The sequence below is a fragment of the Pseudomonas sp. JDS28PS106 genome, assembly GCF_036706555.1.
Taxonomy (GTDB): Bacteria; Pseudomonadota; Gammaproteobacteria; order Pseudomonadales; family Pseudomonadaceae; genus Aquipseudomonas.
Map to the genome: position 1 here is coordinate 230,687 of NZ_JBAJGT010000001.1, position 57,671 is coordinate 288,357.

Consider the following 57,671-nt stretch of genomic DNA (forward strand, 5'->3'; position numbering starts at 1 on the left):
GCACGATGCGGCCTTTGTGCATCACCGCGATGCGATCGCTCATGGTCATGGCCTCGACCTGATCATGAGTCACCAGAATCGTGGTGATCCCCAGCTCCCGCTGGATCGCCCGCAGTTCGATGTGCATTTCCTCGCGCAGCTTGGCGTCGAGATTGGACATCGGCTCATCGAGCAGCAGCAGGTTGGGCCGGATCGCCAGGGCCCGCGCGATCGCCACCCGTTGGCGCTGGCCGCCGGAAAGCGCCTTGGGGTAGCGCTCCCCAAGCCCGGCCAGACGCACCAGGTCCAGCGCCTCTTCGACCCGCTTGCCGCGCTCGGCGCGAGGCATACCGCGCATTTCAAGGCCGAAGCTGATGTTCTGCGCCACCGTCATGTGCGGAAACAGCGCGTAGCTCTGAAACACGATGCCCAGCCCGCGCTGTTCGGGCCGCACATGGGTGATGTCGCGGCCGTCCAGCACGATACGACCTTCGGTGGGCTGCACGAAGCCGGCAATCGACTGCAATGTGGTGGTCTTGCCGCAACCCGAGGGACCGAGCAAGGCGATGAATTCGCCATGCCGCACTTCCAAGTTCAAACCGTCGATGGCCTTGAAACTGCCGTAGGTCTTGACGATGCTTTCCAGGGTGAGAAATGCCATGGGCTTGCCACGCAGACACAGGCCTGCGCCTCCGGAAAAGGTTCGGAAAGTTCACAACCGCGGTGAAACGCAGAGTGGCCTAGCGCTCGACGGTACGATTCCAGCGCGTGGTCCATTCGGCCCGCTGCTGATTGATCGTGTCCCAGTCGACCTTGATCAGGGCGTTGACCTTGTCGGGGCCGTAAGGCATACGCGCGGCGAGTTCCGGTGGCAGGCTGACGGTCTGGTTGACCGGCGCGAAGCCGTTTTCCCGAGCCTGGATGGCCTGCACTTCGGGCGACAGCACATGCTGGATGAAGGCCTGGGACAGCTCGGAGTGGGAATTGGGGGTGACGGCGCAGGCCGCGACCTGCAAAGCCACGCCGCCTTCCTTGGGATAGATGAACTTGAGCGGGAAGCCCGTGCCCTGCAAGGCGAACGCGCGTCCGCTGCCGTACACCGCCATCACCACATCGCCGTTCTGCATCATGCTGTCCATCTCGCCGGGCGCCGACACCCAGGCCAGCACGTTCGGCCCGATTTCGTCTTTCAGCGCCTTGAAGCCAGGGTCGATGTTCTTCTCGCTGCCACCGCGCAGGCGGGCCATTTCCACCAGCGTATGCAGACCGTAGGTATTGGTCACCGGCGGCATGCCGAGCAACTGCTGGAAGCGCGGGTCGGTCAGGCTTTCCCAGGAATCGGGTGGCGCCCAGCCGCGTTTTTTGAACGCCTCCTCGTTGTAGCCGATACCGGTGGCGACCACGCCTATGCCAGTGGCTTCAGGACTCAGGCGCGCCAGGGGATACAGATCCTTGTAGACCGGCGCGTCGCTGAGCTTTTCGCACAGCCCCATCTGTAAAGCCTGGTACATCGGGCCGTCGTCCATCATTGCAACGTTGATCTGCTGGCGGCCTTTCTGCGCCTGCAGCTTGGCGAGAGTTTCGGTTGAGTTGCCGGCAACGTAGACCACCTTGACGTTGTGGGCCTTTTCGAATGCGGGGATGACGCGGTTCTTGTACATCTGTTCGGTCGAGCCGCCGACGCCTGCAACGTACAGCGTGGTTTCAGCGACGGCGCCGCCAGCGTGCAAGCCGGCAAGCGCCAGCGCAACCGACGCGGCGATGCGGCTGAAGGGACGAAACGGCTGTGCTGCTGGGGAAAGGTTCAGGCTATTCACAGACTATCTCCGAAGTGCATGGGGGCAGATCGAACAATGCGTCAGTGGCTCCGGCACGGACCGGAGTCAGGCATGCGAGGCATGCACCCGGCTATCCTCTCCGGGCTGCGCATCTTGACGTGCGCTAGGGCGTTGCGGGTTCGAGTATTGCGACAGCCAGTCCATATGGTCAAATACGGATATCCGGGTTAGTTATTCATATTCGATATGGAGAAGCACCATGAACCTGAGGCAGATCGAAGCCTTTCGCAACGTCATGCGCCTTGGCTCCATGACCGAGGCGGCGGACGTGCTGTATACCTCGCAGCCCAATATCAGCCGACTGATTGCCCAGCTTGAATTAAGCACTGGGCTGACGCTGTTCAAGCGCGCCGGGGTGCGCCTGATCCCGACTCAGGAAGGCCAGGCGTTCTTTCAGGAGGTCGAACGCGCCTATGTGGGCCTCGACAGTCTCAAGCTGTCGGCCAAGAACATTCGCAATCTTGGCACCGGCCGCCTGCGCGTGGCGGCCGTGCCCTCCACGGGTCTGAGCATGATCCCCCGGGTGCTCAAGACCTTCACCGAATCGCGACCTGAACTCACGGTTTCGTTGCATGTGAACTCGTCGTCGACCGTCGAGCAGTGGGTGAAACCGCAGTTCTGCGATATCGGCATCGTGGTTCATCCCGGCGACGGCGCGGGCCAGGAAGCCGAGCAACTGGCTGAGGTAGCCGCCGTGTGCGTATTGCCCGCTTCGCACCGGCTGGCCCGCCGCAAGCGCATCACCTTCAGCGATCTGGAGGGCGAAGCCTTTGTTTCGCTGTGCCACGGCGACGGAACCCGCTCGCTGGTGGACGGCCTGTTCGAGCAGGCCGGCGTCGAACGGGTGATGGCCGTGGAAGCGCAGTACAGCGCCATCAACTGCGAGATGGTCGCGCTGGGCATGGGCGTGACCCTGGCGCATCCGCTGGTGGCCCGCGACTACCTGCATCGCGACGTGGTGGTGCTGCCGTTCAAGCCCGACATTCTGTTCCCCACCTATGTGATCTGGCCGACACATCAGGCCAGAACCCGGTTGGCCGAGGAGTTCGTCGAGACGCTTAGAGGGTTCTACCGTGACAGCTTTGCTGCCGGGTGAGCGGTGCGGGATTGTCTAGCTGCCGCTGTGTGCCAACTCGCGGATAAATCCGCTCCTACACAATTTGTGCTTTCGTAGGAGCGGATTCATCCGCGATCACCCGCGAAGCGGCAACATCGGCGCTGTCATTCTCGGAACCCGCATCAACGGCGACGCGTCATACCTGTTCAGATGACACAAGGAACGCCCTATGCCTTCTCGCCAACCGCCCGCTTCCACCCCCGATCAACCTCGGGACACGGGCTTCGTCCGGGTGCGAGGCGCCCGGGAGCACAACCTGCGCAACGTCGATGTGGAAATCCCGCGGGATGCGCTGGTGGTCTTTACCGGCGTGTCGGGATCGGGCAAGTCATCGCTGGCATTCTCGACGCTCTATGCCGAGGCGCAGCGGCGTTATTTCGAATCCGTGGCGCCCTATGCACGCCGACTGATCGACCAGGTGGGTGTGCCCGATGTGGATGCCATTGAGGGCCTGCCGCCCGCCGTCGCCCTTCAGCAGCAACGCGGCACGCCCGGCGCGCGGTCATCGGTCGGCAGCGTGACGACGCTGTCCAGCCTGATCCGCATGTTGTACTCCCGCGCCGGCAGTTATCCCGCCGACCAGCCGATGTTGTATGCCGAGGACTTTTCCCCCAACACCCCGCAAGGCGCGTGTCCGGAATGTCATGGATTGGGCCGGGTCTACGAAGTGACCGAAGACAGCATGGTTCCAGACCCCTCGCTGACCATTCGCGAGCGAGCGGTGGCCGCCTGGCCAATGGCCTGGCAGGGACAGAATCTGCGAGACATTCTGGTGACGCTGGGCTATGACGTCGATGTGCCCTGGCGCGACCTGCCGAAGAAACAGCGCGACTGGATTCTGTTTACCGAAGAGACGCCCACGGTGCCGGTCTATGCCGGCTTGACCCCGACCCAGACCCGTGCGGCGCTGAAACAGAAACTCGAACCCAGCTACCAGGGCACCTTCAGCGGCGCGCGGCGCTACCTGATGCACACCTTCATGCATTCCCAGAGCGCGCAGATGCGCAAACGGGTCTCCCGGTTCATGCGCGCCAGCCCTTGCCCGACCTGCGACGGCAAACGCCTCAAGCGCGAAGCCCTGACCGTGACCTTCGCCGGGCTGGACATCGCCGAACTGTCGCAGATGCCGTTGCTCGATCTGGCACAGGTGCTGCGCGAAGTCGCCGCTGACGAGTATGCCCGACAACCGGAAGAAGCCGGATCAGTCCTCACTCACCAGCAGACCCGCGAAGCCCGCGCCCAGCGTGCGGCCAGGGGCGAGAACCCGCATGCCGGCGGCCCTGATGCCCGCCATACGCCGAACCTTTCGGTGGAGAAACGCCTGGCGGCTCAGCGCATCGCGATCGAATTGCTGGAGCGCATCGGCACACTCATCGACCTGGGCCTGGGTTATCTGGCGCTGGAGCGCAGCACGCCGACCCTGTCGTCCGGCGAGCTGCAGCGCCTGCGTCTCGCGACACAGCTCAATTCCCAGCTGTTCGGCGTGATCTACGTGCTGGACGAACCTTCGGCGGGCTTGCACCCGGCCGACAGCGAAGCCCTGTACGAGGCCCTGCAGCGCCTCAAGACAGCGGGCAACTCGGTATTCGTCGTCGAGCACGATCTGGACACCATGCGCCGCGCCGACTGGCTGGTGGATGTCGGCCCCGACGCCGGTGAACAGGGTGGCCGCATTTTGTACAGCGGGCCACCGGCCGGGCTGGAACAGGTAAGCGAGTCGCGCACCCGCGCCTACCTCTTCGCGCAGCAGGCGCCCCTGGCCCGTGCTCCGCGCTCGCCCCAGGCCTGGCTGCGACTGGAAGGCATTACTCGCAACAATCTCGATAACCTGAGCGCGGAGTTTCCGCTGGGCTGCTTCACCTCGGTCACCGGCATTTCCGGTTCGGGTAAATCGAGCCTGGTCAGTCAGGCTCTTCTGGATCTGGTGGGCACGCATCTGGGCCAGACGCCCGATCCTGCGGAATCTGACGAGCCGAATCTTGAGGATGAGCCGGTTCAGGCGAGCGGCGGATGCATTGCCGCCGGTCTTGAACACATCAAGCGATTGGTTCAGGTCGACCAGAAACCCATCGGCCGGACGCCGCGCTCCAACCTGGCGACCTACACCGGGCTGTTCGACCACGTGCGCAAACTGTTCGCTGCAACCGAGCAGGCCCGCGAGCTGGGCTTCGACGCCGGCCGTTTCTCCTTCAACGTCGCCAAGGGCCGTTGCGAAACCTGTGAAGGTGAAGGGTTTGTCAGCGTCGAGCTGCTGTTCATGCCCAGCGTCTACGCCCCCTGCCCCAAATGCCACGGCGCCCGCTACAACGCCGAGACCCTGGCCGTGACCTGGGAAGGCTTGAATATCGCGCAAGTCCTCGGACTGACTGTTGATCAGGCCGCTCAGACCTTCGCCGGGCAGCCGGCCACCAGCCGTACGCTGCAAGTGCTCAAGGACATCGGGCTGGGCTATTTGCGTCTGGGCCAGCCCGCCACCGAGTTGTCGGGAGGCGAAGCACAGCGCATCAAACTGGCAACCGAACTGCAACGCCAGGCCCGTGGCGCCACGCTGTACGTGCTGGACGAACCCACCAACGGCCTGCATCCCCAGGACATCGACCGTCTGCTGGTGCAGCTCAACCGCCTGGTCGATGGCGGGCATACGGTGGTGGTTGTTGAGCATGACATGCGGGTCGCGGCCCAGAGTGACTGGGTCATTGATATAGGTCCGGGCGCCGGAAACGCTGGCGGCAAGATCGTGGCCTGCGGACCGCCCGCTGACGTCGCGCAAAGCGGTGGCAGCCGCACCGCGTCTTTCCTGGCAAAGGCTTTGTAGACGTGCCGGGTTGCGTGTCGTCAAGAGCCTCTTACGCTATAGGCCAGCGTGCCACTCTTGCGCCGCCGTTTCGGGCGGCGGACCCGAACGAGGAACTGTGCAATGATCGATTCCACCTATACACCCCCTTCCGTATGGACACCGCCGACCTCCAGCGGAGGAAAGTTCGCTTCCATCAACAGTGACACGGCCGGTGCCCGCTTCGAACGCGAGCTGCCCAAGGGCTCGCGCCCTCTTCAGCTCTACTCCCTGGCGACACCCAATGGCATCAAGGTGTCCATTCTGCTCGAAGAGCTGCTGGCGGCAGGCATCGAGGGCGCGCAGTACGACGCGCACCGGATCGACATCGGTGAGGGCGATCAGTTTTCCTCGGGCTTCGTGGCGATCAACCCCAACTCCAAGATCCCGGCCCTTGTCGACAATACCCACGGACAGGCGCTGCCGGTGTTCGAATCCGGGGCGATCCTGCTGCATCTGGCGGAGAAATTCGGGCAATTCATTCCCGGCGGCAGTGCCCGTACCGAATGTCTGTCGTGGCTGTTCTGGCAAGTCGGAAGTGGTCCCTACGTGGGCGGCGGCTTCGGTCATTTCTATGTCTACGCCCCCGAGAAACTGCGCTACCCCATTGATCGCTTCACCATGGAAACCAAACGCCAGCTCAGTCTGCTGGACCAGCATCTGGAGCAGCGCCGCTATATCTGCGGCAACGAATACAGCATCGCCGACATGGCGATCTGGCCTTGGTACGGCGCGCTGGTGCTCAATCAGGTGTACAACGCTGCCGAGTTCCTGAGTGCCGAGAGCTATCGGCATGTCATGCGCTGGGCGAAGGAGATTCAGGCGCGAGAAGCTGTGCAGCGCGGGGTAAAAGTGCTGGCAGGCTGAATCGGGGGGCCGACGTCGGCCACCGGTGTCAGAGCGTCAAAAGCTCCTGATGGAGTGCATCGAGAAACACTCTGACCCGGACCGGTATATGCCGCCGGGTCGGCATGACGGCCCACACCGAAAGCTTTTCCATGGAAGCGTCCGTCAGATGGATCTGTTCGAGGGATCCGTCGCGAAGCTGCCGGAATACGTCCCAATGAGTGAGCATCGCCAGGCCCAGCCCCTGAATGGCCGCAGCCCGCACTGCGTCGACGCTGGTGGTGTTGACCCGCCCGTTTACCCGCAGCCGCTGCAATCGTTCACCTTGCACGAACGGCCAGCGCGGCACAGCTTGCAACAAAATGCAGGAGTGAGCCTGCAAGTGCTCCAGGGTCGTCGGGCGTCCGTGTCTGTTCAGGTACGCCGGTGAAGCGCAGAGCACTCGCGGGTTGCTGGCGATGCGCCGCGCCACCAGCTCGGAATCTTCAAGGGGGGCGATACGCAAGGCCAGATCCAGGCCCAGCCCCGCGATATCGACTTGCCTGTCGGTCAGGTCGAGGTCGACGCGCATTTCCGGGTGCTGGTCCATCAGGCGGCCGAGCAACGGCAGCACGATCGACTGGCCGAAAACGCTGGGCGCTGTCATGCGCAGGACGCCCGAGACCCGCGCGGGCGCGGGACTCAGTTCATTGATGGCGCCCTGCTCGGCCTCGGTCATCACGGTTGCGTAGGGCAAAAACGCTTCTCCCTCGGCTGTCAGCGAGACGGACCGGGTCGTGCGGTGGAACAGCCGTACGCTCAGCTCGTCCTCAAGGGCCGCGATACGGCGCGAGACCTGCATCGGCGCGATATCGAGCTGGCGAGCTGCGGCTGACAGGCTTTGTCGCGAAGCCACTGAGAGGAATATGCGCAGATCGGATATCAGCATCGTTATATCTTCTTTGGTTATGACGGCATCACTTGGCGCTGTCTTGGTCAACGGCCTCCAGACGCCTAGCATGAGCCCATACCGCCAGAACCGGGCAAATTTCAGACCAGACAGCGAGCCTTACATGACAGACTCAACGATGCCGATTCTAACGCCCTTCGATATTCACCGTATGACGCTGCGCAATCGCCTGGCCGTGGCGCCGATGACGCGCGTCTCCGCCACGCCCGAAGGACACGCCACGCCGTTGATGCGCGATTATTACCGGCGCTTCGCGCAGGGCGGTTTCGGACTGATCACCACCGAAGGCCTCTACACCGATCAGGCGTTCTCGCAGGGTTATCTGAACCAGCCTGGCCTGGCCGATGACCAGCAGGCACAATCCTGGTCAGCGATCACCCAAGACTTGCACGCACAGGGTGCCCGGGTTTTCGCGCAGCTGATGCATGCCGGGGCGCTGAGCCAGGGCAACCGCTTTCGCGAACACAGCGTCGCGCCTTCGCCTGTGAAGCCGGCGGGCCGGCAGATGGAGTTCTATTACGGCGAGGGCACTTACGCGGTGCCTCATGAAATCACCGAGGCGCAGATCGAGGAGGTCGTCCAGGGCTTCGTCAAGGCAGCGTCGAGGGCCGTGCGCATCTCCGGTTTCGACGGCATCGAAATCCACGGGGCGAACGGCTATCTGCTCGATCAGTTCCTGACCGCCCACACCAACCTGCGCCGCGACCGCTGGGGCGGTGATATCAGCGGCCGGGTGTCGCTGCTGGCCGAGGTGCTCAAGGCTGTGAAGCAGGAGGTGGGATCGAGCGTACCGGTCGGTATCCGCATCTCGCAGGGCAAGGTCAACGATTTCGCCCACAAGTGGCCAGGCGGCGAGTCGGACGCCGAGGTGATCTTCGCGACACTCGCCCAGGCCGGCGCGGATTTTATTCACGTGACGGAGCATGAGGCGTGGCAGCCCGCGTTCGAACATGCGTCTGAAAGCCTCGTGAAGCTGGCACGCCGCTACGCGCCCGATGTGGTCCTGATTGCCAACGGCGGTCTGCATGATCCGGCGCGGGCGAATCAGGCACTGGACGATGGTGCGGATATCATTGCGCTGGGGCGCGGCGCGCTGAGCAATCCCGATATGCCGCGCCTGTTGGCGACAGATCGGGCGCCGCGGGCGTTCGACAGTGCAATTCTAGGTCCCATCGCCAATATCAAGGACAGCGAGCTGACGGCCTCGATGTGACAGGGGCCAGCGGCGGACGGATCGCCAGCAAGCTGGCTCCTACAGACGTATGATCTGCACCCCAGATGCTGGACATCTGTCCAACATCCGGGGCGCAGATCAGTACGATGCGTCAGCGCGCCAGGGCGCTGCGGATGACGTCGCGCAAGCCATCTTCAGTGAAGGGCTTCTGGATGACGGTGCAGTCGTTGAGGCCCAGCACGTCGGTGTCGGCATAACCCGTTACGAAAACCACCGGCACCGACGGGTTCTTTTCGACGAGCAATGAGGCCAGTTCGCCGCCGGTCATGCCTGGCATCGCGTAGTCGGTCAGGACCAGATCCACGCTCGGCTCGATGCTGTCCAGCGCTTCCGCGCCGCTGCCGGCCTGGATGACGTTCAGACCGAAGGATTCCAGCAGTGCCGCAGTCACCGCCCGCACGCCGGGGTCATCGTCCACCAGCAGGATGGTGGAGCCGGCCACGTCGCGCAGGGTCTGCTGCTGAGACTGCGCCTCGACTGTCGCGCAGTTGTCGCCGCTGACACGAGGCAGGAATACGCTGACGGTGGTGCCCACGTTCAGCGCCGTTTCGATGCGCACCCCGCCGCCGGACTGCTTGGCGAAGCCGAAGACCTGCGCCAGGCCCAGCCCGGAGCCGTGACCGACCTCTTTGGTGGTGAAGAAGGGTTCGAAGACTTTCTGCAGAATCTCGTCGCTCATGCCGGTGCCCGAGTCCGCCATGGAAAACACCACGTAGTTTCCCGGCTCCGGGTCTTCCGGGCGAGTCGGAGCGGTGGTGACGATCTCGTTGTAGGTGCGCAGTTTCAGAGAACCGGTGCCGTGCGCCATGGCGTCTCGAGCGTTGATCGCCAGGTTGAGAATGATCATTTCCGTCTGGGTGGGGTCGGCCGACGCCGTCCACAACTCGGGCGCCAGCGAGGTCTCGATCCAGACCGTCGCGCCCAGCGCCTTGAACAGCAGGCCCTGCATACCCATGATGGTCGCATTGAGATCGACCGGCCGCGGCTGCAGGCGCTGCCTTCGGGAGAACGACAACAGCTGAGCGGTGAGGTTGGCGCCCCGCTCGCCGGCTTCCTTGATGCTTTGCAAACGAGTCGCAAGCTTGTCGAAACGCCCTCGCTCAGCGTCACGGACGGCCAGGCTGGAGCTGGTCAGGATGACTGTCAGCAGGTTGTTGAAATCGTGGGCGACGCCAGCCGTCAGCTGCCCCACCACTTCCAGACGCTGCATTTGCTGCAAGGTGGCCTCGACCCTTTCGCGTTCTTCGATCTGCTCGCGCAGACGCTTGTTGGCCGCCGCCAGTTCTTCGACCACGGCGCGCTCTTCGGTGATATCTCGCACTGCGGCGTACATCAGGCCGTTTTCCGGCACGATGGTCCATGACAGCCAGCGGTAGTCGCCGCTGGCATGGCGCATGCGATTGACGAATCGGGTCGAGACATTACCTTCGGCAATGCTGCGGGTTTCCCGGACAGTGGCATCCAGGTCCTCGGGATGAACGAGCTCCCACAACCGGATGCTGCCGAGGGTTTCCCGCGGCCATCCCAGCGCGGCCTCCCAGGCGGGGTTGACGGTGATCGGCGTCATGTCGAAGCGCAGTACGCCCAGCAACTCCCGGGACAACTCCCAGGTCCGGTCCCGTTCGCGCGTACGCTGCTGGACCCGCTCACCCAGGGTTTCAGTCAGCTCGACCAGTTCCTGGGTAGCGACCCGGCGCTCGCTGACGTCCTGGACCACCCCGCTGAATCGTACGCACTGACCATCCTTGAACAGCGAGCGGCCGTTGGAATTGAGCCAGCGGACCCGACCACCGGACAGCATGACCCGGTATTCGGCGTGGAACGCGCCCTCCTCGCTCAGCGCCTGATCGACCCGGGCCTGCAACATCTGGCGATCATCGGGGTGGCAGCGCTCCACCACATCGGCAATGCTCAACACCCCTGCGGCCGGCAACTCATAGAGTTCGCGACAGCGCTCGTCCCAGATCACTTCCTGCGCGGAAATGTTGACTTCCCAGACACCCATGGCGGCCGCTTCGATGGCGAGCCGGGCACGGACTTCCAGTTCTTCCAGCGCGTTTTCCGCGGCATGACGCTTTTCCCGCTCGCGGACTTCCAGCACCGCGCGCCTCACCGCCTTGGGCAGTACCTTGAGGTTCTGCTTGAGCACGTAGTCCACCGCACCCAGGCGCATGGTTTCCACCGCCTGCTGTTCGCCGAACATGCCGGACAGGAAGATGAACGGCGTTTGCGGCGACAGCTGCTTGGCGACTTCCAGCACCTCGATGCCCGAGGACGACGGCAGCAGCACGTCACAGACAATGACGTCAAAGCTCTGCGCCGTGAGCGCACGGCGTGCGTGCTCGTGGTCGTAGACCACCGTCGGCTCGACGCGCATCCCGCTTGACTCAAGGGTCAGCAACGTCAACTCGACGTCATGAACACTGTCTTCGACCAGCAGGATTTTCACGTTCGCAAGAGGCATGTCGGTAGCAGGCTCGGTCGCGGTCATCGAGGGGGTCAGGATTTGGGACGTCGCGGCACACGCATCGACCCGGCTGGCGGCTCGTTGTGTAGGGCCCAGAACACGCCCAGGTCAGAGATCGCGCTGACGAATTCCTTGAACTGCACCGGCTTGACCACGTAGGCGTTGACGCCGAGTTGATAGGCGCGATCCAGATCAGGCTCTTCACGCGAAGAGGTCAGCATGACCACCGGAATGCTGCGCAGCGAGGCGGTTTCACGAATGGTTTCCAGCACTTGCAGACCGTCGACCTTGGGCAATTTCAGGTCGAGCAACAGGACGGCCGGATTGCCTTCCTCACGGTGGGCGAAGTCGTTGCGGCGCAGCAGATAGTCCAGCGCCTCGGACCCGTCCCGCACCACGACAATGTCGTTGGCAAGATTACTGCGCTCCAGCGCGATCAGCGCGAGCTCCAGGTCGTTGGGATTGTCTTCTACCAGAAGGATTGGTTTTAGCATCGAGCTCTCGTCTTAAGAGGGTATTTCCCGGAAGGGTCAGCCGGCAGACGCCCTCAGGAGGTCGGCCGAAGCGTACGCTTGGGCAGTGAAATATGGAAGGCGGCGCCTTTGCCGACTTCTCCCTGGGCCCAGACAGTCCCGCCATGACGCTCGATGATGCGTCTGACATTGGCGAGGCCTATCCCCGTGCCCTCGAATTCCTCCATGCGGTGCAGACGCTGGAATACGCCGAACAGCTTGCCGACATACTGCATGTCGAAACCGACCCCATTGTCCCGCACACTGATGACCGTCTCGCTGTCGCGGTCCTCGACCTCGACTTCGATGACCGCCACCGGCCGCTTGCGCGTGTATTTGATGGCATTGGCAATGAGGTTGCGCATCGCCAGATGCAGGAACGCCGGGTCCGCCACCACCTTGGGCAGCGCGTCGATACGCCAGTCGATCTCGCGCCCTTCGTAGTCGGGGCGCATCTCCAGCTGAATGGAGGTTACCAGCGCCGACAGATTCACATCGGTGAAGCGCATGGCGCTGCGGCCCATCTGGGAAAAGCTCAGAAGATTGTCGACCAGGGTTCCAGCGAATCGCGCGGACTGCTCGATGGTGCCGAGAAACCGGACCCCGCGCTCGGACAGGTTGGAGCCTTCGATTTCCGCCAGCAGCTCGGCATAACCTGCGATATGGCGCAGCGGCGCGCGCAGATCGTGAGATACGCTGTAGGAGAATGCCTCAAGCTCTTTGTTCGAGCGTTCCAGGTCTTCGGACAGTTGGGCCAGCTCTTCGGCCTTGCGCAACACGATGCCGAGGATCGCCAGACGCAATTCCTGGACGCCTTCGATCTCGCTCTCATTCCAGGGCGTGGAAAAGCCTCCCACGACCTGCTGCCACTGGGCGAAGCTCTCGCGCGGGCTCAGCGAGCCGCTTTCGGTGATCGTCTTTTCCGGGCGCCCGGCCCAGTTGACGACGTGGGACTGCTCGGGCCTGAACCAGATCAGGTAATTGGGATGGATCTCTGAGATCGACACCGCGAGAATGCCGCTGGCGACCGGGTCCAGACCGCTCACCCCCGGGACGTCACGGCCGGCGTTATCAGTGTGAAAGACATCGTCCTCGCGCTGGCTCAGCCAGTTCGCCAAGGCCATGACCTGAGCGCTCGCCGGGGTGTTGCCGTACAGCTCGCAACCCGAACTGGAGACGACCGCAGCGCCCGCCGCGCCAACGAAATTGACGAAGACATCCGGAAGGCTGCGCACGCCGAGCACAACGCTGTCCTGATCGGCGATGGCACCGAGCAGTTGCACGATGCGCTGGCGGATGCCGAGCAAACGTTCGCTGCGCAGGTGATTCTCGCGACTCTCGACCTGTAGCGAAAGCACCCTGCCAAGCAGTTCGCACGCCGAACGGATATGAAAACTCACCGAACGAGGCGCGTTGTGATGGCAGGAAACCAGCCCCCAGAGCTTGCCTTCCACCACGATGGACACCGACATGGAGGCCCAGGTCTGCATGTTACGCATGTACTGCAAATGGACCGGCGAAACGCTGCGCAAGGTCGAGTAACTCAGGTCCAGCGGCCGGCCGGTTACAGGGTTTTCCCCCGGGATCAGGCGCGCGGGCTGATAACCGGCGTTCTCGATCACGCGGATACGGTTCAGGCAATACAGCTCACGGGCCTGGGCGGGAATGTCGGAGGCCGGGAAACACAGCCCCAGGTAACTCGGATAATCGTCGTCGCGCAGCTCGGCATTGACCAGCCCGTTACCTTCGGCGTCGAACCGATACGCCTTGACCCGGCCAAAGCCGGTCAGGCGCTTGAGCACGCGTACGGCGCGCTCGCACAGCTCGTCCACCGTTTCCAGTTCCGAGGCGGCGGTGATGAATGAACGGAGGATCGGGTACAGACTTGCACCACCGCCCGAGGCGGCGTCCGGGTGCTGGAATTCGGCGATCAGCAGGCCGTCGTGTCGATGCAACATCATCGGCATTGCCTCCGATGACCGCTCACCCACCACAAAGCTCACATCCCCGACGTGATAAGGATGGGTCTGATCTTCCTCCAGCCCTTCGAACTGTGCGATCAGTTGGTCGACGCCCGCTACTACCGCATCGAACCGGTTACCCAACAACGCTTCGTTTTCTACACCCAGCCAGGGGGCAAGATTCTCGCTGACCTGACGGATCGTCAGACCCGGCTCATCGATCACCATCATGAAACCCTGAGGCTGGATGCTGCCGGGAGTACGAATAGGTTCGCGCGCGCAATTCGCCAGCGCGGCCTGGAACGCATCGGGTGTAGCAAAGGTAATCAAAATAGTCCTCCTGGCTGTGGTCGGGTAGAAATCGGAGGCTGGCGGACGCCGCGCGAAACTGCATTTAAAAACCGACCACACAGTAACAAATTCGACGCCGTGAGTTTGGGAAAAGTTTTGAATGTGCCAGCACTTACATTCAGAACCTTCCCCACACCGACCGTACTGTGCGTTGCCAGGAACGCCGGGCAACGCCATCCGGTCATGTCGGGGGAATTCCCCGACGCTGCGGCAGACTAAAAGTTACCCGTATCCCTGTTCGTGAACCACACGGTTGGCGACCCACAAGGGCAGTCGTTATAAGGACATAGAAGTGCCGATCAAACGCGTTTTTTCCCTGACCGCCTGGCTTCAACTCGGTTTTGTCATGGTCTTCCTGGTTTCGGGGTGGGACCCGGTGGACCGCAAGACCTGGCTGATCGAAAACGTCCTGGTGATCCTCGGCGCTGCCGCCGCCTGGCTCTGCAAAAGTCGTTTCTACTGGTCCACACGCTCCTGGGCATTGGTGTTGGCGTTCCTGTGTCTGCACCAGATCGGCACTCACTTCACCTATCCGGAGGTGCCTTACGACGCGTTTGTTTTGGACTGGACCGGAATAGACATCGACGCCCGCGCAGGCTGGGAACGCAACCAGTACGACCGTCTTGTGCACCTGGCCTACGGTCTGCTGACCGCCCTGCCGTTTCGCGAAATCATCGTTGCCAAGTGCCGTCTGCAAGGCGCCTGGGCCTCGCTGATCGCCTGGTCCCTGGTGCTTTCGACCTCGATGCTCTATGAACTGATGGAGTGGATCGGCGGCCAGTACCTGGGCGGCGGCAACTCGTCGTTCGTCGGCGCCCAGGGCGATTTCTGGGATGCGCAGAAAGACATGGCGGTCGCCGCCGCGGGCAGTCTGCTGGTGCTGATATGCAGGGGCCATGCGATCCGGGACCGGCTGGCAGGAAAAAAAACTGTCGCGGCCCGACAGGCTCATTGACCGTCAGAGGCCATCCGACGTCGGCGTGACCGACGTCACTTACATAAGCACCCACGCGGGTCCACAATGCTCGCCTCGCCAGAGGAGACCGAGCATGACACTTGAGCAGATTGCACTGCCCGATGCCGTTCGCTTGCAGGCGGACGGCATCCTGATCGATATAGGCCAGGCCGAAGGCGTGCTGGAACTGGCGCGCCTGGGCGGCATCGTCGAAGGCTTCGCCCTGGGATTGAGCAGCGCGCAGGCGCTGCCCGGAATGGTAGTCGACGCACTGGAGTCCGCACTCACCCGGGCGATCAACGCGAGAATGGCCGCGCTGCGCCAGGCATGATCGCCTTCGGCCTGTGCTGCATCGTCAGTTGGATGACAGCTTCATCAGCACCAGCCCGCTGACGATCAGCACGGCAGCCAGCACGCGCAGGGTATTGACCGGCTCGCCGAGCACGGCGATGCCGACGATGAAGGCTCCCACCGCGCCGATGCCGGTCCAGATGGTATAGGCCGTGCCCAACGGCAGGCTTTTCATCGCCAGTGCCAGCAGGCCGATGCTGGCGAGCATGGCAACGGCGGTGATGATCGTGGGTGTGAGCTTGCTGAAACCTTCAGAGCTTTTCATCGAAAAAGCCCAGACTACTTCCAGTATCCCGGCCAACAGCAGATAAACCCAAGCCATGCTCGGTTCCCCTTGTCAAAGAACCGGGCCGTCCCGGAAATGATGCCCAGACTGGGTGAGGTCGTCCTCAAGAAATGCGGCGCCTGGGATCATAAAGGCAAATCCGCTTCAGGCCAACCGATGCGCCCAGGCCGGCCCGCCGATCACTGCTGCGCCCGCTCCCGCCGTCGGTACTGGCCGGGCGGCAAGCCATGGGCCTGACGGAACCGCCTTGAGAAGTAGGCTTCGTCGGCAAAGCCGCATTGCAGCGCAATCTCCCCTACTGTTTCGGTACTGCCCAGCAAGAGCGTGCGCGCCTTGAACATCCGCTGTTCGAGCACAGCTTCGGCGAAGGTGGTGCCGGTCTCCCTGCGCAGCCAGTGAACCAGGTAGTCGGGCGACAGCGAATTGGCCATCGCCGCGCTGTTCACGCTCAGGTCCGGATCGGCCAGATGCCTGCGGATGTATTCGTTTACGCGCGCCAGCGCCTGACGACGGCTGGTCTGGTTGACGTTGTCGTCGGCGAGCGCCTTGAGTGGCTCGGCGTACTGAACGCAGACCATGCCGATCAACTGCAACAGACAGCCCCTGAGATACTCGCGGGCACCGAACTGACGGGCACTGTCAAGCTCATGCATCCGCGCCAGCAAGGCGCGCAACGCATCCAGCTCGGTGCCATGGAAGACGAAATCCAGCCGTTCCTGATGCACGAAGGGCGCGAGTTCGGCGGCCTGGGCCAGGGGCACGTCTTCCAGCTCCAGCGGCGAGCATTGCAATTGCGGTAATAGAAACTGTTGGTCGAAATTGATGACCACGAAATCGCCGTCCTCCGGGTGCGGGATCAGATGCACCCGGTGCGGCAGGATGAAGGCCACCGCCCCACAGGGGAACGGACGTTGCACGTCTCCAATGTGCTGCACCGTATCGCCGCCCAGATTCACCTGGATCTGGAAATAATGATGACGGTGCGGCCGGGTTTCCGGCGGGCGGGCGCGCTGATCACGAATGTAGAAGTCGCGATGCTCGCTGCGTTGTTGCATGCCGAATGTCGGCACGCCGGAGGTTGAGCGCATAGGACCTCGCCTCGGATGATTCAGTATTTGTACGATGACCTAAAAATTTTTCGGCGAACGACTTCAGGATTTCAAAAAACGAAAGTCCAAGAAATGCGAAATGGCGTTGATCTTGAAGGCCGCTCTAGATCGCACCTTACAAAGAGACAGACACATTTTGAAGCTGAAATTTTCAAAAGTGCGATTTTTTGGATTCTTGCATAGCCCGGAGATTTTAACTAACTAAACGATATAAACACCGCATTGCGTTTGGCAGCTTGTACGATAACTTTGGCCCTTGTCGCACCACTACATCTATCCAAAAATAATGACAAGGTGTTCACCCATGGTCCTGACTCACCGCTACGTTTCACCCGACTTCCACTCGCCTCACGCCGCTCTTTTTCTGACCTCTTTCGGGTTCCTCGACAGCCACAGGCGCCGACCGGCCTGCGCGCGCTAGACCGCGCCCGAGCTGTTCCGATTCCGGCGTGACGGTCCCCGACCGTCCACTCGTGTCCTTCCCGATACAAGAGGCCTACCATGGCGAGCATCCCCACTCCTTCGGCGCAGACTGCTGAGTCCGCTGCCCAGGCGCACAGCGCCGCTCCTGCTCAACGACTGCCGACCCGACGCCGCTGGGTCATGCTGTCGATGTTGCTGATAGCCACCATCATCAACTACGTCGACAGGGTCAACATCTCCATCGTCGCGCCGTTCATGGCCAAGGATCTGGGTCTGGACAAGATCCAGATGGGCTTGATCTTTTCTGCGTTTGCCTGGACCTACGCGTTCGCGCTGGTGCCCGCGGGCTTTATCGCTGACCGCTTCGGCTCTCGCTTCACTTACGGCGTTTCGCTGATCTCGTGGTCGGCGGTCACCGTCGCCCAGGGTCTGGCGAGCGGCTTCGCTTCGCTGTTCGGCCTGCGTCTGGCGGTCGGCGCGCTGGAGGCACCGGCGTTCCCGGCCAACAGCCGGGCGGTGACCGTGTGGTTCCCGGCGCGCGAGCGCGGCATGGCCAGCAGTATCTATGTATGCGGCCAGTATCTGGGCACGGCGCTGTTCACCGGCGCGCTGCTCTGGCTGGCGACGACCTATGACTGGCGTCATGTGTTCTACAGCACCGGGGCGGTCGGCATCGTGTTCGGCGTGATCTGGCTGTACGTGTATCGCGATCCGATGGCCTGCAAGAAGGTCAGCAAAGAAGAACTCAAGTACATCGAGGACGGCGGCGGCCTGGTCAAGAGCAGCCAGGAGCGCACCCGCTTCAACTGGCGGCAGATCGCCGAGCTGTTCCGCTATCGCCAGGTCTGGGCAATCTGCATCGGCAAGTTCGCCAGCACCTCGGCGCTGTACTTCTTTCTGACCTGGTTCCCGACCTACCTGATCGACGAGCGCAAGCTCACCACCATCAAGGTCGGCATCTTCGCCATCCTGCCGTTCGTGGGCGCCACCGTCGGCATCCTGCTGGCCGGGATCGTCTCCGACACTCTGATCCGCCGCGGTGTCTCCCTGTCCTTCGCGCGCAAGCTGCCGCTGGTGGTGGGCTCGGCGCTGGGCATGTCCATCGTGCTGGTGAACTTCACCGATTCGAACGTGGTGTGCATCGCCATTCTTACTCTGGCGTTCTTCGCACAGGGCATCGCCTCGTCGTCCTGGGCCGCGGTATCGGAAGTCGCGCCCAAGGAGCTGATCGGCCTTACCGGTGGCATCACCAGCCTGGCGGCGAACATTGGCGGCATCGTCACGCCTATCGTGATCGGCGCCATCGTGCACTACACCGGTTCGTTCGCCTGGGCATTCTGGTTCATCGGCGGCGTGGCCCTGATGGGCACTCTTTCCTACTCGCTGTTGCTCGGCAAGCTGTACCGCATTCAGCTACAGACCCGCTAAGCACGGTTTACTGACCCAAGGACGTTGCAATGACCGCATTCGTTTTCCGACCGCCCACCACTCCCAGCCATCCGATAGAAGGCAGTGACCAGCGCTTCCCGCTGTCCCGGGTGTTCTGCCTGGGCCGCAACTATCACTGGGCCGATGCGGCTGCCGAGCCCGGCCCGTTTCCGGCGTTCTTCATGAAGCCGTCGACGGCCGTCATCCCGGCCAGCGGCGAGCTGGCGTTTCCAGCCCAGACCGACGAGTTCTGTCATGAAGTGGAGTTGGTGGTAGCGATTGGCAAAGCGGGCTGGCGCATCGCCGAGCAGCATGCGCTGGAGCACGTCTGGGGTTACGCCGTGGGCCTGGACCTGACCCGCCGTGACTGGCAGATGCGCGCCAAGGCTGCGGGCCAGCCATGGGAAGCCGCCAAAGCGTTCGATGAATCGGCCCCGATCACCCCGATCGTGCCAGCCGACCGCCTCGGTCATCCGGCCAGTGGCGCGGTCTGGCTGAGCGTCAACGGCAGCGAGCGCCAGCGCTCGGCGCTGGAGCACCAGATCTGGGCGGTGGCGCAAGTGATCAGCCGCCTTTCCGAACAGGTGCGCCTGTTGCCGGGCGATCTGATCATGACCGGCACCCCGGCCGGGGTCGACACCTTGCAACCCGGCGACCTCGTGCAGGCCGGGATCGACGGCATCGCCCAGCTGAGCATGCAGGTCGGCGCACGCCCTTCCATCGACTAACGACTGCTCAAGGAGCAACTGATGTCCGAACACACACAACAACAACGCATCGCTCTGATCACGGGAGCCGGCAGCGGCATCGGACGCGCCGTGGCCCAAGGCCTTCTCGATGACGGTTTCACCGTGGTCGTCACCGGCCGGCGCCTCGAACCCCTGCTGGAGCTGGTGGAAACCGCCAAGGGCAAGGGGCAGGAAGCGCTGGCCATTACCAGCGACGTGCGCGACCCGGCCAGCATCGAGGCGCTGTTCAGCCAGATCGAAGCCACCTACGGGCGTCTTGACCTGATCTTCAACAATGCCGGCATCAACGCGCCGGCAGTGCCGATGGACGAACTGGACCTGAACCACTGGCTGGACGTGATCAACACCAACGTCACCGGGGTGTTCCTGTGCAGCCGCGCGGCCTTCGGCCTGATGCGTCGCCAGCAGCCGCAGGGCGGCAGGATCATCAACAATGGTTCGATTTCCGCCCACAGCCCTCGTCCGTTCACCGCGCCCTACACCGCCAGCAAGCACGCGGTGCTGGGCCTGAGTAAAAGCCTGGCGCTGGACGGGCGCGAGTTCAACATCGCCTGCACACAGCTGGACATTGGCAACGCGCTGACCGAGCTGTCGGTGCGCATGACCAAGGGCGTTCGCCAGGCCAACGGAGAGATCGCGGTCGAGCCGATGGTGGACGTCAAGCATGTGGCCGATGCGGTCCGCTATGTCGCTAGCCTGCCGCTGTCGGCCAACGTGCTCAACATGACCGTGATGGCCACCAACATGCCCTTCGTCGGTCGCGGCTGAACCAACCTTTTCATTTATTCAAGCGAGGTCCCCATGAAGCCGGAAGTTCTACAACTGAGCCCCATCCTGATCCCTGAAGTACTGCAGACCCTGCAGGATCTGTATACCGTTCGGCCCTATTACCAGCAGGCCGACAAGGCCGCCTATCTCAAAGAGCATGGCGCCAATATCCGCGGCGTGGTGACCGGCGGGCATACCGGCATCACCCGCGAAGTCATGGAGCAGTTGCCGCGTCTGGAAGTGGTCGCCGTGAATGGCGTGGGCACCGACGCCGTCGATCTGGCCTACGCCCGTGATCGCGGCATTCACGTCACGGCCACCATCGGCGCACTGACCGAGGATGTCGCCGACCTCGCCATCGGCCTGCTGATCTCGGCGTGCCGGGGCATCTGCACCGGGGATCGCTTCGTACGTGCCGACTTGTGGAACAAGAGCGCGACGCCGCTGGCCCCTCTGCCCCTGGCTCGCCAGTTCAGCGGCATGCGCATCGGCATCGTCGGCATGGGCCGTGTCGGCCGCGCCGTCGCAACTCGCGCGGCGGCCTTCGGTTGTGAGATCCGTTACACCGATCTGCACGCCATGACCGACGTTGCGCACACCTTCGTCGCCGATCTGATCGAGCTGGCCCGCGACAGCGACGCTTTGATTCTGGCCGCCGCGGCGGACAACGCCGAAGGCATCATCGATGCTCGCGTGCTGGAGGCGCTGGGCCCGGACGGTTACCTCATCAACGTCGCGCGTGGCCGGCTGGTCAACGAGCCGGACCTGGTAGCCGCACTGTCCGCCGGTCGGATCGCCGGCGCGGGACTGGACGTGTTCGTCGACGAACCTAATGTACCGACTGAGCTGTATCCGATGGAAAACCTGGTGCTGCAACCGCATCGCGCCAGCGCCACCGTCCAGACCCGGACGCGGATGGGCCATATGGTGCTGGACAGCCTGGCTCAGGGCCTGGCCGGTAACGTGCCGGCGGGTTGCGTGACGGCCCTGTGAGCCTATCGCCAGCAAGCTGGCTCCTACACCCGCGCGTAGGCGCGTAGGAGCCAGCTTGCTGGCGATGCGTACCACGCTTGACGATAGCCCCTCTCTATCCCCACCCAATACTGCGCTTATTAGACCACCGCGCTCTTATGTCTACGCTTGTACGAGCAGCGCGCCCACAAAGCCCCTGCCGATCTTCAAGCGAGCCGGTCCAGCGCAGGCCGGCGGCCCTGATGACATAACAAGGTAGAGAGAATCATGGCAGACGAATCGAAATGCCCCTTCCAGCATGCGGCAGGCGGCGGCACCACCAATCGCGACTGGTGGCCCAAGCAACTGAACCTGAAAATCCTCCATCAGCATTCCTCCCTGTCCAACCCGATGGGCCCGGACTTCGACTATGCCGAGGCCTACAAGGGTCTGAACTACGAGGCGGTCAAGCAGGACCTCCGGGTGCTGATGACCGAATCCCAGGAATGGTGGCCGGCTGACTTCGGTCACTATGGTCCGCTGTTCATCCGCATGGCCTGGCACAGCGCGGGCACCTATCGCATTTTCGACGGCCGCGGCGGCGCGGGCGCCGGGCAGCAGCGATTCGCCCCGCTCAACAGCTGGCCGGACAACGTCAGCCTCGACAAGGCGCGACGCCTGATCTGGCCCATCAAACAGAAATACGGCAGCAAAATCTCCTGGGCCGACCTGATCATCCTGACCGGCAACGTTGCGCTGGAAAGCATGGGTTTCAAGACCTTCGGATTCTCCGGCGGCCGCCCGGACGTCTGGGAACCGGATGAAGATGTCTACTGGGGGTCGGAAACGACCTGGCTGGGCGGCGACTCGCGTTACGGCAGAAGCGGCCAGGGTCCGCTGGTGGCCGAGCCCGAGCTGCATGGCACCGAGCAGAGCCGCAACGAAGCGCCGGGGCGTGATCTGGAAAATCCGCTGGCTGCGGTGCAGATGGGTCTGATCTACGTCAACCCCGAAGGCCCTGACGGCAACCCCGATCCAGTGGCATCGGCCAAGGACATCCGCGAGACGTTCGGCCGGATGGCGATGAACGACGAAGAAACCGTCGCCCTGATCGTCGGCGGCCACACGTTCGGCAAAACCCACGGCGCCGGTCCCGCCACCGCCGTCGGCGCCGAACCTGAAGCGGCCGGCCTGGAGGAACAGGGGCTGGGCTGGCGCAGCAGCCACGGCACTGGCAAGGGCCGGGACACCATCACCAGCGGCCTGGAAGTCACCTGGACTTCGACGCCAACCCAGTGGAGCAATGGCTATCTGGAAAACCTGTTCGGCTTCGAGTGGGAGCTGTTCAAGAGTCCTGCCGGCGCGCACCAGTGGCGGCCGGTCAACGGCGGTGGCGCCAACACCGTGCCCGAAGCCCACGATCCGGGCAAACGACGCCAGCCGGCGATGCTCACCGCCGATCTGGCGCTGCGTTTCGACCCGACCTACGAAAAGATCGCCCGGCGTTTCAAGGACAATCCCGATGAGCTGGCGGATGCGTTCGCCAGGGCCTGGTTCAAGCTGACGCACCGCGACATGGGCCCGTTGTCCCGTTACCTGGGACCGGAAACGCCCACCGAGGAACTGATCTGGCAGGACCCGCTGCCGCAGATCGATCATGCGCTGGTGGGTGACGCGGAAGTTGCCACCCTCAAGGACAAGATCCTCGCATCAGGGCTGTCGGTCGGCGAACTGGTTCGCGTCGCCTGGGCCTCGGCTTCTACCTTCCGGGGTTCGGACAAACGCGGCGGTGCCAACGGCGCGCGGGTGCGGCTGGCGCCTCAGCGGTTCTGGCAGGTCAACCAGCCCGAGGAGCTTTCCGGCGTGTTGTCGCGGCTCGAAACCGTGCAGAGCGAGTTCAACGCCTCCGGCACTGGCAAGAAGATCAGCATGGCCGATCTCATCGTGCTGGGTGGCTGCGCCGCCGTCGAGAAGGCCGCGCGCGACGCCGGCCAGCCGGTGACCGTGCCCTTCAGCCCCGGCCGCGCCGATGCCAGCCACGAGCAGACCGACGTGGAGTCGTTCTCGGTGCTGGAACCGATGGCCGACGGCTTCCGCAATTACCTGCGCAACCCGCTCAAGGTCAATGCCGAAGCCTTGCTGGTGGACAAGGCCCAGTTGCTGACCCTGACCGCGCCACAGATGAGCGTCCTGCTCGCCGGGCTGCGGGTGCTGGGCGGCAACTATGGCGACAGCCAGCACGGGGTGTTCACCAAACGTCCCGGCCAGTTGACCAATGATTTCTTCGTCAACTTGCTGGACATGAGCGTGGAGTGGAAACCGGTCTCGGACGAGAAAGCCGAGTTCGAGGGTCGTGACCGCGCCAGCGGCGAAGTCAAATGGACCGGCACCCGAGTGGATCTGGTGTTTGGCTCCCACGCCCAGCTTCGGGCCATCGCCGAGGTGTACGCCAGCAGCGACGGGCAGCCGAAGTTCGCCAGGGATTTCGTCGCGGTGTGGACCAAGGTAATGAACCTGGACCGGTTTGATCTGCGTTAATCGAATAATCGCCAGCAAGCAGGCGCGGTGGGAGCCAGCTTGCTGGCGATGAACAATTCCACGGCCCTTCTGACACTCGGCGTCGTCCGGTCTGGCTGCCGCTGCGCGGCAGATCGCGGATGAATCCGCTCCTACCCGTCATGGATGGTCATCCGTTTACGTCTTTTAAAACTTCATCTGCCACTGCCCCACGATCGCATGGTTTCGGCTGTTACTGCCCAATTCCGCGTTGTAGCCCAGACCGACCGACTGACGAGCGCTGACGCCCAGTTCAAGGCCGGCTTCAACCAGCAGGCTGTCGCGATCCAGCGCACTGCCTTCAACGCTGAAGGCATCGCCGCCTGCCAGAAACGCCTGGCGCGTGCGAGTATCGAGCGTGCCATAGGTGTGGCGCCAGCCCAGGCTTGCGCGTGGAGTAAGGCTCATGCCGTTGTCCAGCTGACCCAGATGCGCGAAACGCATGCCGAGCGTGCTGGAGAAATTGTCTTGAGTGTCATTGTCGACGGACAAGGCTGCGTCACCGCCTTTTTCACGGTATCCGTCGCGGTGGTAGCGCTGGTAGCCCAGGCTGGCAAAGGGTTCGGCATTGAGGCGACCGCTCCCCACGGCATAGCCCAGTTCCACGAACGCCTGTTGGCTGTCGGCGTCGTAGTCACCTTTGATTCGCTCGTCGAAGCTCTCGAAACTCACGTGACGCTTGTTGTCGCCATCATGACGGCTGTAGGCCGCACCCAGGCGCAAGGCCAGAGGGCCGCTCTGGCGCAGGGCGTAGAGACCGGCGTGCCAGCTGCCCACGTCGCCGTCCATTTCGCTCGCGTCCAGCCGCGTGCGCGAATAGCCGCCGAGCACGCCGAAGCGCCAATCCACGTTCACCTGCCAGTCCAGGCCAAGCACCGCGCCCCCGGTGCGTTGTTCCATGGCGCTGGTGCCATGGCTGCCGTCGACTTTGCCGTAGCTGCCCAGCGCCTGGACCCAGACTCTGCCGAGGGCATTCGGGTCGTTGAGATTGCGCGCGCTGGGCGGAACCCCGGTGGCGGCGAGCGCCGGAGTGTCCTTATCGCTCATGCCCACCAGCAGTCCGGCGTTGCTGCCCATCGACTGCATGGCCCCGAGCATCGTGGCGCCGACCTGAGCGCTGCCGTTGAGGGTCGCGGCCGCCAGGTTGGCCGTGCCGCTGCCCGCCAGGCGTTCGATAGACTGACCCGCTGTCGCATTGCTGGTGCCCAGTACCGCGTTGTACAGCCGGCTGCCGCTGCCCAATGTATCGAGGCTGCGCGCCGCGGCCGCACCGTTGTCGCTCTGGGCGTAACGGGCGAAAGCTATGTCGTTGCGGCTGTAGCTCAGGTCGACCGAAGTGCTGCTGTAGGTGAGCGTCGGGGTGAGAAAGGCGTAATCGCTGGTGACCTGATCGAAGGTGCCCTTGACCGCACCTGCCGTCAGAACGCTGTACTGGCTCTGCCACGGGTATTCGCCTGCCGAGGGTTGGATCCGCAGGGTGGCGCCACTCAGGCTCGCCGTGCCGTTGACCGCGATGGGTGCACTGGTGCCGTCGGCATTGACGCCGTAGACCAGCGTGGAACCTTGGCCGAACGTCAGATCGCCGTCCACCGTGGCGACGCCCAGGCCGGTGTTGGTCAACAGGGTGCCGTTGACGGTCAGCCCTCCCACCGAGCCGCCTCCGGCGTATGTCGCGCCGGGATTGACCAGCATGCTGCCGAGAATGCTGCCATGGTTGATCAGAGTCGCGCCGCTGAAGATTTCACCGCCCTGACTGAAATCATCGACGCTGCTCAAAGTCCAGCATCCTCCGGAAACCAGCAATCTTTCGAAGTTGGCGCTGTTGCCGAAGCTGCCGGTGCCGTCCAAGCTCAGTGTGTCGAAGCCCTCGCCAGCGTCGACCCGTCCTTCGAAGAGCCCTCCGGTCCGCACGGTCAGGTTGTCGTCGCCCCCGCCCATACTCAATGCCAGGCCATTGCCACCTGCGATGGTGCCGCTGTTGATCACAGTGTCGGCATAGTCGCCGATCAGCTTGATGCCAAACCCGCTCTCGCCCTGGATCAGCCCGGCGTTGGCGATGATGGTCGCCGCCACACCTGATCCCTCGGCACCGTCATCCACCAGGATGCCGTTGTCGACGCTGCGAATCACGCCGTTGGCGGTGTTGATGATGGTGCCACCGCCAATGGCGATGCCTTCGCTGCCGTTGGGCCGCCCGCCACTGTCGACACCCTTGCCGCCAAGCCCCTGGATAGTGCCCTCGTTATAGACGTAACCCTCAAGGTCAATGTCTACGCCGTCCCCGTCGCCATTGATCTTGCCGTCGGCAATCGCGCCGGTGATGGTCCCGTAGTTGTACACGGTGCCACCGCCGTCGGAACCGAATCCCGAGCCATTGCGCCCGGTGATGCTGCCGCCGGCGTAGTTGTAGAGGGTGGCGTCGGTCTTAAGGTCGATGCCATGGCGATCTGCGCTGACCGTTCCGTAGTTGTAGACGGTCACGCCGGTGGGCTCGTCGATCTTGATGCCGTCCTGTTTCTGGTCGAGGCCGTCTGCATCCTGCGGCGCGGTATCGGTATAGATCAGCCCGTAGTTGATCACCGTCGCGTTGGAGCCGGTCTTGATCGCGTCGTTGCCCACCGCATGAATCACCCCGGTCGCCTCGTTGACCAGCGTCGTGGTGAAAGCCGGGTTGTTCAGCGACTCCAGATCGATGGCCTGGCCTTCGACACTGGACTCGATAGTGCCTGCGTTGACGATGTTCAGGGTGCCACCGGCAGCCGGATTGGTCTGGATGCGCAAACCATCGTTGGTGCCCTGAATGAGCGCACCCGCGCGGTTGGTGATGACGTAGTGGCTCTCGTCCTCGCCGTCGTCCTTGCTGTCGACACCGCGTCCGTCGGTGGAGCGGATGCTCCCCGCGTTGTCCACGGTGAGTGTTGCGCCACTGGTGTGCTTGGGCAGGATCACCCCATCGTCGTCGCTGGCCAGAATGCTGCCGCTGGAAGAGACCCGCAGGGTGTCCGATTTCTTGAGTTCGAGGGTTTCACTCGTAGCGCTATCGATCAGATAGTCTTTGGCAGAGGCAGCGGGAACGAGCGCTGCGCTGGCGAGCGCCACGCACAAGGCCAGACGATGAGGCGGGAATGACATAGGGCGACCATGAGGTGACTGTTCGAGGTCGCTCAATATGGCGAAGGGATATTACGGTTTCGTTGATTTGCCTAACATTGCGCAGCAACGAAGAAATATGTAGGAGCCAGCTCGCTGTGGGCGGTAATCCGACGATGAGCGATGACGCGTTTCTTCTGAAAAACTGCGTCATTCGGATTGCTGCCGCTGCGCGGCAGATCGCTAGCAAGCTCACTCCTACGGGCCGGTGGGATACCGCGTGTGGGAGCCAGCTTGCTGGCGATGGACGATGACGCGGGTCTTCTGAAACACCACGTCGTTCGGATTGCTGCCGCTATGCGGCAGAGCGCGGATGAATCCGCTCCTACAGGCCCGTGGTACCGCAGGTAGGAGCCAGCTTGCTGGCGATAAACGATGACGCGGTTGTTCTAAAAACACCGCGTCGTTCCGGTTGCCGCCGCTACGCCGCCGGGTCAGGCGCGCTGGCGGTCCGGCTCGACGTCTTGGACCGGCTCCGCTTCCGCTTCGCGCTCATGGTCGATCACTGCCTGGGCCAAATCTTCGGTCACCCGTAATTCGACGCCAACCGGCGACATCTGCGCGGCTGCGGTGAACGGCGCGGCGGTGGCGGGCGCGGGACGCTGGCCGCGGCGCCAGACGAAAAGCGCTACCAGCGCCACGTTCAGCCCTGCCATGGCCCAGAACAGCCCCGCTTCCCCAAGCTGGGTCATCAACGGCGAAATCGCCATTGGACTGACAGCCGAACCCAGCGAGTTGATCAGCAACAGACCCTGGATCATGCGCACGATGGCGCCGGTTGGCGCGCGGTCCGCTGAGTGGCTGACCGCAACCGGATAGACCGCAAACACGCCGCCGCCCAGCAGGAACAGCGCGACCGGCAGCCAAAGCGAGGTTGACGGCAGCATCACGATCACCACCGACAGCACGGCGCACGCCACGCCCAGCACGATCAGGACGGTCTGCCGGTCGGTATGGTCCGACCAGCGTCCGACCGGATATTGCAACAACATGGCACCGGCGATCACCGCTGCCATCATATGCCCGACTTCGGTGACATCCAGCCCGATGCGTTGCAAGTACAACGGCAGCAAGGTGTAGACGGCAGCGATGGTGATGCCCGAGCCGAAGCAGCCGATGACCCCGGTCGGCGCGACCCGCAGCAGTTCCATTGGCATCAGCGGTTCGGCCTTTTCCACCAGCGGAGTCACCCGGGGAATCATCACGATCGGCAGCAAAGACAACGAGGCCAGGATGGCTGCAATCATGAACGGCACCGTGTCTCCGGCGTCGGCGATCACGCCAAGGTTGGCCTGTCCGATCAGGCCCGCGCCATAGAGCGCAATCATGTACAGCGCGAGCAAGCGACCGCGGATCTTGGGGTCGGCGGCCATCAGCAGCCAGCTCTCCACCACCAGAAACACGCCGACCATGGCCCAGCCGTTGATCAGGCGCAGGGCAAACCAGGTCCAGGGGTCGGCCGACAGACCCTGAAACAGGATGCTGGTCGCGATGAGCGCCGCGAAACAGCTGTAGGCGCGAATGTGCCCGATACGCACGATCAGGCGGTCGTTGAAGATCGAGCCCAGAGTAAGGCCGATGAAATACGCAGACGAGACGATACCCACCATGGTCGCCGACTCGCCCACAGAATCCAGGCGCAGCGTGGTCAGGGACGACAGCATCCCGTTGCCGATGCTGATGATGAACAGCCCGAGTAAAGGTGCCAGCGCCATCGCCAGCAGTTGCACAGACATAACTACCTCAAGACTTCAGTGATCCATGAACGATGACGGGGCCGCTGCGGGACATTGACGACGCATCTCGCCGCGCACGGGAGCCGCGACGCGAAGGCGTCTCTCCAGGGCACGGGGGAAGGTGTCATGAACGGGAATGTCTGGTTCAGCTTCGCTCGGTGCCACGAACGTGGCGGGCGAGTTGCGGGCTTTTCACAGGGCACGCTGCGTCATTCCTGCAGCGCCCGGGGCGGGCCACGGCAAGGCGCGCAATATTAGCCACATGACAGGGCGAGGAGAAGTGATGGCAGCGGGATCGGAGAAATTTTTTTCAGTCGTGCGACATGCTGGTAACAATGAGCCTACGATTAACGTCTCGAGCGACAGGCCATGCTGTGCGAGAATCGACTTTTTAAGACATGGAGTCGAAAGTAGTGGCCTCACTCGACACACTGCGCAATCAGCTGCAACAGGCAGAAACCGTCCTCGAGACACTGGATGCCGAGCTTGCGCAGATCACCTGCGATCCTGACGAACCTAGTAGCGTCAAGCGCGCAATCGAGCGTATCACCATTGCTATCGATAGCCGGTTCGCCGGTTTACGGTGCAATCCCGTACTCGGCCCATTGGCAGAGGCACTCAAGACACAGTACATCGAACGTATCGCGGAAGGCGAACTGCAAGCCGTGTAGGTCGGGCGAATAAGAGCAGGATGCGGGTCGGTCAGCAGCCCGCGACTGCACGACGAGTGCTCAGGTGAGGATCGTTGATAACGCATTCCCTCAGCAGCGTCTTGATCGGACGCCGCACCTTGCGTTTCTCCAGATCCTTGGGCTTGAACCACCGGCAGTCATCGATTTCGTTGCACGGGCGCGGTTTCTGATCCCGGACGCCCCGGGCTTCGAACAGGAAGTGAATCACCTTGTCTTCTTCGTAGCGGGCGACGTAGAACAGCTCGTCGAACATCATGCCGGTTTCCTCGGCCATCTCGCGGATGGCCGCCTGCAACGGCGTTTCACCCGTCTCAACGCGCCCGCCCGGCAGATTCCACTTGGCGTTGCGCTTGCGCACGAACAGAATTTCACGGTCCTGACGGCAAATCACCGTTGCCCGTCTCTTCACGTCCGTGTGCTTCAAGCTCATCGCTCCAGTCGCTGCCATTTCTGATCCGCCTGCCGTTCGGTAATCTCTAAAGCCTGTTCACCACTGTGCTTCCGATCAGGGTGCGCGCTGATAATGTCGATATGATGACCATCGGGCCAAAGAACAAGTTCAGCCGTTTTCTGTCGGACCCGACAACTATCGAAACATATCGGCCCGAGAACGCGAATTATGAGCCCACCACGGAGAAAGAATGTCAGCAAAAGCTGAATATCCCGCAGGAAAATTCTCGGACCAGCGAACGCGTAGCAACCAGCGTCCTGACACGCCGCTGAAAGGGCCGTCGTGTAGCCGGCACCCCTCCCAGCGCGTGTTCAGTGTGGTCAGGCCCGCTTCTTCTCCAGCTGACGCTCGATCATCAACTTGGTCGCCAGACGCCGCTCCTTGAGCAGCCGGACCCCGTCGTCATCGATATTGCCCGCAGAGATGGACTCGGCGGCCAGCACCTGATTGTCAATGTCCATGTAAGCATCCAGCAGGCGATCCAGCTCCGGATCATGCTGGCGGCGCTGCTGTACGATTTCGCGTGGGTAATGCAGATCCTGGTACAGGTCGTGGGAAACAGGCATAGCGTTCTCCTTTATGACGCAATTGCTGAAGACACCTGTTTAGAGCGGGCCACGCGCGTTTCGATTGGTCAGAACCGTCCGCCGCACGACGGACGGTCGTGGAATCTTCCCTATGCGTCATGTAACCGGGCTTGCCGACGCATCTGACTTCCTTGAGCGCCGGATTTTCCACATCGAGTACGCTACCTGGACTGAATGCGGCGAATAATCCGAACCTTTGCCGCACGCCAGCCTCGGAAGGTGAACGGCCGGGCAGTCCGGTCAAGCGCAGCCGGAGGTGCTGAATGGATACCCTGAAAATCGCGACGTTCAACGTGAACGGTATCGGCGCACGCATTGCCAATGTGCTCGCCTGGCTTGCCCGCGAGCAACCGGACATCGTCTGCCTGCAGGAACTCAAGGCCAAGGATGCCGCATTCCCGGCCGCCCGCTTCGAGGAGGCCGGGTACGGCTCGGTCCATCACGGCCAGATGTCATGGAACGGCGTGGCGATCCTGGCGCGTGGCGCAGACCCGCTGCTGATCCGCAAGGGCCTGCCGGGCGCGGAGGACGACGCCCAGTCGCGCTACATCGAAGCCGCGGCCCATGGCGTGATCGTCGGCTGCCTGTACCTGCCCAACGGCAACCCGCAGCCGGGTCCCAAGTTCGACTACAAGCTGCGCTGGTTCGAGCAACTGATCGCCCATGCGCAAAGCCTGCAGGCCAGCGAACACCCGGTGGTGCTGGCCGGCGACTACAACGTCGTGCCGACCGACAAGGACATCTACAACCCGCGCTCCTGGCTCAAGGACGCCCTGCTCCAGCCGGAAAGCCGCGAGCACTTCCAGCACCTGCTCGATCAGGGCTGGACCGATTCAATCCGCCATCTGTATCCCGAAGCCGAGGTTTACACCTTCTGGGACTACTTTCGACAGCACTGGCAGAAGAACTCCGGCCTGCGGATCGACCACCTGCTGCTGAACCCGACGCTGGCGTCACGCCTGACCAACGCCGGCGTCGACGCCTGGGTGCGCGGTGAGGAACACGCCAGCGATCACGCGCCGACCTGGATCGAGGTCGCGGGTCACGACTGAGCTGCCGGGGCGAGCAGTCATTTTGACAAATCAATAACGCGGACGAGTCTTTTCGACTCTTGTCGTTTTGACCTCAATTGCTTGGATTGCCCGGCCTGTCTGCCTTGTGGATATGGCACGGCGCTTGCTCCTGCCAGATCATCGGATCACTGCTCTGGAGTTCACATGCTCAGCCCTGCCCATCGCGACATCGTCAAGGCCACCGTTCCTCTGCTCGAAACCGGCGGCGAGGCACTGACCACTCATTTCTACCGCTCAATGCTCGACAGCCACCCGGAAGTGCGCCCGCTGTTCAACCAGGCGCACCAGGCCAGCGGCGCGCAGCCCCGCGCATTGGCCAATGGCGTGCTGATGTACGCCAAGAACATCGACAAGCTGGAGAACCTCGGGCCGCTGGCATCGCAGATCATCAACAAGCACGTGGCCCTGCAGATTCTGCCGGAGCACTACCCCATCGTCGGCGCTTGCCTGCTACAGGCCATTCGCGAAGTGCTGGGCGAGGAAATCGCCACTGATGAAGTGATCGAGGCCTGGGGCGCGGCCTATGGACAGCTGGCGGACATCCTGATCAACGCCGAGCATGATGTGTACGAAAGCATCGCCGCGGCACCGGGCGGCTGGCACGGTGGGCGCATGTTCAAAGTGGCCGCCAAGGTGGCAGAAAGCAGCGAAATTGTGTCGTTTCATCTGGAGCCAGCGGATGGTCGGCAAGTCATTGCCCACAAGCCGGGTCAATACATCGGTCTGCGCCTGAACATCGACGGCCAGGAGATTCGTCGTAACTACTCGCTGTCGGCGCCGTCGTCGGGCACCGGTCTGCGGATCAGCGTCAAGCGCGAACCCGAGGGCGTGGCTTCCAATTATCTGCATGACCAGGTCAAGGTAGGCAGCGAGCTGGAGCTGTTCCCGCCTTCGGGTCAGTTCGTGCTGGGCGAAGGAACCAAGCCTCTGATCCTGATCAGCGGTGGCGTGGGCATCACGCCGACCATCGCCATGGCCGAGACGGCCTTGCGGGCGGGCAACCGTCGGGTGATCTTCATTCATTACGCGCGCAATGCCCAGGTTCAGGCATTCCAGGGGCTGCTCGCCGACTGGGAACGCCAATACCCGCTGTTTACCGCGCACGTGGTCTACAACGAGGTCGACGCCAGCGATGCCAATGCCTTGAGCGGCATGCCTTCCATTGCGCATTTGCAGCAGTGGTTACCGGCGATCAAGGACGTTGATGCCTATTTCCTCGGCCCGAAACCCTTCATGGCGTTCATGAAGAAAGCGCTGCGTGAGGTGGGCGTGCCAGCTGAGCAGACTCACTACGAGTTCTTCGGACCAGCCGAAGCGCTGGATTGATGGCACGGTAGTTACCCCAGCGGTAGCGGGAATCTTCAGGCAGGATTCCGCTACCGCTGCGATTGATCAGAACGCGAGCTTCTGCGGCGCAATGTCCAGAATCCGCGCCAGCCGAACCACCGTCACCCCCACCCCCAAGTGGCGCAGCGAAGGCTGCACCAGCACACAACTGTCGTAGGGCGTGACAATTTCCCTGCCGTCGTCGATGGCGATGACAGTGCCGGCCTTTTCGATCACTTCCAGTCCTCGGTAATCCGAGGCAAAGCTGAAATCCATGCTGCTCGCCACGACCGGGGCCGTCACTTCGAGAAAGCGCTGGGGCGTCGCGACATCCAGCGTCAGGAACTCAGCCACGTCTTGTTCCCGAACCGTTCCGGTGGTCACCAGAAACCGTGCCGCGGTATCCAGCGCGACTTCACGACTGCGCCGGGAGAAATGCTGGCCGGTCTCGATCAACAGCGCGTTCTTGCGACTGGCCGCGTCGCCGAAACCTTCATAGTCGCGCAGACGCCGGCCATTGGGATGACCGGCATCGGCGACCACAGTCTGCGGCGCGCCCAGAGTCGCAGCGAACGCCAGGCCCTTGTCCTGCGCGCCGCACATCATCACCGGCGGTGCTTCTTCATGCATCGAATGGATATCCAGCAGGAGATCCACACTGTCGACCACGGCGCGCAATTGCCGTGCGCGACGCAGCTCGACGGAATCCAGATCGCCTTCCAGTTTTTCCGGCAGCCAGACGCGGTTCATGTCTTCGTCGAGAAACCGGGTCGCGTCGATGTCGTCTGGATTGAAGCTGTGGTACGCCTCGACGTTGCCGAACGCCAGGGTCAGGCGTCCGCGCACCGGGCGCAGGTTCTTCTTGAGAAACGCATCGACGGTGATGGCGCCGCTGACTTCGTTGCCGTGGGTCAGCGCCATGACCATGACGTGCGGGCCGGCCACGCCACTGTCGAAGCTGTGCACGTAATCGACACCGTCAGTGCCTTGCTGCCAGCGACGGATGTCGGGGAACTCCACTTCCACGGGATAGGGCTTGAGAGTGGCGCGAACTTGCTCAAGGGTTTTCATACAGGTCTCCAACTGACAATGGCTGACGCGGGCCGGACTCCATGAAAGCCCGGCGAACGCTTGGGTCGTCGATAGAAAGGTGAGGATCAGGCCGGTCTGGCGTGGCGCATGCGGCGGCCGAGAATGAGTACCGCGATCACGCTGAGCGTCGAGGTAGCGACCACGTAGAAGCTCGGCGCCAGCTTGGTGCCGGTGGCTTCGATCATCCAGGTCACGATCAGCGGGGCAAAGCCGCCGAACAGCGTGACCGAGAAGTTGTAGCTCAGCGCCAGGCCGGTGCCGCGAATGCGGGTCGGGAAAATGTCGGCCAGCATCGCCGGGATCGGACCCAGGCTCGCGGCAATCATCACGCCGACCACGGCCTGCACGATCAGCAGCGTCGAGACGCTGGGGAACTGGTTGAGCCAGACGAACATCGGGTACGAGGTTACGCCCGTCAACACCAGGGCCACGGTCAGGACCCGGAAGCGGCCAAAGCGGTCGGACAGACTGCCGAACACCGGTGCCATCACCATCAGGGTCACGCCGGTCACGAAGGCGCCCAGGTAAGAGGACGTCGCGGTGATGTTCAGTTGCTTGAGCGCATAGGTGGGCATGTACAGCTTGTGCACGTAGTTGAACGCGGTAGCGCCAGCCACTACGCCGATTGCCAGCAGCAGATTGGCGTAGCCTTTGACCAGCACATCGCGCAGGGGCGTCTTGGGCTCATGCGTGGCCTCGACCTTCTGGAAGTCCGGTGTTTCGTCGATCTGACTGCGGATGTAGAAGCCCACCGGCCCGATCAGCAGGCCAATGCCGAAGGCCACGCGCCAGCCCCACTCGCTCAGCTGCGCATCGGTCAGCACATAGCTGAGGATCGCGCTGACGCCGGCGGCCAGCACGGTGGCAAGGCCCTGGGTCGAAAGCTGCCAGCTGGCGAAGAATCCGCGGCGCTTGGCATCGGCATGCTCGACCATGAAGGCCGTAGCGGCACCGAACTCGCCGCCGGTGGAGAAGCCTTGGAGCATCCGCGCCAGGATGATCACGATGGGCGCAGCCAGGCCAATCTGTTCGTACGATGGCACGAAGGTGATCAGCGCGGTGCCGACCAGCATGATCAGGATCGACAGGGTCAGCGATGCCTTGCGCCCTGCCCGGTCGGCGTAGGAGCCCAGCACAATGGCGCCCAGCGGGCGCATCAAAAAGGAAATGCCGAACGAGCCGACGCTGAGCAGCAGCGACGTGGTCTCGTTGTCGGAGGGAAAGAACATTTTGCCGATGACCACGGCGAAATAGCCGTAGATCAGCAGGTCATAGAACTCCAGAGCGTTGCCGAAGCTGGCGGCGACGATCTCTTTCCATGGGCCTCGTCGGGTCGTTGACGGCGCGGCGTGCACCGTTGAAGAAGTGGTGGTCATGAGGGGCGGCTTCCGGTCTGTTCACGGTTGGCGGTGACGTGCGCGCAGGCTCGAAAGCCCGTGCGACGGGACGGCAGTCATTGTTATTGGGTGAAAACAGCCGGAGCGCGAGGGAAGATCTGCGCCTTTGTCAGCGCCCGGCGTGGACCAAGGTGCAGCACGGAACCGGGTTCGACAATTGCTGTTTGGGCACAAGCTTGAGCCGGTTCGGCACGCCGCCTTTGTATCCCAGTGTTTCAACGCAGATCGTCCGCAGCGGGAATTTCGCTACGCACCTCGATGGTGCACTTATGATCAAGCCAGGCTGTGCCAGATCCGCATGACCCTTTCACTGCGATTGGCGCGCAAGCGATGCAGGGAGATATCGAATTCGATATGCATGTCCGGGCCACCGGCGACCACCAGCTCGCCGCTCTGCAAGGCGCCATCGATCACCATGCGCGGTAGCCAGGCCAGACCGTTGCCGCGCCGGGCCATCTCCAGGATGGCTTCGTAGGAATCGGCCTGATAGATCATCCGCAATGCCAGGCGTTGAGGCAGCCGGGCGAGATGCTGAGCCAGCACACCACGCAACGACAGCGACGGCGAAAAGCCCAGCCAGGGAATGCTGGACGCGTCGCTGTCGGGATGGATCGAGAACAGCGGCTGGCCGTCGGCGTTGGGCGCGCTCACCGGCAAGAGCTGCTCCTGCGCCAGCACACGGGTTTCGAAACGCTCGTTATCGATCAGGATTCGGGTCAGCGGGCTGGAGAAGATCAGTTGCAGATCGACCTCGCCCGAGGCTAGCTTGCCGATGGCTTCCTGGGCGCCGCCGGTGACCAGCGATACTGAAAAATTGCCGAACTGCTCGTTGAGCGACTGATACCAGTCGGGAAAGAACATGCTCGCCAGGGTCCGGCCGGTGGCGATACGCAACGGCTCGTCCCGGTTTAGACCGAACGTCTGGAACTGCGCGCGGGCTGCGAGCAGCAGCTCCATGGCCTGGCTCGCCGCTTCGAGAAACAGCAATCCCGCCGGGGTCAACGACAGCGGTTGCTTGCGCTCGATCAAGGGAGCGCCTACCCAGTCTTCCAGCGCGCGAATCCGCCGTCCGAACGCCGGATGCGTCACACAGCGGTTCTCCGCAGCGCGGGACAGACTGCGCGTGCGCGCCAGCTCGATGAAATCTTCCAGCCACTCCAGTTGCATGCCGTTCCTGCCCGCCAGGGCCTCTACGTCTGAGATTGCGTATTAGCGCACAGCCTGGAGCGGCTTGTCATGGATAACGCCTTCTGCGTCCTGCCCCTTTGCAGCGGCCGCGACCGTGTTAAGTTACCGGCACATTCCATTTCGGCGGGAGGCGCCGTGACCCCTGACGAGCTGCTCGATCCTCAATACGCCCTGTTCCGCGACGAAGCGTCCAGCGAATGGACCCTGGACAATCTGCCAGCCATCCGCGCGCGCATCGCTGCGACCTATGCCCGACCTGGCGAAGGACGCGGCGAGCAGCGCTGGATACCGGGAGCGCCTGGCGCAAGCGAACTGCGGGTATGTCTTTATCGCCCGGCAGCCGTGGACTTGGGCGCTGCGCTGCCTGCCATCCTCTACGTGCATGGCGGCGGCTTCGTGCTGGGCGCCCCGGAAATGATGGACGATTATCTGGTCGAGCTGGCCGTCAGCGTCGGCGCGCTGGTGATCGCGGTGGATTATCGTCTGGCGCCCGAGCATCCGTTTCCGGCTCCGGTCGAAGACTGCTTCGCGGCGTTGCGCTGGATGTTCCACGAGGCCGAGGCGCTGGGCCTTGACCGGCGACGGATCGTACTGATGGGCCACAGCGCTGGCGGTGGGCTGGCCGCCGGGCTGGCGATCATGGCGAGGGACTGTCAATTGCCGCCCCTCGCCGGCCTGGCACTGGTCTATCCGATGCTCGATCATCGCACCGGGACGCCGGGTGCGCCCTCCCACAATCCGGTGACCGGCACTTTCAGCTGGTCCCGCGAAGCGAACCGGTTCTGCTGGGAGTGTTTGCGCGGAGGGTTCGAGCCGGTGGGCGAGCGCGCCGCGTGGTTGTCCCCCGCTCTGGCACCCACGCTGGAGGGCTTGCCGACGAGCTTCGTCGGTACCGGCGGGCTGGATCTGTTCATGGAAGAAGACGTCGCCTTCGCCCTGCAGCTGTCGCGCTCGGGGGTGCCGGTGGAGCTGCACGTCTATCCGGGAATGCCGCACATGTTCGACCTGCATCCAGGGCGCGTCACCGAGCAATGCAGGGCCGACGTGCTCCGCGCCCTGCTGGGGATGTGCGGTCGCTAGATCGCCGGGCCATCAGATCACGGTGGCGGCGCAGGCCTGCTGCGCAGATTCGCCGGACGAATCCGGCGTCTCGACAGGCTGGGCCAGTTCGCTCAGCAACCACTGTTTGAAGGTGAAAAAAGCTTCGTGCTGGCGCTGGCGCCGCGGGTGCACCAGATAGTGTCCCACGTAGCGCACCGTGATGCTGTTGTGCAGCAAGGGCGCCACCAACTTGCCGCTCGCCAGTTCCCGCTGCGCCAGCAGCGTCGATTCCACCACGACGCCCAGCCCGTCCACCGCGGCGGAAATCGCCATGGAGCTGCGATCGAACGCCAGGCCGAACTGGCCGGGGACCAGCATATCGTTGGCGGCGAACCAGCCCTTCCACTGCACCGACTGCCCGTCGCTCTGGATCAGGGTGTGGGCGTACAGATCCTGCGAGGTGGTGATCGACGCGGCCAGTTCGGGGCTGCACATCGGCGTGATGTCTTCGATGCACAAGGGGGTCTTCTCATGGGTCGAGGGGGCCGGGTCGCCGTACACGATATCAAGATCAAAATCGTCGTTCTGAAAGCTGGCGTAATCGGTGTTCGCCCAAATGCGCAGGTCGATGTCCGGGTATTGCTTGACGAAGCGCGGCAGCCTGGGCAGCAGCCACTGAGTGGCAAAGGTAGGCGCGGTGTGCAGACGCAGCGGCACGCAGGCGTCGGACTTGACCATGGCGAACCCCCGGCTCATTTCCGCAAGTCCGCGCTGCACGAACTCCAGCAGAAAACGACCTTCGCGGGTCAAAACGACGGTCCGGGTGTTGCGGGTGAACAGCACGATGTCGGTGGCCGACTCCAGTTTGCGAATGGCGTGGCTGACCGCACTCGACGAAAGGTCAAGCTCTTTGGCCGCCAGCGCGAAGGAGCACGTGCGACCCGCTACTTCGAAGATCCGCAGCGCCGAAAGCGGCACGCGACGAAACAGGTCCATTGATGAGCTGAACTCAGCAACCGATGCAAAGGAATCTTTTGTCAGGCTCATGGTTTTTCGTAAACATCCAAATGCTGATGAGTGCGGCCATATTACTGAATTTTTTGCAGTGGTCGCCTCGGATTCTCAGGTCACGAACGGAGGACAAGATGACCGGATACCCTGGCAAACTGATCGACGCTTCCACACTGGAGCGCATGAACCTGCACGCATGGCGCATTCGCCGCTTCGCGCTGCGAATGGGCGAAGTACAAGGGCAAGGCTATGTCGGCCAGGCACTGGGTTGGGCCGACGTTCTGGCGACCGCCTGGTGCCATGCGATGAACATCCGCCCAGAGAACCCCGAGTGGGAAGGTCGCGACCGCTTCCTGCTGTCCCACGGCCATTACGCTATCGCCCTGTACGCGGCGCTGCTCGAAGCCGGCGTCCTGCCCGAGCACGAGCTGGAAACCTACGGCGCCGACGACAGCCGCCTGCCGATGTCGGGGATGGCGACCTACACGCCCGGCATGGAAATCTCCGGCGGCTCGCTGGGTCAGGGCCTGGCGATTGCGGTCGGCCAGGCGCTCGGGCTGCGCATGAAGAACAACGATGCCTTCGTTTACGTCTCCATGTCGGACGGCGAACTGGACGAAGGCGCGGTCTGGGAAGCGGCATTGTCAGCGTCCCACCACAAGCTGGGCAACCTGATCAATCTGGTGGATCTCAACCGCCAGCAGGCCGACGGCCCGTCCCATGAAATCCTGCAATTCGAACCTCTGGTCGACAAGTGGGAGGCCTTCGGCTGGCATGTCCAGCGTGTCGACGGCAACGACCTTGCCGCGGTCATTGAGGCGTTCGACAAGGCCCGCGCCGTTCCCGACGCCGTGCCACGGGTCATTCTGTGCGACACCTTGATGGGCAAAGGTGTGCCGTTTCTGGAAACCCGCGACAAGAACCACTTCATTCGGGTCGAGGCCGATGAATGGCAGAAGGCAATTGCCGATCTCGATGAGCAGTACTCGCAAGGAGCCTCGCAATGACCAGCCAGACTGCCGCGAAACCCAAGCTGACCACCTCTTCCATGATGGCTTCGATTGCCGCCGAAGGTCAGCGGACCACGCCTGCTCCCTTCGGTCACGCGCTGGCGCGTCTGGCTGAGAGCGACCCGCGCATCGTCGGCATGACCGCCGACCTCGCCAAGTACACCGACCTGCACATCTTCGCCCGCCAGTATCCTGGCCGGTTCCTGCAAATGGGTATGGCCTAACAGCTGCTGATGGCGGCGGCCGGCGGTATGGCCAAGGAAGGCTTCATTCCCTTCGCGACCACCTACGCGGTGTTCGCGACCCGGCGCGCCTACGACTTCATTCACCAGGTCATCGCCGAGGAGAACCTCAACGTCAAGATTTGCGCCGCCTTGCCCGGCCTGACCACCGGCTACGGCCCTAGCCACCAGGCCACCGAAGACCTGGCGATGATGCGCTGCATTCCCAATCTGATGATCGTCGACCCCTGCGACGCGCTGGAAACCGAACAGTGCGTTGCCGCCATCGCCGGACACCAGGGTCCGGTCTACATGCGCCTGCCTCGGGGCCGGGTGCCGCTGGTGCTCGACGAATACGACTATCAGTTCGAGCTGGGCAAGGCGAAGCTGCTGCGCGATGGCGCGGATGTACTGGTGATTTCGTCCGGCCTGATGACCATGCGCGCCCTGGAAGTCGCCGACGAACTGGCAGAAGACGCGGTGAAAGTGGCCGTGTTGCACGTCCCCACCATCAAGCCGCTGGACGTCGACACCATCGTGGAGCAGTGCCGTCGCGCCGGGCGTCTGGTGGTCATTGCGGAAAACCATACGCAGATCGGCGGGCTCGGCGAAGCGATTTCGATGGCTCTGCTGATGGCGCGTGTCCAGCCCGAGGTTCGCCACGTCGCACTTCCCGACCGTTTCCTGGATGCCGGCGCATTGCCGACCCTGCATGACCGGTACGGGATCTCGACCCAGGTGATGGCCGACAACATCAGGGGCTGGCTGGGTTGAGGGTGGCCGCCCGATAACAGGCCCCGCCCGGCGGCGTCCGCCACCCGCGCTTCACTACCCCGCTGCCGGGGCACGGTGGCGGACGGCCGCCGCGCTGCAATGACTCATCGTTCGTTCAAATAATTACAAGGGAGACGGAGATGCTGAAAGGGTCAGGTCTCATGCAAAAGAAGCGCGTCTGGATCTATGCATTCCTGTTCACGCTGACGCTGATCAACTATATCGACCGGGTCTCGCTCTCGGTCGCATCCAAGGTCCTGCAAGAGGAATTTCAGATTTCGCCCATCGCCATGGGCTATCTGTTCTCGTCATTCGTCTGGCTGTACTTCGTGGCGCTGATTCCCATGGGCTATCTGGTGGGCCGCTTCGGACCACGCAAGGTCAACGGCTACGGGATCGGCGTCTGGTCGATCGCGACCGCCTGCACGGCGCTGGCGACCGGTTTCGTTTCGCTGCTCACCTGCCGGTTGATCATGGGCATGGGCGAAGCCACGACTTATCCGGCCGGCGCGCGGGTCATCCGCGAATGGATGCCGCTCAAGGAACGCGGCATGGCGACGGCTGTGTTTCACAGTGGCAGTCTGGTCGGGCCTGCCGTGGGCGCCATCGGGTTCGGCTGGCTGATTACTGCCTTCGGCTGGCGAATCGCGTTTCTGGTGGCTGCGGCCCTGGGTTTTGTCTGGCTGGCGGCCTGGCTGAAATGGTATCGCCACCCCTCGCAAACACCCTGGTTGAGCGAAGCAGAACGCGCCGAAATCTGCGAAGACGGCTCCACGGGCAACGCAGATCAACAGATGCCGGCTGACTCGCTCGGCCTGCGCGGGCTGGCCCGTTCCTGGAGCATGTGGGCCATCGCGCTGTCGCACGGCTGCGCGGTGTCCGCGACCTACTTCTTCCTGACCTGGCTGCCCACCTACTTGCAGGCCGAGAAAGGTCTGACCGTCATGAGTAGTGGCATCTACACCGCGATTCCGTACCTGGGCGCCGCCGTGCTGGCGATCGTCATCGGCCGGATCAGCGACACCGTGGTGCGTCCTGAACTGGCGCGCTCCGGTCAACGGCGTGTGGTGGTGGCGAGCGTGTTGCTGGCATCGGCAGTGATCTTCCTGGTGCCGGTGCTGAGCAACACTTGGGCGATCCTGTTCGTCATTACCCTGTCGCTGGCAAGCTGCGGCTCGGCGATTTCCCTGAACCTGTCGCTGGTAAACGATCTGGTGCGCTCCGAGGACGACGTGGGCACGGCGGCAGGCTTCATCACGGCGGTGGGCAATCTGTTCGGCCTGCTGGCGCCCATCGTGACTGGCTACGTGGTGGCGGGCACCGGCCAGTTCGCGCCGGCATTCATGGTGGTCGGCGTATTGCTGGTCGTAGGTGCGATGCTGTCGATGTTCTGCACCCGTCGGCCGATTGGCGCGATGCCGGAGAAAGGCGCGGTGGTCAGCGGATAGAAACGGCTGGCGGCATGGACGCCGCGCAGGAAATAAAAAAGGACTGGTCCAGACCAGTCCTTTTTTTGTGCGCGCTGCTTATTTCTTGAGCTTGTAGGCGATGATCTGATCGCTGACGCCGGTTTCCATGAACGCATGGCCGGTGGCGCCAATCAGCACGTACTGCTCGCCATTGATCTCGTAGGAGATCGGGTTGGACTGACCGCCGGCAGGCAGTTCGTCCTGCCAGACGACTTCACCGGTCTTCATGTCGATGGCGCGGAACAGATTGTCGGTGGCCGCACCCACGAAGATCAGGCCACCTGCTGTGACCACGGTGCCGCCGTTGTTTGGCAGGCCGATGTTGAACGGCATGTGCGACGGAATACCGAACGGACCATTACGGCGGGCGGTGCCCAGCGGCTCGTCCCAGACGGTCTTGCCGGTGTCCATGCTGATGGCGCGGATGCTGCCGTATGGCGGCGCCGAGCATGGCACGCCGGTGCCCCAGTTACGCCAGCCGGCGTTGACGCTGATCGCGTAAGGCGCATTGATCTGCGGATACATCGAAGCACCGCCTTCGCCCTTGCCGGATTTGCTGCCGGCCGGTTTCTGGATGTCCGCCGCGGGTGCCGGGGCGTAGATCGGGCGCAGGCCCAGCTCATTGGCACGCTCTCGCGGAACCAGCTGGTTGAGGTTTGGAATGTCGTTGTAGTTGGCGATCAGCAGACGACGTACCGGATCGATGGCGATCGAGCCCCAGTCAGAGCCCCCGTTGTAGCCAGGGTACTGAATCCACGGACGATCAAGAGACGGCGGCGTCAGATAGCCTTCGTAGTTGGCGTTGCGGAATTGAATCCGGCACATCAGCTGGTCGATGGGCGAGAAACCCCACATATCGGCTTCGGTGATCGGCTCCTTGCGCAGCGTGTGCCACTTGGAAGTCGGCTGGGAATCGGCCAGGTATTCCGGCTCCACCGAGCCCACTTTCGGCGCCTTGGCTTCGCCGAGCGGAATCAGCGGCTGGCCGGTGGCGCGGTCCAGAATATACATGTCGCCCTGCTTGGTCGGCAGCAGAATGGCCGGCACCTTGCGGCCTTGCTGGTCCGGGAAGTCGAGCATGGTCGCCTGGCTGCCCAGGTCGTAGTCCCAGACGTCATGGCGGATGGTCTGGAAGTGCCAGACGTCCTTGCCGGTGGTCACGTCGACCGCCACCAGCGACGTGGCGTACTTGTTCTCGGCTTCGCTGCGGTTGGAACCGTAATAGTCGATGGACGAGTTGCCCAGCGGCAGGTAAACGTAGCCCAGCTTTTCGTCAGCCACGCCGGCCGCCCACATGTTCGGGGTACCGCGCGTATAGGTCTGCCCCTCCGCCGGACCGTGCACGTTGTCGGGATTGCCCAGATCCCAGGCCCAGGCCATCTTGCCGGTCACTGCGTCATAGCCACGGATCACGCCGGACGGCGCGTCTTCGTCCTGACCGTCACGTACCTGGGCGCCGGTTACCACAACGCCGCGCACGATGGTCGGCGGCGCGGTGACGGCGTACCAGCCCGGCACTTTCTTGCCGATGCCGTCCCAAAGATCGACCTGGCCGTTCTGGCCGAAATCTTCGCAGGGTTTGCCGGTGGCGGCGTCCACCGCGATCAAGCGTGCATCCAGGGTCGCCTCCACTACGCGGGTCTTGCACTGAGCGTCGGCGGCCAGTTGGGGCGCGGTATAGACGGCCACGCCACGGCAAGCGGCGGCGTGCGGAATCGCCTGATCCGAAACCTGGGGGTCATAGCGCCAGTTCTCGGTACCCTTGGCGGCGTCCACTGAAATCAGGATGTTCTTCGCCGAGCACATCAGCAGGTCGTTGCCGATTTTCAGCGGCGTGCCCTCCGGCGAGTAGCGCGCGCCGGTCTTGGGCAGATCGCCAGTGTGGAACACGAACGCACGCTCCAGCTTGCTCACGTTCTCAGGCGTGATCTGCTGGAGCGGGCTGTAACGCTGGGCGTTTTCATCGCCGCCATAGTAAGACCAGTCTGACGGGTTGCCGGCCGGATCGCCGTTCAGCGCGTGGCCGTCCACGACCGGTGCCGGGGCACCTTCGTAATCATGACGGGAATGGGTGACCAGCCCGCCGACCACGAAGATCGCACCGGCCAGCACGACGAACCCTGCCGCCCACTTGGGCTGCAGCGCTTTGCGAGGCGCAGCACCGACGGCCGGACGGTTGACCAGCGCTGGCGACACCAGCGCGACCAGGACCAGTACCACCGAAATTGCCACCAGGCGGGGCACCAGGCCCCAGGCGTTCATGCCGACTTCCCACAGCGCCCAGACCAGCGTTGCCAGCCAGATCAGGCTGATCAGCGCCAGCGCCGCGGGTTTGCGACGCCACAGCAGAGCGGCGGTTGCCAGCAGCGCGATACCGGCCAGGCCGTAGTACCAGCTTCCGCCCAGACCGATCAGCCAGACGCCGCCGATCACCAGCGCCAGGCCGAACAAGCCCGTCAATATTGAAAGAACGCTACAGGCCAGGCGCAGCGCGCCGCCCTGATGCGTAGCGTTAGGGGGGGAGGTGTTCATAATCGTGAAATTTTTCCCTTTGATGAATTTCTAGAGTCGCGCTGACGATCACGGACCCGTCGGCCTCACGGCCACCCACGCTGCGCGAGCTGAAATAGCTGAGGTCGTCGACGCGAACTGCGCTTTTTAGTCGCACCCTGACGGGGTTACAAAAGGTTTGTTTTCACCGATTGATGAACAGGCTTCATTAGTTGCTTGAAAGTGCTTCACCGGTTCCAAGCGAGGCAACAGTGAAGCGCGAGCCGCAGCGGCCGCGCGGTTATCGTCCACCCGGTTCTTGTACGTTTGATTTGGAAAATACGGAGTTTGCGGTACGCCGCGAACGCGTAGGAGCCAGCTTGCTGGCGATCTGCCGCGAAGCGGCAGCAAAAACGGATAACGCGTTGTTTCGGACAGACCGCGTTATCGTTCATCGCCAGCAAGCTGGCTCCTACGAGGCCAGCGCCATTGCGGTTCGCTGAGGTGTTGGGCGAAGAAGTCGGACAGCACCTTGATCTTCACCGGCCGGCTGCGCGCCGACGGCGTCACGAAGTAGAGCCCGCCGCGGGTCAGGTGCCAATCCGGCAAGAGCACTTCCAGACGGCCGTCGGCCAGGTACTCGCTGGCGATGAATTCCGGCAATTCGCCGATGGCCAGGCCTTCTAGCAAGACCGGCAGCAACGCATCGGAATTGGTGACCCGCAGCGGGCCTTTGGGCAGCACATCGTATTCCGCGCCGTCGTCTTCGCGGGTGAACCGCCAGACCTGGTTGCGCGCCCGATAGGCATAGGCCAGGCAGGACCGCTCGGCCAGATCACGCGGATGGCCGGGCCGGCCGTGGCGTTCCAGATAGCCGGGAGCGGCGACCAGAAACTGGGTGACCGCGCACAACCGGCGGGCGACCAGCGACGAGTCCGGCAACGACGCGATCCGCAGTGCCGCGTCGAAGCCTTCGGCAACCAGATCCACGCTGGCGTCCGACAGGTGAAGGTCGATGGAGAGCTCCGGGTACTGGCGGATCAGTTGCGGCAGCAGCGGCGCCACCCAGCGCAGGCCGAACGACATCGGCACCGCGAGCCGCACCTGGCCGCGTGGCGTCACCGACAGTTCTTGCGCTTCGCTTTCGACTTCCTCGGCCTGCCGATAGATATCGCCGGCCTGGGCCGCCATGCCGACGCCAAACTCGGTCAGTGCCAACTGCCGCGAAGTGCGGTTGATCAGACGCCCGCCCAGACGCTCTTCCAGCCGCGCCACGGCCCGCGAGACAGTCGGCACCGAAACGCCCATCACCCGAGCGGCCGCCGCGAACGACCCCTCCTCAGCCACCTTGGCGAACATCGCCAACCCTTCGAAATCCGGCAATTTGCTCATTTCATTTCTGCAACGATGACTTTCAGGCAATTCTATTTTGAAACCAATAAGACGTCGATAAGCTTTCTCCACACACCGCGAATCTCTATCTGACTCGCTCATCATCGCAAAGGGGAAACATCATGACTGGCAAACTTCAAGGCAAGATCGCACTGGTAACCGGCGGCACCACCGGCATCGGCCTGGCAACCGCCAAGCGCTTCGCCCAGGAAGGCGCTCACGTGTACATCACCGGCCGCCGGCAGGCCGAGCTGGACACCGCCGTTCAGGAAGTCGGCAACGCGACCGGCGTACGGGTGGACTCGACCCGCCTGGATCAGCTCGATGGCCTGTACGACCGGATCGGTGCCGAACAGGGTCGTATCGATGTCCTGTTCGCCAATGCCGGCGGTGGTTCGATGCTCCCGCTGGGCGAAATCACCGAGCAGCACTTCGACGACACCTTCGACCGCAACGTCAAAGGCGTGGTATTCACCGTGCAGAAGGCCCTGCCGCTGCTGGCCCATAACGCCTCGATCATTCTGACCGGATCCACCGCCGCCAGCTCCGGCACGGCTGCTTTCAGCGTATACGCCGCGTCCAAGGCCGCCGTGCGCTCCTTCGCTCGCAACTGGATTCTGGATCTCAAGGATCGCAACGTACGGGTCAACACCATCAGCCCCGGCGCGACACGCACTCCGGGCTTGGTCGACCTGGCAGGTCCCGACCGCGACCAGCAACAGGGCCTGCTCGACTACCTGGCCGCGCAGATCCCCATGGGTCGGGTCGGCGAGCCTGAAGAAATCGCCAGCGCCGTGCTGTTTCTGGCATCGAGCGACGCCAGCTTCGTGAACGGTATCGAGCTGTTCGTCGATGGCGGGCAAGCGCAGATCTGAATGGCTTTCCCCTCTTGAACTCAGGCGGCTGCCTCTCGACCTTGCAAAAAGGTTGATCCGGGCGGCCGCCTGAACGCACACTCGCGCCGTCACCAGCCCGGGCATGGACTCATGCAGCAGAAAATCCTTCGCGATGCCTTTCAGGGCATGACTATCTTCTTTGCCGTGGCGAGAGAAAAAAGTTTCACCAAGGCAGCCGCCCAACTGAATCTGTCCCAGACCGCGGTCAGCCACGCCGTGCGCTCTCTGGAGCAACGTCTGGGGGTGCGCCTGCTGACGAGAAATACCCGCAGCGTGGTTCCCACCGAAGCCGGCGAGCGTCTGCTGGAAAGCGTGGCGCCCCAGCTCGCGGAGATCGATCTGGAACTGGCCGCCCTGTCCGACCTGCGCGACAGCCCCACTGGCACCATCCGCATCACCGCGTCGGATTTCGCGATCCGTACTGTATTGATGAGCAAGCTCAAGACCTTCCTGCCGCGCTACCCCGACATCAAGGTCGAACTGGTCGCCGACAACGTTCTGCGCGACCTGGCGGTCGATAACTTTGATGCAGGGGTTCGTCTCGGCGAGTCGGTGGCGCAGGACATGATTGCCGTGCGCATCGGGCCGGACGCAGGTTTCGCGGCAGTCGCGACCCGCCGTTATCTGCACGACCGGGCGCACCCGGCAAATCCCCGCGAGCTCACCCAACACAATTGCATCAATTTGCGTCTGCCGACCCACGGTGGCCTTTGGGCCTGGGAGTTCGAGAAAGACGGCCATGAACTGAATGTCCGGGTGGACGGCCAGCTGACCTACAACAGCATCTTCGACTGTCTCGACGCGGCCATCGCCGGGTTGGGAATCGCCTACGTGCCCCATGAGCTCGCCGAGCCCTATATCAAGTCCGGTCATCTGGTCTGGCTGCTGCAAGACTGGTCGCCCGCCTGGCCGGGCCTGCATCTCTACTACCCGAGCCGCCGCCAGCCTTCCGGCGCGATGTCGCTGTTGATCGCGGCATTGCGCTATGAACCCTGAAACCTGGCGCATGCCCTGCGTTACTGATTAATCAATCCTATGCATGAGTGCTTGCGGTTTATGCGGTTTATCGCGGGCCGTCCCAACGCATAAGCTGGGTGCTTTCCCGTTCTGCCGGCGGCACTGACCGCCAAGGAGACCCTCATGATCGTGAAAGCCTACGGCGCCTACAGCGGTGTTCAGCCCCTGCAATCCCTGGACATCGAGCGCCGCGACCCCGGCGCCCATGACGTGCGGATCGAAATTGCCTACTGCGGGATCTGCCACTCCGACCTGCATCAGGTACGCGGCGAATGGGCAGGGACGCAGTTCCCCTGCGTGCCGGGCCATGAGATCGTCGGTAGAGTCGCCGCGACGGGTCCGCAGGTGACCGGGTTCAAACCCGGAGATCTGGTCGGTGTCGGTTGTATCGTCGACAGCTGCAAAACCTGCGCGGACTGTGAATCAGGCCTGGAAAACTACTGCGACGGCATGATCGGCACCTACAATTTCCCGACCCGGGACCAGCCCGGCTGGACGCTGGGCGGCTACTCGCAGCAGATCGTCGTGCACGAACGCTACGTGCTGCGAATCCGTCACCCCGAAGCGCAACTGGCGGCCGTCGCGCCTCTGCTGTGCGCTGGCATCACCACCTGGTCGCCGCTGCGCCACTGGAACGCGGGGCCTGGCAAGAAAGTCGGCATCGTCGGGATCGGGGGGCTGGGCCATATGGGAATCAAGCTGGCTCATGCCCTGGGCGCGCATGTCGTGGCGTTCACCACGTCCGAGGCCAAACGGGACGCGGCTCGCGCGCTGGGCGCGGATGAAACCGTGCTGTCCAGCGATCCCGAGGAAATGGCTCGGCATGCCAAGAGTTTCGACCTGATCGTCAATACCGTCGCCGCGCCGCATGACCTGAATGCATTTCTGGCATTGCTCAAGCGCGATGGCAATCTCACGCTGGTTGGCGCACCGGCCTCGCCGCATCCGTCTCCGGAGGTCTTCAACCTGATCCTCAAGCGTCGTTCGATCACAGGTTCGATGATCGGCGGCATTCCGGAGACCCAGGAGATGCTCGACTTCTGCGCCGAGCACGGCATCGTGTCCGACATCGAGATGATCGCCGCCGACCAGATTAACGACTCGTTCGAACGCATGCTCAAGGGCGACGTGAAATACCGCTTCGTGATCGACTCCGCCACCCTGGCGGGCTGATCGCGGCACCCGCGAGCCTGTCGCTTCCCTCCCGTTCACCTGTACACGCCGTCATCCGCCGCCGTCCTCGCGACCGGCGGCTGGCGTGCGTCGTTTCGCAACAATGCCTGGCAGACTGTTATGAAAACCGATGTATCCAACACTTCCGCAACACCGGCTCAACCGGGCGCGGCCTGGGGCGCTGTACTTGCCATGGCCATGGCGGCCTTCGCGCTGGTGGCTTCCGAATTCATGCCGGTCAGCCTGCTGACGCCCATCGCCGGCGATCTGGCGGTCAGCGAAGGCATGGCGGGACAAGCCATCGCAGTCTCCGGCGCTTTTGCGCTGATCACCAGCCTGTGCACTGCCTCGATGGCGGGCCATCTGGATCGCAAGCGGTTACTGGCCGGGCTGACGCTGTTGATGGTCGTTTCCGGCACCGTGGTTGCGTTTGCCCCCAATTACGCGATATTCATCGTCGGCCGCGCCTTGATCGGCGTCGCGATCGGCGGTTTCTGGTCCATGTCGGCGGCCACGGCGATGAGGCTGGTGCCGGCCGACAAAGTGCCGCGCGCGCTGGCGATCCTCAACAGCGGCAACGCCCTGGCGACTGTGATCGCCGCGCCGCTGGGCAGCTTTCTCGGCTCGATCATCGGCTGGCGGATGGCGTTTTTCGCCGTGGTGCCGGTGGCGGTGATCGCGCTGTGCTGGAAGCTGTTCAGCCTGCCGGCCATGAAGGCCGAGCCCGGCCGCCGTTCCGGCAACGTCTTCAAGCTGCTGACGCGCCGGCCTGTGGCCCTGGGCATGGCCGCTTCGAGCCTGTTCTTCATGGGCCAGTTTTCGCTGTATACCTATCTGCGTCCGTTTCTGGAAAACGTGACCCAGGTCGAGGTGTCGACCCTGTCGCTGCTGCTGTTGCTGGTCGGCATCGCCGGGTTCATCGGCACCCTGTTGATCGGCGGCTTTCTGAAAAACGGCGTGCATAGCACGCTGACCGTGATTCCGGTACTGATGGCCCTGATCGCATTCGGACTGATCCAGCTCGGCGACTCGTTGACCTTGACCGCCGGGCTGCTGGGCCTCTGGGGGCTGGTCGCCACGGCCGCTCCGGTCGGCTGGTGGACATGGCTGGCGCGGGTGATGCCCCATGACGCGGAAGCCGGCGGCGGACTGCTGGTGGCGGTGGTGCAACTGGCGATCATGCTCGGCGCGACCCTTGGCGGCGTGCTGTTCGACCATTATGGCTACGCCGCTACCTTCCAGATGAGCGCCGCGCTGCTGGTGATCTCGGCCGTGCTGACGATAATGACCGGGCGCGCCGAAGCCTGCGAGTCGCAGACTGCCGCCGTGTCCGGGCAAGCCGTGCACAATGGCGCCTGAATCCCAATGAATGTCATCGGCGGACAGACCCGTGGCCCGAGAACCTTACAGTGACCTGCTGGCCCTGATTGCCATTGCCCGCGAGCGCAGCTTCACCCGCGCCGCGGCGCAGCTGGGCGTCTCGCAATCGATGCTCAGCCACACGATCAGGGCAATGGAGGCACGCTTGGGCGTGCGCCTGCTGACCCGCACCACCCGCAGCGTGTCGGTCACCGAAGCCGGGGAACGGCTGCTGCGCGTGGTCACTCCGCGGTTCGAGAACATCGAGTCCGAGCTCAAGTCCATCGCCGAAATGGGCGACGCGCTGGCCGGCACTGTGCGTCTGACCGCGACCGATCATGCTATCGATACCTTGTTGTGGCCGCGACTCGCGCCACTGCTGGCCGAACATCCGCAGATCCAGCTGGAGGTTCATTCCGACTATGCCCTGACCGACATCGTGACCGGTCGCTTCGATTTCGGCGTGCGACTTGGCGACGGGCTGTCCCGGGACATCTCGGCAGTGCGTATCGCGCCTGACCTGCGCTTTGCCATCGTCGGCGCCCCCGGCTATCTCGCCAGCCGCCCGCCTGTGAACGGCCCCGAAGATCTGGTCCGGCACGATTGCATCAACCTGCGCTTGCCCACCCACGGCAATCTCTATGCGTGGGAACTGGAGAACGGTTCGCATCATATGAATGTGCGGGTCAATGGCCGACTGGTATTCAATGGTATTTATCAAGTGCTCAATGCTGCCTTGTCGGGCCACGGTCTGGCTTATGTTCCGGAAGACCTCGCACGACCACACTTGGAAACCGGCCACCTGACGCCGGTACTTCCTGCCTGGTGGGCCGAGTTCCCCGGCTTTCATCTGTATTACTCCAATCAGCGGGAAACTTCGAAACTCATGCGGTTCTTCATCGAACAGTTGCGCTACCAGCCCTAGGGCCCCACAGGGGACGTAACTGGACTAACCGCGAGAATGCGCTATAACCAAAGTCGGGCATTAAAAAAAGCGCTGAAATCACCACGATTGAATACCGGCAGACGAGTGATTAATTCGGTCGAATGATTAACTGAAAGTGGCGCTCGCTTTTTATAATCAGACCGGGATACAACGTCGGCGAATCCCGTTGCGGTCGTGCATTATTGGGGAACGATGATTCACCGGAAGATGGATATGAGGTCAGTAGCTTTATCGTTAGTTGCACTCTTCTGGCTCACTGCATGCTCCGCCACGCAGCAGCCGTCCATTGTCGATTACGCATCTGTCAACGCAGTCCCCCCTCCGGAAAAAATGCTCGGCCTCTGGCAAGGCCCGCTGGGCGGCGGCCTGCTGACGTTCAGGATAGGCCCTAGCGGCAAGATCGCCTCCTGCATGGAAAACGGTGGCTACCGGCATACCGCCGAAGCGAAATATGCTTGCGGGTCCATCAACTTCGACGACGGCTCGCGCGCCCAGATGAGTCTGTCGCGCCAGGGCGAATTACTCCTGACCTCCCCGCCGGGCCATCAGGCCGCCGTGCTGCATCAGATGCCGGCTACTACTGACTACTGGTGCCGATGAAAGCCGGAGGCGCCGTGCTGGCAGGCACGACGCCGATCGATATCAGGACCCCGTGCAGACCTTGAGCGCCGACGGATCGTCGGGCAGGAAGGAGTCAGGCACGCCTGGTTTGAGCACCACATAGCCGCGTCGCCAAGGCTGGTCGTCGACCATGTTCCAGCGATGACCGGAACCGGTATTGTCCTCCGCCAACAGCACTTCGCCGGGATGGAGCGTGAATTTTTCTCCAGTCCTGGTCACGAACGCCAGGGTGCCGGAAAGCGTCATCACGAATTGCGGCTCCGGATCGCGGTGCCAGTCGTAGGAGCTGTGGGCTGGCGTCTGCTTGAAATGTATGGCAGTCACGTCGGTGCGCGCTTTAAGGTCGATGCTGCCTTCGATGACGTGGGAATTCTTGTCCGCGCCGGTGCAAAGCTTGTACGCCTTGATGTGATCGGCGGCAGGCGCGGCCTGCGCACATCCAAGGCCGGCAAGCGTCAGCGTGACGATGCCCGCTGTGCGCATGCACAGGCGAGACAAGGACAGGGTTGCAGGCGCGCACGCAAAGCGGTTCTTCTGATACATGAAACAGCTACCTCCTTGAACGGTGCCGGGCATCTTCCTTGTGCGCCGCGCCGCGAACAATTAACTAATATTTCACCGGCTATAGGCCATCAAGGGCTCTGGCATGCGCCTCTCAGAGGCTCTCAGGCCGGAATCTGCGGCTGCGTCCAGCCTTGCACGCTTGATACAAGCGACCGATGCGACATACGCTTGCGCGATCCCCGCGCTTGAGCGACTCCCCGGATTCTCCCGTCACAAGGAAATGCCTTGGCTTCCCCACCTCCTCCCGGCCTGCTGAAAACCGCGCTGATCGGCCTTGCGCAGATCATCTCCTGGGGCGGCTCCTTCTACCTGCTGGGCGTGCTCGCGGGACCGATCTCCAGAGACACCGGCTGGTCTCAGCCGTGGGTGCTGGGCGGCGTTTCCATCGGTTTGCTGATCGCCGCAGCCTTCGCGCCGTTATGCGGACGTCTGATCGACCGGCGTGGTGGCAGAGCCGTGCTCGGCGCTCATGGTTATCTGCTGGCCGCCGGCTTGCTGATCGCGTCGGTGGCGCCTTCACTGCCGGTGTTTCTATTGGCCTGGATAATCATCGGCATCGCCATGGCCGGCGGTCTGTATGACGCTCTGTTCTCTTCGCTGGGCGCGACCTACGGCATGGCTGCCCGGCCGGTGATCATCGGGATCACCTTGATCTCCGGCTTCTGCACGACGGTGATCTGGCCGCTGCTGGCTTTCATGAATCTGCACCTGGGCTGGCGCGGCACCTGCGCGCTGTATGCCGTCATTGCGCTCGTGACCTTGCATCCGCTGTACCGCTACGCGTTGCCCCCTTCCCCGCTCGCGACTTCGACAGCGAGACGAAGCACAGGCGAAAACGCGGTGTTGTCCCCCGCCATCTATTGGTCGATGACCGCAGTCTTCGCCATCGCCGCCGCGCTGATGACCTGTCTTTCCACGGTCCTGATTACCATTCTGCAACTGCGCGGTCACAGTCTGGCCTCGGCCATCGCCTTGAGCGCGCTGATCGGCCCTGCCCAGGTGCTGTGCCGGATCATCGACCTGTCGCTCAAACGGCAATCGCCGTTGCTGTCGGCATTGCTGTCCAGCGGGCTGACCGCCGGCGGCCTGCTGCTGTTTACCTTCGCGCCGGATCTGGCCGCCTGGGCGCTGGTGTGCTACGGCGCTGGCAACGGCATGCGCGCCATCGTCAAGAGTACCTTGCCGCTCACGGTCGTCCGTGCATCGGAATACGCGGTGCTATCTGGCAGGATGTCGCGACCTGCCTTGCTGGCCCAGGCGATAGCACCCGTCGGCAGCGGCTATGTCATTGCGCACTGGGGCGGCGAAGCCATCGTCTACGTGATGCTCGGCATGGCGCTTGTGGCGTTTGGGCTGAGTGGCTGTCTTGTACGGATGATCGCCCGAAGGACATCGAGCGCAGCCTGACGCTCACGACTGCGGCATCAAGGTCGCGATCAGTGCCCTGACCGTAGCCGGCAGCGCTTCGAGGTCGCGCACCAGAATGCTTCGCTCGCGCACCGCCCAAGGTTCGTCCAGCTCCACAGTGACTAGAGGCAGGGTGCGGCTATGCCGCGCCGCGGCGGACTCGGGGATGATGCCAATGCCGACGCCCGCCTCCACCATGCGACAGATCGCCTCGAAACTCGACACCTGGATACGCAGTGACAGGCTCTCGCCCATGCGCTCCACCTGATCACGCAGAAAGCTCAACAGGGTACTGCCCTCGTGCAGGCCGATGTGCTGAAAGGCCAGGGTCTGTTTCAGGGTGACGGCCTTGCTGGTTGCCAGTTCATGACCGACCGGCACGGTCAGCACCAGCCGGTCGGTGCTGAAGTGGATCACTTGCAATCCGGCGGCCTGGACGGGGCCTGCGATGATGCCCATGTCGGTGCTGCCATCCAGCACGCCACGCACGATGTCCCGCGACAGGCGCTCCTGCAGATCGACGGTGACGCCAGGTCGCCGGGCGAGAAACCCGGCCAGTACCTCGGGCAGGAATTCGGTGACCGCCGTGGTGTTGGCGAAGATGCGGATGTGCCCCACCGAATCGGAGCCCATGTGGGTGAACTCGGCCTTGAGGTAGTCGACCTGACTCATGATCAGCCGCGCGTGCTTGAGCAGCTTGTGGCCGGCCGGGGTCAATTCGACCCCCCGGCTGTCGCGGTAAAGCAAGCGGGTATCAAGCTGGCCTTCCAGCGCCTTGATACGCGCGCTGGCGGCGGCCGGGGAAATGAATGCCCGGCGCGCACCTTGGGTCAGGCTCGGCGATTCCCCGATATGAATGAAAAGACGCAGGTCAGCCAGATCGAAGTGCATGGATGGCTCCGCAAAGGGTCGAGGCGTTCAGCATAGCTGAACGCCGGGTTATGCAAATGCAGATTCTCGGAATGCTCCGGGCCTCGCATGATCGGCGCATAACAACAAACGCAATCGCGGAGACCGCCCCTCATGCATGCCCCGGACACGCCCATGGATCCGACTGCCTGGATCGGCAAGACCCAACAGGCCCAGGACGTCTTCAGCCGCAATCTGGTTAAACGTATCGCCGCCACCTTGACCGAGTCCGTCCCCGAGGACGGCCAGCCCCTGCCGCCTCTATGGCAGTGGTGTTTCTTTCAGGAGCCGGTATTCGAGACCGGCCTGGGTGTCGACGGCCATCCTGCCCGTGGCGGCTTCCTGCCCCCGGCCGAGGATCGCAACCGCATGTGGGCCGGCGGCCGGGTCGAATTCATCGAGCCGCTGCGGGTCGGCGGTGAGGCCCAATGCACCTCGACCATCACCAACGTGGAAGAGAAGCTCGGACGCACCGGTTCGCTGCTGTTTGTCACCCTGCGCCATGACTATGTTCAAGACGGCCGGTTGTGCGTCCGCGAGGAACAGGACATCGTCTATCGCGAACCCAGCGCGCCGCGCCTGACCAGCAGCCCGATGCCGGAAGGAAGCGAATGGGACGAAACCGTCAGCCCGACGCCGACCCTGCTGTTCCGCTATTCCGCCGTTACCTTCAATGGCCACCGCATCCACTATGACCATCCCTACGCGACCGCGACCGAAGGCTACCCGGACCTGGTGGTGCACGGCCCGCTGATCGCGACGCTGAGCCTGCGTGCCTTCATGCGCGCCAATCCTGACAAGCCGGTTCGCCGCTTCGCCTATCGCGGCGTACGCCCGCTGAACCTGCCGGCGCCTCTGCAACTGGGCGGCCGCATCGTCGAGCCCGGTCAGGCGCAATTGTGGGCCGGCAATCAGGACGGCATCGTCCAGAGCGCCGACGTGAGCTTCGACTGACCCTTTTTACCCGAACGCAGCGCTGGCCCCTGCGGCGCAGCCGATTCCGAGGACCGACCATGAATCCGTATCAAGACGAAGACCTCAATGCCATCCGCGAAGGCGTGCGCGCGCTGTGCGCCGGATTCGACGCCGCCTACTGGCGCCGCATCGACGAAGAAAAAGGCTTCCCGGAAGACTTTGTCAAAGCGCTGACCGAAGCCGGCTGGCTGTCGGCAATGATTCCCGCCGAATACGGCGGCTCGGGGCTGGGTCTGGCCGAGGCCTCGGTGATTCTCGAAGAGGTCAACGCTTGCGGCGGCAACTCAGGCACCGTGCACGGCCAGATGTACAACATGTTTACCCTGCTGCGCCACGGCAGCGAAGAACAGAAGCGTCATTACTTGCCGCGTCTCGCCAGCGGCGAGCTGCGCTTGCAGTCGATGGGCGTCACCGAGCCAACCACCGGCACCGACACGACCAAGATCAAGACCACGGCGGTTCGCCAGGGGGACAACTACGTCATTAATGGCCAGAAGGTGTGGATTTCCAGAATCCAGCATTCGGACCTGATGATCCTGCTGGCGCGCACCACCCCGCTCAGCGAAGTGAAGAAAAAGTCCGAAGGGATGTCGATCTTTCTGGTCGACCTGCGCGAGGCGATCGGTAAGGGACTGACGGTCCAGCCCATCGCCAACATGGTCAATCACGAAACCAACGAGCTGTTCTTCGACAATCTCCTGTTGCCCGCCGACAGCCTGATCGGCGAGGAAGGCAAAGGCTTCAAATACATCCTCGACGGCCTGAACGCCGAGCGAACCCTGATTGCCGCCGAATGCATCGGCGACGGCCGCTGGTTTATCGAGAAGGCCAGCGCCTACGCCCGCGACCGGGTGGTGTTCGGCCGTCCCATCGGCCAGAACCAGGGCGTGCAGTTCCCCATCGCCGAGGCGCACATCGAAATCGAGGCGGCAGACCTGATGCGCTGGCGCGCCTGCGAGGAATACGACAGCGGCCGCAACGCGGGAGCCAGCGCCAACATGGCCAAGTACCTGGCGGCCAAGGCGTCCTGGGAAGCCGCCAACGCCTGCTTGCAGACCCACGGCGGTTTCGGGTTCGCCTGCGAATACGACGTCGAGCGCAAATTCCGCGAAACCCGCCTGTATCAGGTCGCGCCGATCTCCACCAACCTGATTCTGTCCTACGTCGCCGAGCACTTGCTTGAACTGCCACGCAGCTTTTGAGGCCATGCCATGAACCACACCGACGCCCTCGCGACCTTCCTCGCCGAGCTGAGTTACGAACAGATTCCGGCCGCCGTGCTGGACCGCACCGAAGACCTGTTTCTGGACTGGATCGGCTCGGCCCTGGCCAGCCAGAACGCTCGGCCGATTCCGCTGTTCGAACGTTATGCCGAGCGCATGGGCCCCGCGCACGGGGCAGCCAGGATTCTGGTCAGCGGTCGCGGCACGTCCGCGTACTTCGCCGCGCTGGTCAATGGCGCCTCGTCCCACTTGGTAGAGCAGGATGACCTGCACAACAGTTCGGTGCTGCACCCCGCCACCGTGGTGTTTTCCGCTGTGCTGGCCGCGGCCCAGGACCTGGGCAAATCCGGCAAGGACCTGTTGCTGGCGTCGGTGGCGGGCTATGAGGCGGGTATCCGCATCGGCGAGTTTCTTGGCCGCTCGCACTACCGGATCTTTCACACCACCGCCACCGTCGGGACGCTTGCCGCCGCAGTCGGCGTTGGCAAATTGCTGGGGTTCGACAAGGAAAGATTCATCAACCTGCTGGGCACCGCCGGCACCCAGGCCGCCGGTCTCTGGGAGTTTCTGCGCGATGCCGCCGATTCCAAACAGCTGCACACGGCCAAGGCGGCCGCCGACGGTCTGCTGGCGGCTTACCTGACCGAGGACGGCCTGACCGGCGCGCGCAATATCCTCGAAGGCGAACAGGGCATGGCGGCGGGCATGTCCAGCGACGCCGACCCGGCGAAGCTTTCCGACCGGTTAGGCAGCCGCTGGGCGCTGGCGGAAACTTCGTTCAAGTTCCACGCTTCCTGTCGCCACACCCACCCCGCCGC

47 protein-coding genes and 1 pseudogene (2 of these 48 running past the window's edge) are annotated in these 57,671 nt (G+C 63.1%); 28 read left to right on the forward strand and 20 right to left on the reverse strand.

Translation table 11 applies throughout. The annotated features are described in order from the left end of the window. Both TRP66_RS00990 and TRP66_RS00995 read right to left on the reverse strand, forming a co-directional pair. Window positions 1-640: the 5' portion of an ABC transporter ATP-binding protein gene (locus TRP66_RS00990; RefSeq protein WP_333399449.1), read on the reverse strand. 434 nt of this gene lie to the left of the window's left edge; the window shows 640 of its 1,074 coding nt (coding positions 1-640); its start codon is at window positions 638-640; the stop codon falls past the left edge of the window. A gap of 79 nt (window positions 641-719) precedes the next feature. Next, window positions 720-1,796 carry an ABC transporter substrate-binding protein gene (locus TRP66_RS00995; protein ID WP_333399450.1) on the reverse strand — a complete coding sequence of 359 codons (1,077 nt, stop codon included), beginning with the start codon at window positions 1,794-1,796 and terminating at the stop codon, window positions 720-722. A 220-nt stretch (window positions 1,797-2,016) separates the two neighbouring features. On the opposite strand from TRP66_RS00995, the gene TRP66_RS01000 reads away from it, so the two are divergent. The 3 genes from TRP66_RS01000 to yghU all read left to right on the forward strand — a co-directional run bounded on the left by TRP66_RS01000 (window position 2,017) and on the right by yghU (window position 6,634). After that, window positions 2,017-2,913: a LysR substrate-binding domain-containing protein gene (locus tag TRP66_RS01000; RefSeq protein ID WP_333399451.1), complete on the forward strand. Its 897-nt coding sequence runs from the start codon at window positions 2,017-2,019 to the stop codon at window positions 2,911-2,913. 190 nt (window positions 2,914-3,103) lie between these two features. Beyond that, window positions 3,104-5,749, forward strand: a complete 2,646-nt coding sequence (locus TRP66_RS01005) for an excinuclease ABC subunit UvrA (RefSeq protein WP_333399452.1) — start codon at window positions 3,104-3,106, stop codon at window positions 5,747-5,749. 102 nt (window positions 5,750-5,851) lie between these two features. Next, a complete protein-coding gene (gene yghU / locus TRP66_RS01010; protein ID WP_333399453.1) occupies window positions 5,852-6,634 on the forward strand; it encodes a glutathione-dependent disulfide-bond oxidoreductase in 783 nt (260 codons plus the stop codon). Window positions 6,635-6,662: 28 nt separating this feature from the next. Here yghU and TRP66_RS01015 read toward each other — a convergent pair whose 3' ends face one another. Then, a complete protein-coding gene (locus tag TRP66_RS01015; protein ID WP_333399454.1) occupies window positions 6,663-7,541 on the reverse strand; it encodes a LysR family transcriptional regulator in 879 nt (292 codons plus the stop codon). A 124-nt stretch (window positions 7,542-7,665) separates the two neighbouring features. On the opposite strand from TRP66_RS01015, the gene TRP66_RS01020 reads away from it, so the two are divergent. Continuing rightward, window positions 7,666-8,775: an NADH:flavin oxidoreductase gene (locus TRP66_RS01020; protein WP_333399455.1), complete on the forward strand. Its 1,110-nt coding sequence runs from the start codon at window positions 7,666-7,668 to the stop codon at window positions 8,773-8,775. Window positions 8,776-8,887: 112 nt separating this feature from the next. On the opposite strand, the gene TRP66_RS01025 is transcribed toward TRP66_RS01020, so the two are convergent. The 3 genes from TRP66_RS01025 to TRP66_RS01035 are packed head-to-tail and all read right to left on the reverse strand — an operon-like array spanning window position 8,888 to window position 14,066. After that, on the reverse strand, window positions 8,888-11,260 hold the full coding sequence (locus TRP66_RS01025) for a response regulator (protein WP_333399881.1): 2,373 nt from the start codon (window positions 11,258-11,260) through the stop codon (window positions 8,888-8,890). A gap of 35 nt (window positions 11,261-11,295) precedes the next feature. After that, entirely contained in the window at window positions 11,296-11,757 is a 462-nt protein-coding gene (locus TRP66_RS01030) for a response regulator (protein ID WP_333399456.1), read from the reverse strand. A 53-nt stretch (window positions 11,758-11,810) separates the two neighbouring features. Further along, entirely contained in the window at window positions 11,811-14,066 is a 2,256-nt protein-coding gene (locus TRP66_RS01035) for an ATP-binding protein (RefSeq protein ID WP_333399457.1), read from the reverse strand. Between the two features lie 313 nt (window positions 14,067-14,379). Between TRP66_RS01035 and TRP66_RS01040 the strand changes: the two genes are divergently transcribed. Together TRP66_RS01040 and TRP66_RS01045 are read left to right on the forward strand one after the other, a co-directional pair. Beyond that, on the forward strand, window positions 14,380-15,042 hold the full coding sequence (locus TRP66_RS01040) for a DUF2238 domain-containing protein (protein WP_333399458.1): 663 nt from the start codon (window positions 14,380-14,382) through the stop codon (window positions 15,040-15,042). Window positions 15,043-15,136: 94 nt separating this feature from the next. Then, window positions 15,137-15,373 carry a hypothetical protein gene (locus TRP66_RS01045; RefSeq protein ID WP_333399459.1) on the forward strand — a complete coding sequence of 79 codons (237 nt, stop codon included), beginning with the start codon at window positions 15,137-15,139 and terminating at the stop codon, window positions 15,371-15,373. 24 nt (window positions 15,374-15,397) lie between these two features. Here the strand turns inward: TRP66_RS01045 and TRP66_RS01050 are convergent, their stop codons facing one another. Both TRP66_RS01050 and TRP66_RS01055 read right to left on the reverse strand, forming a co-directional pair. Further along, window positions 15,398-15,715: a DMT family transporter gene (locus tag TRP66_RS01050; RefSeq protein ID WP_333399460.1), complete on the reverse strand. Its 318-nt coding sequence runs from the start codon at window positions 15,713-15,715 to the stop codon at window positions 15,398-15,400. Between the two features lie 143 nt (window positions 15,716-15,858). Continuing rightward, on the reverse strand, window positions 15,859-16,767 hold the full coding sequence (locus TRP66_RS01055) for an AraC family transcriptional regulator (protein WP_333399461.1): 909 nt from the start codon (window positions 16,765-16,767) through the stop codon (window positions 15,859-15,861). A gap of 522 nt (window positions 16,768-17,289) precedes the next feature. Here TRP66_RS01055 and TRP66_RS01060 point away from each other — a divergent pair. The 5 genes from TRP66_RS01060 to katG all read left to right on the forward strand — a co-directional run bounded on the left by TRP66_RS01060 (window position 17,290) and on the right by katG (window position 23,645). Further along, window positions 17,290-18,639: an MFS transporter gene (locus TRP66_RS01060; RefSeq protein WP_333399462.1), complete on the forward strand. Its 1,350-nt coding sequence runs from the start codon at window positions 17,290-17,292 to the stop codon at window positions 18,637-18,639. A gap of 29 nt (window positions 18,640-18,668) precedes the next feature. Beyond that, window positions 18,669-19,367, forward strand: a complete 699-nt coding sequence (locus tag TRP66_RS01065; protein ID WP_333399463.1) for a fumarylacetoacetate hydrolase family protein — start codon at window positions 18,669-18,671, stop codon at window positions 19,365-19,367. Between the two features lie 21 nt (window positions 19,368-19,388). Beyond that, the gene (locus TRP66_RS01070) at window positions 19,389-20,156 is read left to right on the forward strand and encodes an SDR family oxidoreductase (protein ID WP_333399464.1); all 768 of its coding nucleotides are present in this window, start codon (window positions 19,389-19,391) and stop codon (window positions 20,154-20,156) included. Window positions 20,157-20,189: 33 nt separating this feature from the next. After that, window positions 20,190-21,149: a 2-hydroxyacid dehydrogenase gene (locus tag TRP66_RS01075; RefSeq protein WP_333399465.1), complete on the forward strand. Its 960-nt coding sequence runs from the start codon at window positions 20,190-20,192 to the stop codon at window positions 21,147-21,149. Between the two features lie 246 nt (window positions 21,150-21,395). Further along, window positions 21,396-23,645 carry a catalase/peroxidase HPI gene (gene katG / locus TRP66_RS01080; RefSeq protein ID WP_333399466.1) on the forward strand — a complete coding sequence of 750 codons (2,250 nt, stop codon included), beginning with the start codon at window positions 21,396-21,398 and terminating at the stop codon, window positions 23,643-23,645. 165 nt (window positions 23,646-23,810) lie between these two features. On the opposite strand, the gene TRP66_RS01085 is transcribed toward katG, so the two are convergent. Together TRP66_RS01085 and TRP66_RS01090 are read right to left on the reverse strand one after the other, a co-directional pair. Further along, window positions 23,811-26,795 (reverse strand): autotransporter family protein, encoded by a 2,985-nt coding sequence (locus TRP66_RS01085; RefSeq protein WP_333399467.1) that lies wholly within the window; start codon window positions 26,793-26,795, stop codon window positions 23,811-23,813. A 452-nt stretch (window positions 26,796-27,247) separates the two neighbouring features. Beyond that, window positions 27,248-28,549, reverse strand: coding sequence for an MFS transporter (locus TRP66_RS01090; protein WP_333399468.1), 1,302 nt, complete (start codon window positions 28,547-28,549; stop codon window positions 27,248-27,250). A gap of 413 nt (window positions 28,550-28,962) precedes the next feature. Between TRP66_RS01090 and TRP66_RS01095 the strand changes: the two genes are divergently transcribed. Next, window positions 28,963-29,220, forward strand: a complete 258-nt coding sequence (locus TRP66_RS01095; RefSeq protein WP_333399469.1) for a hypothetical protein — start codon at window positions 28,963-28,965, stop codon at window positions 29,218-29,220. 31 nt (window positions 29,221-29,251) lie between these two features. On the opposite strand, the gene TRP66_RS01100 is transcribed toward TRP66_RS01095, so the two are convergent. Beyond that, a complete protein-coding gene (locus TRP66_RS01100; protein ID WP_333399470.1) occupies window positions 29,252-29,665 on the reverse strand; it encodes an NUDIX hydrolase in 414 nt (137 codons plus the stop codon). A gap of 347 nt (window positions 29,666-30,012) precedes the next feature. After that, window positions 30,013-30,258, reverse strand: coding sequence for a hypothetical protein (locus TRP66_RS01105; RefSeq protein WP_333399471.1), 246 nt, complete (start codon window positions 30,256-30,258; stop codon window positions 30,013-30,015). Window positions 30,259-30,542: 284 nt separating this feature from the next. Here TRP66_RS01105 and xth point away from each other — a divergent pair, with 284 nt between their 5' ends. Next, a complete protein-coding gene (xth, locus tag TRP66_RS01110; RefSeq protein ID WP_333399472.1) occupies window positions 30,543-31,331 on the forward strand; it encodes an exodeoxyribonuclease III in 789 nt (262 codons plus the stop codon). A gap of 165 nt (window positions 31,332-31,496) precedes the next feature. Continuing rightward, window positions 31,497-32,678: an NO-inducible flavohemoprotein gene (gene hmpA / locus TRP66_RS01115; RefSeq protein ID WP_333399473.1), complete on the forward strand. Its 1,182-nt coding sequence runs from the start codon at window positions 31,497-31,499 to the stop codon at window positions 32,676-32,678. A gap of 66 nt (window positions 32,679-32,744) precedes the next feature. Here the strand turns inward: hmpA and TRP66_RS01120 are convergent, their stop codons facing one another. From TRP66_RS01120 to TRP66_RS01130, 3 genes are all read right to left on the reverse strand, one after another. Next, window positions 32,745-33,749, reverse strand: a complete 1,005-nt coding sequence (locus TRP66_RS01120) for a succinylglutamate desuccinylase/aspartoacylase domain-containing protein (protein ID WP_333399474.1) — start codon at window positions 33,747-33,749, stop codon at window positions 32,745-32,747. Between the two features lie 86 nt (window positions 33,750-33,835). After that, the gene (locus TRP66_RS01125) at window positions 33,836-35,146 is read right to left on the reverse strand and encodes an MFS transporter (protein WP_333399475.1); all 1,311 of its coding nucleotides are present in this window, start codon (window positions 35,144-35,146) and stop codon (window positions 33,836-33,838) included. 294 nt (window positions 35,147-35,440) lie between these two features. Further along, complete coding sequence (locus tag TRP66_RS01130) at window positions 35,441-36,334, reverse strand: LysR family transcriptional regulator (protein WP_333399476.1); 894 nt, start codon at window positions 36,332-36,334, stop codon at window positions 35,441-35,443. A 156-nt stretch (window positions 36,335-36,490) separates the two neighbouring features. Here TRP66_RS01130 and TRP66_RS01135 point away from each other — a divergent pair, with 156 nt between their 5' ends. Beyond that, window positions 36,491-37,435, forward strand: a complete 945-nt coding sequence (locus TRP66_RS01135; protein WP_333399477.1) for an alpha/beta hydrolase — start codon at window positions 36,491-36,493, stop codon at window positions 37,433-37,435. 12 nt (window positions 37,436-37,447) lie between these two features. Here the strand turns inward: TRP66_RS01135 and TRP66_RS01140 are convergent, their stop codons facing one another. After that, window positions 37,448-38,443 carry a LysR substrate-binding domain-containing protein gene (locus TRP66_RS01140; protein ID WP_333399478.1) on the reverse strand — a complete coding sequence of 332 codons (996 nt, stop codon included), beginning with the start codon at window positions 38,441-38,443 and terminating at the stop codon, window positions 37,448-37,450. Between the two features lie 98 nt (window positions 38,444-38,541). On the opposite strand from TRP66_RS01140, the gene TRP66_RS01145 reads away from it, so the two are divergent. From TRP66_RS01145 to TRP66_RS01155, 3 genes and pseudogenes are all read left to right on the forward strand, one after another. After that, window positions 38,542-39,414 (forward strand): transketolase, encoded by an 873-nt coding sequence (locus TRP66_RS01145; protein ID WP_442965147.1) that lies wholly within the window; start codon window positions 38,542-38,544, stop codon window positions 39,412-39,414. After that, window positions 39,411-40,412, forward strand: a pseudogene (locus TRP66_RS01150) (transketolase family protein). The gene TRP66_RS01145 and the pseudogene TRP66_RS01150 overlap by 4 nt, the downstream one beginning before the upstream one ends. A 161-nt stretch (window positions 40,413-40,573) precedes the next feature. Further along, a complete protein-coding gene (locus TRP66_RS01155) occupies window positions 40,574-41,860 on the forward strand; it encodes an MFS transporter (protein WP_333399479.1) in 1,287 nt (428 codons plus the stop codon). A 78-nt stretch (window positions 41,861-41,938) separates the two neighbouring features. Here the strand turns inward: TRP66_RS01155 and TRP66_RS01160 are convergent, their stop codons facing one another. Further along, window positions 41,939-44,413 (reverse strand): membrane-bound PQQ-dependent dehydrogenase, glucose/quinate/shikimate family, encoded by a 2,475-nt coding sequence (locus TRP66_RS01160; RefSeq protein WP_333399480.1) that lies wholly within the window; start codon window positions 44,411-44,413, stop codon window positions 41,939-41,941. 402 nt (window positions 44,414-44,815) lie between these two features. Beyond that, window positions 44,816-45,763, reverse strand: a complete 948-nt coding sequence (locus tag TRP66_RS01165; RefSeq protein WP_333399481.1) for a LysR family transcriptional regulator — start codon at window positions 45,761-45,763, stop codon at window positions 44,816-44,818. Window positions 45,764-45,885: 122 nt separating this feature from the next. Between TRP66_RS01165 and TRP66_RS01170 the strand changes: the two genes are divergently transcribed. The 6 genes from TRP66_RS01170 to TRP66_RS01195 all read left to right on the forward strand — a co-directional run bounded on the left by TRP66_RS01170 (window position 45,886) and on the right by TRP66_RS01195 (window position 51,754). Then, window positions 45,886-46,638: an SDR family NAD(P)-dependent oxidoreductase gene (locus TRP66_RS01170; RefSeq protein ID WP_333399482.1), complete on the forward strand. Its 753-nt coding sequence runs from the start codon at window positions 45,886-45,888 to the stop codon at window positions 46,636-46,638. 111 nt (window positions 46,639-46,749) lie between these two features. Further along, a complete protein-coding gene (locus tag TRP66_RS01175) occupies window positions 46,750-47,655 on the forward strand; it encodes a LysR family transcriptional regulator (RefSeq protein WP_333399483.1) in 906 nt (301 codons plus the stop codon). A gap of 144 nt (window positions 47,656-47,799) precedes the next feature. Then, window positions 47,800-48,849, forward strand: coding sequence for an NAD(P)-dependent alcohol dehydrogenase (locus TRP66_RS01180; protein WP_333399484.1), 1,050 nt, complete (start codon window positions 47,800-47,802; stop codon window positions 48,847-48,849). Window positions 48,850-48,969: 120 nt separating this feature from the next. Next, window positions 48,970-50,208 carry an MFS transporter gene (locus tag TRP66_RS01185; RefSeq protein WP_333399485.1) on the forward strand — a complete coding sequence of 413 codons (1,239 nt, stop codon included), beginning with the start codon at window positions 48,970-48,972 and terminating at the stop codon, window positions 50,206-50,208. Between the two features lie 31 nt (window positions 50,209-50,239). Then, window positions 50,240-51,133 (forward strand): LysR family transcriptional regulator, encoded by an 894-nt coding sequence (locus TRP66_RS01190; protein WP_333399486.1) that lies wholly within the window; start codon window positions 50,240-50,242, stop codon window positions 51,131-51,133. A gap of 351 nt (window positions 51,134-51,484) precedes the next feature. After that, window positions 51,485-51,754, forward strand: coding sequence for a hypothetical protein (locus TRP66_RS01195; RefSeq protein ID WP_333399487.1), 270 nt, complete (start codon window positions 51,485-51,487; stop codon window positions 51,752-51,754). A gap of 42 nt (window positions 51,755-51,796) precedes the next feature. Here the strand turns inward: TRP66_RS01195 and TRP66_RS01200 are convergent, their stop codons facing one another. Then, the gene (locus TRP66_RS01200) at window positions 51,797-52,318 is read right to left on the reverse strand and encodes a hypothetical protein (RefSeq protein ID WP_333399488.1); all 522 of its coding nucleotides are present in this window, start codon (window positions 52,316-52,318) and stop codon (window positions 51,797-51,799) included. A 246-nt stretch (window positions 52,319-52,564) separates the two neighbouring features. On the opposite strand from TRP66_RS01200, the gene TRP66_RS01205 reads away from it, so the two are divergent. Then, window positions 52,565-53,746, forward strand: a complete 1,182-nt coding sequence (locus TRP66_RS01205; RefSeq protein WP_333399489.1) for an MFS transporter — start codon at window positions 52,565-52,567, stop codon at window positions 53,744-53,746. Between the two features lie 3 nt (window positions 53,747-53,749). Here the strand turns inward: TRP66_RS01205 and TRP66_RS01210 are convergent, their stop codons facing one another. Further along, complete coding sequence (locus TRP66_RS01210) at window positions 53,750-54,637, reverse strand: LysR family transcriptional regulator (protein WP_333399490.1); 888 nt, start codon at window positions 54,635-54,637, stop codon at window positions 53,750-53,752. Between the two features lie 132 nt (window positions 54,638-54,769). Between TRP66_RS01210 and TRP66_RS01215 the strand changes: the two genes are divergently transcribed. The 3 genes in view from TRP66_RS01215 to TRP66_RS01225 are tightly spaced (at most 59 nt apart) and all read left to right on the forward strand, a layout consistent with a single transcriptional unit that may run on beyond the window. After that, the gene (locus TRP66_RS01215) at window positions 54,770-55,609 is read left to right on the forward strand and encodes an FAS1-like dehydratase domain-containing protein (RefSeq protein ID WP_333399491.1); all 840 of its coding nucleotides are present in this window, start codon (window positions 54,770-54,772) and stop codon (window positions 55,607-55,609) included. Between the two features lie 59 nt (window positions 55,610-55,668). Further along, entirely contained in the window at window positions 55,669-56,832 is a 1,164-nt protein-coding gene (locus tag TRP66_RS01220; protein ID WP_333399492.1) for an acyl-CoA dehydrogenase family protein, read from the forward strand. 9 nt (window positions 56,833-56,841) lie between these two features. Then, window positions 56,842-57,671, forward strand: partial view of an MmgE/PrpD family protein gene (locus tag TRP66_RS01225; RefSeq protein ID WP_333399493.1) — the 5' portion only. It continues 520 nt past the right edge of the window; 830 of the gene's 1,350 nt are visible here — the first part of the coding sequence; the start codon lies at window positions 56,842-56,844; the stop codon falls past the right edge of the window.

What these genes read in the sequence shown, in the direction of transcription:
- TRP66_RS01000 (WP_333399451.1), top strand. Translation starts at nt 2,017, where the DNA reads ATGAACCTGAGGCAGATCGAAGCCTTTCGCAACGTCATGCGCCTTGGC.
- TRP66_RS01005 (WP_333399452.1), top strand. Translation starts at nt 3,104, where the DNA reads ATGCCTTCTCGCCAACCGCCCGCTTCCACCCCCGATCAACCTCGGGAC.
- yghU (WP_333399453.1), top strand. Translation starts at nt 5,852, where the DNA reads ATGATCGATTCCACCTATACACCCCCTTCCGTATGGACACCGCCGACC.
- TRP66_RS01015 (WP_333399454.1), bottom strand. Translation starts at nt 7,541, where the DNA reads ATGCTGATATCCGATCTGCGCATATTCCTCTCAGTGGCTTCGCGACAA.
- TRP66_RS01020 (WP_333399455.1), top strand. Translation starts at nt 7,666, where the DNA reads ATGACAGACTCAACGATGCCGATTCTAACGCCCTTCGATATTCACCGT.
- TRP66_RS01025 (WP_333399881.1), bottom strand. Translation starts at nt 11,260, where the DNA reads ATGCCTCTTGCGAACGTGAAAATCCTGCTGGTCGAAGACAGTGTTCAT.
- TRP66_RS01030 (WP_333399456.1), bottom strand. Translation starts at nt 11,757, where the DNA reads ATGCTAAAACCAATCCTTCTGGTAGAAGACAATCCCAACGACCTGGAG.
- TRP66_RS01045 (WP_333399459.1), top strand. Translation starts at nt 15,137, where the DNA reads ATGACACTTGAGCAGATTGCACTGCCCGATGCCGTTCGCTTGCAGGCG.
- TRP66_RS01050 (WP_333399460.1), bottom strand. Translation starts at nt 15,715, where the DNA reads ATGGCTTGGGTTTATCTGCTGTTGGCCGGGATACTGGAAGTAGTCTGG.
- TRP66_RS01055 (WP_333399461.1), bottom strand. Translation starts at nt 16,767, where the DNA reads ATGCGCTCAACCTCCGGCGTGCCGACATTCGGCATGCAACAACGCAGC.
- TRP66_RS01060 (WP_333399462.1), top strand. Translation starts at nt 17,290, where the DNA reads ATGGCGAGCATCCCCACTCCTTCGGCGCAGACTGCTGAGTCCGCTGCC.
- TRP66_RS01065 (WP_333399463.1), top strand. Translation starts at nt 18,669, where the DNA reads ATGACCGCATTCGTTTTCCGACCGCCCACCACTCCCAGCCATCCGATA.
- TRP66_RS01070 (WP_333399464.1), top strand. Translation starts at nt 19,389, where the DNA reads ATGTCCGAACACACACAACAACAACGCATCGCTCTGATCACGGGAGCC.
- TRP66_RS01075 (WP_333399465.1), top strand. Translation starts at nt 20,190, where the DNA reads ATGAAGCCGGAAGTTCTACAACTGAGCCCCATCCTGATCCCTGAAGTA.
- katG (WP_333399466.1), top strand. Translation starts at nt 21,396, where the DNA reads ATGGCAGACGAATCGAAATGCCCCTTCCAGCATGCGGCAGGCGGCGGC.
- TRP66_RS01085 (WP_333399467.1), bottom strand. Translation starts at nt 26,795, where the DNA reads ATGTCATTCCCGCCTCATCGTCTGGCCTTGTGCGTGGCGCTCGCCAGC.
- TRP66_RS01090 (WP_333399468.1), bottom strand. Translation starts at nt 28,549, where the DNA reads ATGTCTGTGCAACTGCTGGCGATGGCGCTGGCACCTTTACTCGGGCTG.
- TRP66_RS01105 (WP_333399471.1), bottom strand. Translation starts at nt 30,258, where the DNA reads ATGCCTGTTTCCCACGACCTGTACCAGGATCTGCATTACCCACGCGAA.
- xth (WP_333399472.1), top strand. Translation starts at nt 30,543, where the DNA reads ATGGATACCCTGAAAATCGCGACGTTCAACGTGAACGGTATCGGCGCA.
- hmpA (WP_333399473.1), top strand. Translation starts at nt 31,497, where the DNA reads ATGCTCAGCCCTGCCCATCGCGACATCGTCAAGGCCACCGTTCCTCTG.
- TRP66_RS01120 (WP_333399474.1), bottom strand. Translation starts at nt 33,749, where the DNA reads ATGAAAACCCTTGAGCAAGTTCGCGCCACTCTCAAGCCCTATCCCGTG.
- TRP66_RS01125 (WP_333399475.1), bottom strand. Translation starts at nt 35,146, where the DNA reads ATGACCACCACTTCTTCAACGGTGCACGCCGCGCCGTCAACGACCCGA.
- TRP66_RS01130 (WP_333399476.1), bottom strand. Translation starts at nt 36,334, where the DNA reads ATGCAACTGGAGTGGCTGGAAGATTTCATCGAGCTGGCGCGCACGCGC.
- TRP66_RS01140 (WP_333399478.1), bottom strand. Translation starts at nt 38,443, where the DNA reads ATGAGCCTGACAAAAGATTCCTTTGCATCGGTTGCTGAGTTCAGCTCA.
- TRP66_RS01145 (WP_442965147.1), top strand. Translation starts at nt 38,542, where the DNA reads ATGACCGGATACCCTGGCAAACTGATCGACGCTTCCACACTGGAGCGC.
- TRP66_RS01155 (WP_333399479.1), top strand. Translation starts at nt 40,574, where the DNA reads ATGCAAAAGAAGCGCGTCTGGATCTATGCATTCCTGTTCACGCTGACG.
- TRP66_RS01160 (WP_333399480.1), bottom strand. Translation starts at nt 44,413, where the DNA reads ATGAACACCTCCCCCCCTAACGCTACGCATCAGGGCGGCGCGCTGCGC.
- TRP66_RS01165 (WP_333399481.1), bottom strand. Translation starts at nt 45,763, where the DNA reads ATGAGCAAATTGCCGGATTTCGAAGGGTTGGCGATGTTCGCCAAGGTG.
- TRP66_RS01170 (WP_333399482.1), top strand. Translation starts at nt 45,886, where the DNA reads ATGACTGGCAAACTTCAAGGCAAGATCGCACTGGTAACCGGCGGCACC.
- TRP66_RS01175 (WP_333399483.1), top strand. Translation starts at nt 46,750, where the DNA reads ATGCAGCAGAAAATCCTTCGCGATGCCTTTCAGGGCATGACTATCTTC.
- TRP66_RS01180 (WP_333399484.1), top strand. Translation starts at nt 47,800, where the DNA reads ATGATCGTGAAAGCCTACGGCGCCTACAGCGGTGTTCAGCCCCTGCAA.
- TRP66_RS01185 (WP_333399485.1), top strand. Translation starts at nt 48,970, where the DNA reads ATGAAAACCGATGTATCCAACACTTCCGCAACACCGGCTCAACCGGGC.
- TRP66_RS01195 (WP_333399487.1), top strand. Translation starts at nt 51,485, where the DNA reads ATGCTCGGCCTCTGGCAAGGCCCGCTGGGCGGCGGCCTGCTGACGTTC.
- TRP66_RS01200 (WP_333399488.1), bottom strand. Translation starts at nt 52,318, where the DNA reads ATGTATCAGAAGAACCGCTTTGCGTGCGCGCCTGCAACCCTGTCCTTG.
- TRP66_RS01210 (WP_333399490.1), bottom strand. Translation starts at nt 54,637, where the DNA reads ATGCACTTCGATCTGGCTGACCTGCGTCTTTTCATTCATATCGGGGAA.
- TRP66_RS01215 (WP_333399491.1), top strand. Translation starts at nt 54,770, where the DNA reads ATGCATGCCCCGGACACGCCCATGGATCCGACTGCCTGGATCGGCAAG.
- TRP66_RS01220 (WP_333399492.1), top strand. Translation starts at nt 55,669, where the DNA reads ATGAATCCGTATCAAGACGAAGACCTCAATGCCATCCGCGAAGGCGTG.